This window comes from Morganella morganii (assembly GCF_041099235.1).
Lineage (GTDB): Bacteria > Pseudomonadota > Gammaproteobacteria > Enterobacterales > Enterobacteriaceae > Morganella > Morganella morganii_E.
The window spans coordinates 57,672-115,342 of record NZ_JBFZSO010000003.1 but is presented as its reverse complement, the minus strand read 5'-3'; the positions used below and the strand labels follow the sequence as shown (position 1 = coordinate 115,342).

General features: G+C 53.1%; 56 protein-coding genes (1 of these 56 only partly in view). 12 read left to right on the top strand and 44 right to left on the bottom strand.

Going from position 1 to position 57,671, the window contains the following annotated elements:
• The 7 genes in view from AB7038_RS06560 to AB7038_RS06530 are tightly spaced (at most 58 nt apart) and all read right to left on the bottom strand, a layout consistent with a single transcriptional unit that may run on beyond the window.
• Positions 1-555: the 5' portion of a type VI secretion system baseplate subunit TssF gene (locus tag AB7038_RS06560; protein ID WP_368888586.1), read on the bottom strand. Its footprint begins 1,170 nt before the window's first position; only the first 555 of its 1,725 coding nucleotides appear in the window; it begins with the start codon at positions 553-555; its stop codon lies off the left edge, out of view.
• Positions 548-952, bottom strand: coding sequence for a GPW/gp25 family protein (locus AB7038_RS06555; RefSeq protein ID WP_369452983.1), 405 nt, complete (start codon positions 950-952; stop codon positions 548-550). Before AB7038_RS06555 ends, AB7038_RS06560 begins: the two co-directional genes overlap by 8 nt.
• The gene (locus AB7038_RS06550) at positions 949-2,295 is read right to left on the bottom strand and encodes a type VI secretion system contractile sheath domain-containing protein (RefSeq protein ID WP_369452982.1); all 1,347 of its coding nucleotides are present in this window, start codon (positions 2,293-2,295) and stop codon (positions 949-951) included. Before AB7038_RS06550 ends, AB7038_RS06555 begins: the two co-directional genes overlap by 4 nt.
• 6 nt (positions 2,296-2,301) lie before the next feature.
• Positions 2,302-3,783 carry a type VI secretion system contractile sheath large subunit gene (tssC, locus tag AB7038_RS06545; RefSeq protein ID WP_368888589.1) on the bottom strand — a complete coding sequence of 494 codons (1,482 nt, stop codon included), beginning with the start codon at positions 3,781-3,783 and terminating at the stop codon, positions 2,302-2,304.
• Positions 3,783-4,286 (bottom strand): type VI secretion system contractile sheath small subunit, encoded by a 504-nt coding sequence (gene tssB, locus AB7038_RS06540; protein ID WP_025152133.1) that lies wholly within the window; start codon positions 4,284-4,286, stop codon positions 3,783-3,785. Before tssB ends, tssC begins: the two co-directional genes overlap by 1 nt.
• A gap of 58 nt (positions 4,287-4,344) precedes the next feature.
• Positions 4,345-4,863, bottom strand: coding sequence for an Hcp family type VI secretion system effector (locus tag AB7038_RS06535; protein ID WP_025152132.1), 519 nt, complete (start codon positions 4,861-4,863; stop codon positions 4,345-4,347).
• A gap of 26 nt (positions 4,864-4,889) precedes the next feature.
• Positions 4,890-6,062 carry an ImpA family type VI secretion system protein gene (locus tag AB7038_RS06530; RefSeq protein ID WP_369452981.1) on the bottom strand — a complete coding sequence of 391 codons (1,173 nt, stop codon included), beginning with the start codon at positions 6,060-6,062 and terminating at the stop codon, positions 4,890-4,892.
• Positions 6,063-6,450: 388 nt separating this feature from the next.
• On the opposite strand from AB7038_RS06530, the gene AB7038_RS06525 reads away from it, so the two are divergent.
• From AB7038_RS06525 to AB7038_RS06510, 4 genes are all read left to right on the top strand, one after another.
• Positions 6,451-6,837, top strand: a complete 387-nt coding sequence (locus AB7038_RS06525) for a YkgJ family cysteine cluster protein (RefSeq protein WP_072871835.1) — start codon at positions 6,451-6,453, stop codon at positions 6,835-6,837.
• An 82-nt stretch (positions 6,838-6,919) separates the two neighbouring features.
• Positions 6,920-7,102 (top strand): DUF2526 family protein, encoded by a 183-nt coding sequence (locus tag AB7038_RS06520; protein ID WP_004241466.1) that lies wholly within the window; start codon positions 6,920-6,922, stop codon positions 7,100-7,102.
• A 400-nt stretch (positions 7,103-7,502) separates the two neighbouring features.
• Entirely contained in the window at positions 7,503-8,078 is a 576-nt protein-coding gene (locus tag AB7038_RS06515; protein WP_072871736.1) for a class I SAM-dependent methyltransferase, read from the top strand.
• Between the two features lie 70 nt (positions 8,079-8,148).
• A complete protein-coding gene (locus AB7038_RS06510) occupies positions 8,149-8,601 on the top strand; it encodes an acetyltransferase (RefSeq protein ID WP_368888591.1) in 453 nt (150 codons plus the stop codon).
• Positions 8,602-8,605: 4 nt separating this feature from the next.
• Here the strand turns inward: AB7038_RS06510 and cysM are convergent, their stop codons facing one another.
• The 7 genes from cysM to AB7038_RS06475 all read right to left on the bottom strand — a co-directional run bounded on the left by cysM (position 8,606) and on the right by AB7038_RS06475 (position 15,306).
• A complete protein-coding gene (cysM, locus tag AB7038_RS06505) occupies positions 8,606-9,487 on the bottom strand; it encodes a cysteine synthase CysM (protein WP_369452980.1) in 882 nt (293 codons plus the stop codon).
• A 78-nt stretch (positions 9,488-9,565) separates the two neighbouring features.
• On the bottom strand, positions 9,566-10,648 hold the full coding sequence (locus AB7038_RS06500; protein ID WP_369452979.1) for an ATP-binding cassette domain-containing protein: 1,083 nt from the start codon (positions 10,646-10,648) through the stop codon (positions 9,566-9,568).
• Positions 10,638-11,480, bottom strand: coding sequence for a sulfate/thiosulfate ABC transporter permease CysW (gene cysW / locus AB7038_RS06495; RefSeq protein WP_369452978.1), 843 nt, complete (start codon positions 11,478-11,480; stop codon positions 10,638-10,640). Before cysW ends, AB7038_RS06500 begins: the two co-directional genes overlap by 11 nt.
• Positions 11,473-12,300, bottom strand: a complete 828-nt coding sequence (cysT, locus tag AB7038_RS06490) for a sulfate/thiosulfate ABC transporter permease CysT (protein WP_369452977.1) — start codon at positions 12,298-12,300, stop codon at positions 11,473-11,475. The genes cysW and cysT overlap by 8 nt, the downstream gene beginning before the upstream one ends.
• 1 nt (position 12,301) lies before the next feature.
• Entirely contained in the window at positions 12,302-13,333 is a 1,032-nt protein-coding gene (gene cysP / locus AB7038_RS06485) for a thiosulfate ABC transporter substrate-binding protein CysP (RefSeq protein ID WP_369452976.1), read from the bottom strand.
• A gap of 380 nt (positions 13,334-13,713) precedes the next feature.
• The gene (locus AB7038_RS06480) at positions 13,714-14,610 is read right to left on the bottom strand and encodes a Dyp-type peroxidase (RefSeq protein ID WP_369452975.1); all 897 of its coding nucleotides are present in this window, start codon (positions 14,608-14,610) and stop codon (positions 13,714-13,716) included.
• A gap of 102 nt (positions 14,611-14,712) precedes the next feature.
• Positions 14,713-15,306, bottom strand: coding sequence for an RpoE-regulated lipoprotein (locus tag AB7038_RS06475; protein WP_369452974.1), 594 nt, complete (start codon positions 15,304-15,306; stop codon positions 14,713-14,715).
• Positions 15,307-15,487: 181 nt separating this feature from the next.
• Between AB7038_RS06475 and AB7038_RS06470 the strand changes: the two genes are divergently transcribed.
• Entirely contained in the window at positions 15,488-15,901 is a 414-nt protein-coding gene (locus AB7038_RS06470; protein WP_369452973.1) for a YgiW/YdeI family stress tolerance OB fold protein, read from the top strand.
• Here the strand turns inward: AB7038_RS06470 and AB7038_RS06465 are convergent.
• Entirely contained in the window at positions 15,898-16,329 is a 432-nt protein-coding gene (locus AB7038_RS06465; protein ID WP_368888599.1) for a GNAT family acetyltransferase, read from the bottom strand. The genes AB7038_RS06470 and AB7038_RS06465 overlap by 4 nt on opposite strands.
• 113 nt (positions 16,330-16,442) lie before the next feature.
• Here AB7038_RS06465 and hemF point away from each other — a divergent pair, with 113 nt between their 5' ends.
• Both hemF and AB7038_RS06455 read left to right on the top strand, forming a co-directional pair.
• Positions 16,443-17,348 (top strand): oxygen-dependent coproporphyrinogen oxidase, encoded by a 906-nt coding sequence (gene hemF, locus AB7038_RS06460; protein ID WP_368888600.1) that lies wholly within the window; start codon positions 16,443-16,445, stop codon positions 17,346-17,348.
• 101 nt (positions 17,349-17,449) lie between these two features.
• Entirely contained in the window at positions 17,450-18,550 is a 1,101-nt protein-coding gene (locus AB7038_RS06455) for a M4 family metallopeptidase (RefSeq protein ID WP_369452972.1), read from the top strand.
• A 47-nt stretch (positions 18,551-18,597) separates the two neighbouring features.
• Here AB7038_RS06455 and der read toward each other — a convergent pair whose 3' ends face one another.
• The 8 genes from der to AB7038_RS06415 all read right to left on the bottom strand — a co-directional run bounded on the left by der (position 18,598) and on the right by AB7038_RS06415 (position 27,412).
• Positions 18,598-20,103, bottom strand: a complete 1,506-nt coding sequence (der, locus tag AB7038_RS06450; protein WP_108657383.1) for a ribosome biogenesis GTPase Der — start codon at positions 20,101-20,103, stop codon at positions 18,598-18,600.
• A 148-nt stretch (positions 20,104-20,251) separates the two neighbouring features.
• Complete coding sequence (gene bamB / locus AB7038_RS06445) at positions 20,252-21,424, bottom strand: outer membrane protein assembly factor BamB (protein ID WP_368888602.1); 1,173 nt, start codon at positions 21,422-21,424, stop codon at positions 20,252-20,254.
• A 14-nt stretch (positions 21,425-21,438) separates the two neighbouring features.
• A complete protein-coding gene (locus tag AB7038_RS06440) occupies positions 21,439-22,056 on the bottom strand; it encodes a YfgM family protein (protein ID WP_369452971.1) in 618 nt (205 codons plus the stop codon).
• Positions 22,057-22,066: 10 nt separating this feature from the next.
• Entirely contained in the window at positions 22,067-23,347 is a 1,281-nt protein-coding gene (gene hisS / locus AB7038_RS06435; protein WP_369452970.1) for a histidine--tRNA ligase, read from the bottom strand.
• 148 nt (positions 23,348-23,495) lie between these two features.
• Entirely contained in the window at positions 23,496-24,620 is a 1,125-nt protein-coding gene (gene ispG, locus AB7038_RS06430; RefSeq protein WP_108657388.1) for a flavodoxin-dependent (E)-4-hydroxy-3-methylbut-2-enyl-diphosphate synthase, read from the bottom strand.
• A gap of 79 nt (positions 24,621-24,699) precedes the next feature.
• Entirely contained in the window at positions 24,700-25,668 is a 969-nt protein-coding gene (rodZ, locus tag AB7038_RS06425; RefSeq protein WP_072871720.1) for a cytoskeleton protein RodZ, read from the bottom strand.
• Between the two features lie 143 nt (positions 25,669-25,811).
• A complete protein-coding gene (locus AB7038_RS06420; protein WP_368888603.1) occupies positions 25,812-26,162 on the bottom strand; it encodes a tetratricopeptide repeat protein in 351 nt (116 codons plus the stop codon).
• A 71-nt stretch (positions 26,163-26,233) separates the two neighbouring features.
• Entirely contained in the window at positions 26,234-27,412 is a 1,179-nt protein-coding gene (locus AB7038_RS06415; RefSeq protein WP_368888604.1) for a bifunctional tRNA (adenosine(37)-C2)-methyltransferase TrmG/ribosomal RNA large subunit methyltransferase RlmN, read from the bottom strand.
• Between the two features lie 297 nt (positions 27,413-27,709).
• Between AB7038_RS06415 and AB7038_RS06410 the strand changes: the two genes are divergently transcribed.
• Positions 27,710-28,153 (top strand): universal stress protein, encoded by a 444-nt coding sequence (locus tag AB7038_RS06410; protein ID WP_369452969.1) that lies wholly within the window; start codon positions 27,710-27,712, stop codon positions 28,151-28,153.
• A gap of 65 nt (positions 28,154-28,218) precedes the next feature.
• On the opposite strand, the gene ndk is transcribed toward AB7038_RS06410, so the two are convergent.
• The 14 genes from ndk to trmJ all read right to left on the bottom strand — a co-directional run bounded on the left by ndk (position 28,219) and on the right by trmJ (position 44,808).
• Complete coding sequence (gene ndk, locus AB7038_RS06405) at positions 28,219-28,644, bottom strand: nucleoside-diphosphate kinase (RefSeq protein ID WP_046892500.1); 426 nt, start codon at positions 28,642-28,644, stop codon at positions 28,219-28,221.
• Between the two features lie 214 nt (positions 28,645-28,858).
• Positions 28,859-31,168: a peptidoglycan glycosyltransferase PbpC gene (gene pbpC, locus AB7038_RS06400; protein WP_369452968.1), complete on the bottom strand. Its 2,310-nt coding sequence runs from the start codon at positions 31,166-31,168 to the stop codon at positions 28,859-28,861.
• Positions 31,169-31,283: 115 nt separating this feature from the next.
• Positions 31,284-36,305 carry an MG2 domain-containing protein gene (locus AB7038_RS06395; RefSeq protein WP_369452967.1) on the bottom strand — a complete coding sequence of 1,674 codons (5,022 nt, stop codon included), beginning with the start codon at positions 36,303-36,305 and terminating at the stop codon, positions 31,284-31,286.
• Positions 36,306-36,446: 141 nt separating this feature from the next.
• Positions 36,447-36,869 (bottom strand): enhanced serine sensitivity protein SseB C-terminal domain-containing protein, encoded by a 423-nt coding sequence (locus AB7038_RS06390; RefSeq protein ID WP_369452966.1) that lies wholly within the window; start codon positions 36,867-36,869, stop codon positions 36,447-36,449.
• A 103-nt stretch (positions 36,870-36,972) separates the two neighbouring features.
• Complete coding sequence (gene pepB, locus AB7038_RS06385; protein WP_108657394.1) at positions 36,973-38,268, bottom strand: aminopeptidase PepB; 1,296 nt, start codon at positions 38,266-38,268, stop codon at positions 36,973-36,975.
• A 157-nt stretch (positions 38,269-38,425) separates the two neighbouring features.
• A complete protein-coding gene (iscX, locus tag AB7038_RS06380) occupies positions 38,426-38,626 on the bottom strand; it encodes a Fe-S cluster assembly protein IscX (RefSeq protein WP_004236931.1) in 201 nt (66 codons plus the stop codon).
• Positions 38,627-38,640: 14 nt separating this feature from the next.
• Positions 38,641-38,976 (bottom strand): ISC system 2Fe-2S type ferredoxin, encoded by a 336-nt coding sequence (gene fdx / locus AB7038_RS06375; RefSeq protein WP_004236932.1) that lies wholly within the window; start codon positions 38,974-38,976, stop codon positions 38,641-38,643.
• Between the two features lie 10 nt (positions 38,977-38,986).
• The gene (hscA, locus tag AB7038_RS06370) at positions 38,987-40,834 is read right to left on the bottom strand and encodes a Fe-S protein assembly chaperone HscA (protein ID WP_369452965.1); all 1,848 of its coding nucleotides are present in this window, start codon (positions 40,832-40,834) and stop codon (positions 38,987-38,989) included.
• Positions 40,835-40,843: 9 nt separating this feature from the next.
• On the bottom strand, positions 40,844-41,362 hold the full coding sequence (gene hscB, locus AB7038_RS06365; RefSeq protein WP_072871710.1) for a co-chaperone HscB: 519 nt from the start codon (positions 41,360-41,362) through the stop codon (positions 40,844-40,846).
• A 29-nt stretch (positions 41,363-41,391) separates the two neighbouring features.
• On the bottom strand, positions 41,392-41,715 hold the full coding sequence (gene iscA, locus AB7038_RS06360) for an iron-sulfur cluster assembly protein IscA (RefSeq protein ID WP_004236935.1): 324 nt from the start codon (positions 41,713-41,715) through the stop codon (positions 41,392-41,394).
• Between the two features lie 102 nt (positions 41,716-41,817).
• Positions 41,818-42,204 (bottom strand): Fe-S cluster assembly scaffold IscU, encoded by a 387-nt coding sequence (gene iscU, locus AB7038_RS06355; protein ID WP_004236936.1) that lies wholly within the window; start codon positions 42,202-42,204, stop codon positions 41,818-41,820.
• A 25-nt stretch (positions 42,205-42,229) separates the two neighbouring features.
• The gene (locus tag AB7038_RS06350) at positions 42,230-43,444 is read right to left on the bottom strand and encodes an IscS subfamily cysteine desulfurase (RefSeq protein ID WP_368888609.1); all 1,215 of its coding nucleotides are present in this window, start codon (positions 43,442-43,444) and stop codon (positions 42,230-42,232) included.
• Between the two features lie 50 nt (positions 43,445-43,494).
• The gene (gene iscR / locus AB7038_RS06345; RefSeq protein WP_132275522.1) at positions 43,495-43,986 is read right to left on the bottom strand and encodes a Fe-S cluster assembly transcriptional regulator IscR; all 492 of its coding nucleotides are present in this window, start codon (positions 43,984-43,986) and stop codon (positions 43,495-43,497) included.
• Between the two features lie 84 nt (positions 43,987-44,070).
• Complete coding sequence (trmJ, locus tag AB7038_RS06340; protein WP_004241966.1) at positions 44,071-44,808, bottom strand: tRNA (cytosine(32)/uridine(32)-2'-O)-methyltransferase TrmJ; 738 nt, start codon at positions 44,806-44,808, stop codon at positions 44,071-44,073.
• Positions 44,809-44,927: 119 nt separating this feature from the next.
• On the opposite strand from trmJ, the gene suhB reads away from it, so the two are divergent.
• From suhB to AB7038_RS06325, 3 genes are all read left to right on the top strand, one after another.
• Positions 44,928-45,731: an inositol-1-monophosphatase gene (gene suhB / locus AB7038_RS06335; protein ID WP_072871708.1), complete on the top strand. Its 804-nt coding sequence runs from the start codon at positions 44,928-44,930 to the stop codon at positions 45,729-45,731.
• A 214-nt stretch (positions 45,732-45,945) separates the two neighbouring features.
• Positions 45,946-46,602 (top strand): hypothetical protein, encoded by a 657-nt coding sequence (locus AB7038_RS06330; RefSeq protein WP_262858830.1) that lies wholly within the window; start codon positions 45,946-45,948, stop codon positions 46,600-46,602.
• A gap of 141 nt (positions 46,603-46,743) precedes the next feature.
• The gene (locus tag AB7038_RS06325; protein WP_369452964.1) at positions 46,744-47,427 is read left to right on the top strand and encodes a hypothetical protein; all 684 of its coding nucleotides are present in this window, start codon (positions 46,744-46,746) and stop codon (positions 47,425-47,427) included.
• Positions 47,428-47,477: 50 nt separating this feature from the next.
• Here the strand turns inward: AB7038_RS06325 and AB7038_RS06320 are convergent, their stop codons facing one another.
• The gene (locus AB7038_RS06320; RefSeq protein ID WP_369452963.1) at positions 47,478-48,617 is read right to left on the bottom strand and encodes a 3-phenylpropionate MFS transporter; all 1,140 of its coding nucleotides are present in this window, start codon (positions 48,615-48,617) and stop codon (positions 47,478-47,480) included.
• 80 nt (positions 48,618-48,697) lie between these two features.
• Positions 48,698-49,951 (bottom strand): serine hydroxymethyltransferase, encoded by a 1,254-nt coding sequence (glyA, locus tag AB7038_RS06315; RefSeq protein WP_004236943.1) that lies wholly within the window; start codon positions 49,949-49,951, stop codon positions 48,698-48,700.
• A 370-nt stretch (positions 49,952-50,321) separates the two neighbouring features.
• Here glyA and hmpA point away from each other — a divergent pair, with 370 nt between their 5' ends.
• Positions 50,322-51,503, top strand: coding sequence for an NO-inducible flavohemoprotein (gene hmpA / locus AB7038_RS06310; RefSeq protein WP_369452962.1), 1,182 nt, complete (start codon positions 50,322-50,324; stop codon positions 51,501-51,503).
• 242 nt (positions 51,504-51,745) lie between these two features.
• Here hmpA and glnB read toward each other — a convergent pair whose 3' ends face one another.
• From glnB to AB7038_RS06285, 5 genes are all read right to left on the bottom strand, one after another.
• Positions 51,746-52,084, bottom strand: a complete 339-nt coding sequence (gene glnB / locus AB7038_RS06305; RefSeq protein ID WP_004236946.1) for a nitrogen regulatory protein P-II — start codon at positions 52,082-52,084, stop codon at positions 51,746-51,748.
• 12 nt (positions 52,085-52,096) lie between these two features.
• The gene (locus tag AB7038_RS06300; protein WP_369452961.1) at positions 52,097-53,719 is read right to left on the bottom strand and encodes an NAD+ synthase; all 1,623 of its coding nucleotides are present in this window, start codon (positions 53,717-53,719) and stop codon (positions 52,097-52,099) included.
• 107 nt (positions 53,720-53,826) lie between these two features.
• The gene (glrR, locus tag AB7038_RS06295; protein WP_072871698.1) at positions 53,827-55,167 is read right to left on the bottom strand and encodes a two-component system response regulator GlrR; all 1,341 of its coding nucleotides are present in this window, start codon (positions 55,165-55,167) and stop codon (positions 53,827-53,829) included.
• Between the two features lie 7 nt (positions 55,168-55,174).
• Positions 55,175-55,969 carry a two-component system QseEF-associated lipoprotein QseG gene (gene qseG / locus AB7038_RS06290; RefSeq protein ID WP_015422610.1) on the bottom strand — a complete coding sequence of 265 codons (795 nt, stop codon included), beginning with the start codon at positions 55,967-55,969 and terminating at the stop codon, positions 55,175-55,177.
• A 21-nt stretch (positions 55,970-55,990) separates the two neighbouring features.
• Entirely contained in the window at positions 55,991-57,430 is a 1,440-nt protein-coding gene (locus tag AB7038_RS06285; protein ID WP_368888614.1) for a sensor histidine kinase, read from the bottom strand.
• Between the last annotated feature and the right edge of the window lie 241 nt (positions 57,431-57,671).

Sequence of the window (57,671 nt, the reverse complement as noted above, 5' to 3'; positions counted from 1 at the left end):
CAGTGTCAGTGATGTCAGATTCAGCTCTGACAGGGAAACTCCCGGCACGGTCACCGAAAATGTCAGTTGCAGGAAACAGGCAGCGGTACGGGACGCTTCCTGCTCCGTATAGCCTGCCGCCTGCGGGATAAATTGCTGTGTCGTGATCGCCAGCGGCATCAGTGTCAGCGGGTGCTGTGTGCGCCAGTGAATGGTTTCCCCGGCAGCCGTGTGTGTGGTGAACGGTGTCTCCGCCGCCAGGATCTGCGTTTGTGCCGCCGCCTGCGGTGTAAATACCACCGGCAGCAGCGCCGGTACCGGACGCAGATAATCAGGAAACACCGTGCGGACCAGGGTTTCCGTCAGTTGCGGCGCGGTCAGTGACAGTTGCTGAGCGGTCAGCCCGGTCAGATAGGCCACGCCGTCGAGCAGTGCCCGCAACTGCGGATCGGTTATCGTCTGCCCGCTGATCCCCAGCAACTGCGCCTGATGCGGATGCCGGCGGCGGAAGGCTTCCAGCCCGTCCAGCAACAACTGCCGCTGTTGCTCAAAATAGTGCAGTGTATTGTCATGCACCGGCAGCCTCCGGGTTTATCAGTTGTCCGGCATTGAAATCCAGGCAGACCGGCAGGCACACTTCGTGAGCGCCGCACAGCGCCGCTATTTCAAAGTGAATCTGATGCTGGCGGTATGAGTGCGGCACGATAGTGACACTCACCCTCTGTAACCGCGGTTCATAACAGCGGATCAGACTTTCAATTTCCTGAGTGATCGCCGTGAGATGAAATTTCCCCTGTGCCCGCAGCAGATGGCTCTGGCCGAACCCGGCGATACCGCCGCTTTTTCTGCCGCCTGCCCAGACCGGCGCACGGGCGTTGATGATCCGGTACAGATGTGCCGTCACCGCACGCTCTGTACAGGGCTGATATGGCAATTCATCCGCTTCGTGGCACAATCTTTCCAGCAGGCTCATGACAACACCTCACCCTGCGGCCGCGAAAACCAGAGTGTGAGATCCACATTTGCCTCGCTGATATCGTACTGATACTGCGGCTGCAGGCAGATACGGCACTGATAGCGGGCCGGATCCGCCGGGTCCGCACTCATCACCACCGCCGCGCGGCGCAGCGGATAGTCGGCCATAATGGTATCCTCGCCATAATCCACATCACTTACATAGCGTTTCAGCCACTTTTCAATGCTGCGCTGACAGGCTGACAGAGAATCAAAATTACCGATTTTGTCGCGGATTTGTGTCCGGATAGCATGAGCAAACCGGCACGCCATCAGATTCACCGGCAGCATAGTCAGTTGCCGCCAGCGCGGCTCCGGCGGCTGCCAGACGCTGTAATAACTGAAAAAACCGGACTGCCCGCTGAGATACAGCGAGGTGCAGGCCGTCAGCCCCTGCTCTGCCCAGAAATTATCCTGCTCACAGGCCAGATTGGTTTCCGTGATAATCTCCGGCGGCGTAAGGCTGTCCCCGCCTGTCAGTGCAGCCACAATCGCTCCCTGTGTGCCGCTGCTGTTATAACTGCGCAGAAAGCCGAACCAGCTGATCCGCTCAAACTCGCGGATAACATTTATCACCACCAGCCAGGCGGCATTACCCCATAACTCCCCGCCGCGGTAATCGTCCGGCTGATAAACAAAACCGCAGCGTGGTGTTTTATGCGGATAACGCAGCAGAAAACGCGGCAGTGCAAGGTATAAAAAGCGCGCCTGTTCGTGACAACGTAACTTTTTCCACAGACAGTAATCCGGGCTGTTCAAAATCCGGGCAATTCTGTTTTGATCTGCCGAAAACCAGTGCAGGTCATCCCCGGTAAAATGCGGGTCGGTCCCTGTGATCACCGGACATAACGATACCTCACCCAGTTCCGCCAGCCGGGTGGCGGTGTAGAGTTCGTCATACTCACCGCCGCCGGTGAATACCATCTGGTGATCCACCAGCAGCAGCCCGAACGGCAATCCCCCCGCCGTGTTCAGCTCACGCTGATACAGCAGGCGGTACAACAGAGTATGGCGGATATCAAACGCGGTATTCAGCTCACGGGCCAGTGACGGCCAGGAGAGATCCAGCAGGCGGATGATCACCCGCCGGGATGATGAAACCCGGGCTGTGAGATGACGCAGACTGCGCCAGCGGGCTTCCAGCGCACAAAAGTCCGGGTGATGCAGCACCTGTTGCAGCTGTGTACTGCACAACCGGTCGATGCCGTGAATACAGTGATTTATCAGCGTACAAAACTGACTGTGATCCTGCTGTGCCGCTGCCTGATGCAGCGCGGTCTGAACATCTGCTATCCGTGACATTCCGCATTACCCGCCCGGAATATCCGCCACCATCCGCAGCGAAGCAGTGAGGGCTTCCATTTGCAGCCACGGACGGATCCAGGCCACCGCCGCATACATCCCGGGACGGCCCGGTAAATCCGTCACCGTGACTTTGGCTTCCGCCAGCGGGTGAGTCGCTTTGGCCTCATTGCCGATAGCATTGGGATTGACATACTGATGCAGCCAGCGGTCGAGGGATTTTTCCACGTCTGCCGCCGACAGGTTTGATCCGACACGGTCACGCCCTATCACCTTCAGATACTGTGCAATACGGCTGCTCGCCATCACATAGGGCAGTCTGGCGGAAATTGCCGCATTGGCGGTCGCTGCCGGATCGGTATAGATTTTCGGTTTATGCACCGTCTGTGCGCCCATGAACACGCCATGAGCGGCATTTTTGTAATGCACCAGCGGCAGAAAGCCCAGGTCACTGAGCTCTTTTTCCCGCTCATCGGTGAGGTTGACCTGTGCCGGACACAGCTGAACAGCATCACGGGCATCATTGCGGTAGATATAATTCGGCAGATTATCCACTTTGCCGCCATTCTCCGCCCCGCGCACTGCGGTACACCAGCCGAAGCGGCGGTATGCCTGTGTCAGCAGCAGCCCGTAGGCATACGCGGCATTGCTCCAGACAAACTGATCCTGTGACGACACCTGTGCCGAGCCGTCCGCCCGCTGCGGCAGTTCCTCAAATTCAAACCCGCTGATACTTTTACCGCCGGTGCCGTAAGGCTGGCGCGCCAGGGTTTTCGGCAGTGTCAGCGCCACATAGCGCGACTCATCGGCAGCACGGAACGCATTCCACGACGCATATGCAGGGGCATCAAACCCGGCGGCGACCGGTTTGCCGTCAGCAAACTGTGTTATCGACTGAAAATCAAACATCGACTGCCCGGCCGCCGCCACAAACGGCGCATGAGAGGCACTGGCCACTTCGCCGATGTAACGCAGCAGCGCCACGTCTTCATCACCGTAACCAAATTCAAAATCCCCGAGCAGTACGCCGTACGGCTGACCGCCTGCGGTACCGAACTCCGCCTGATACACACAGTTAAAAAACGGGCTGCGGTCAATCGCGGGGGCATTTTCAAACTGTTGCAGCAGCTCGCTTTTGGTGTAATCCGCCATGCGGATTTTCAGATCAGCGCCCGGGTCACTCTCCCTGACCAGTTTATGCAGCCCCAGCCAGCTTCCTTCCAGGCGCCGGAAATCCGGAGCGGTCATAACTTCAGATAATTGGGATGAAATTTGTTTATCAATCAGTGTGATAGCCTTACGCAACGTCAGCGTCAGGTTTTTATCCCAGCTCACCGTACCCGCCATTGCCTGACGGGTCAGTGCGGTCATCAGATCACGGGTGGTATCCGGCGGGGTCTGCATAGTGGCCTGTACCGCACGATCGAGAAAACTGAGTTCCGCCGTGCTCTGCGGTGCCGCCGCCTGGTGCTGCGAAGTGTCACTCATCAGCCCGCCTCCGGCACAGCCAGTTCAGCATTCAGGGAACTGAGTGCCTCCGTATTCTGCAGGATTTCTTTGAGCAACTGTTCGAGGTCGCGGGAACGGTCGGCTTTACTGAGCAGGGTTTTCAGCTGGTTACGGGTTTCAACAAGGGATTTGAGCGGTGCTATCTGGTTCACCAGGTTTTCCGGATGAAAATCCGCCATCGATGTGAAAGAGAGCTCCACCGGAAACTCACTGTCGTCATCGCTGAGGGTATTGGTGACGTTAAAGGTCAGTTCCGGGTTTATCTGCGCCATCACATCATTAAAATTGTCATTATCAATGCCGGTAAATTCCCGGTCTTCCGGCGCACATTTTTTATCCGCCGGTTTATGTCCGGAAAAATCCCCGACCACCCCGACGACAAACGGCAACTCCCTGTTTTCTGATTCACCATTGACTTCAACATCATACGTAATACTGACGCGGTTTTTATTCACCCGCTTGTGCTGTGCATTCATTGCCATAACAATTTTCCTGCGGTTATCAAAAAAATCGGGAAGCCCGAAGGCTTCCCGTTAGGTATTATTTCGCGCCGGACAGCAGTTTGCCCTGCGGCAGGTTGTAGGTGACAATACCACCCTCTTTCAGCTCGCCGCCTTCCAGTTCATAGGAATGTTTCTGAGAAATTTCCACATAAGAGAAGGTGATCATTTCATGCGGCTGTGCGCCGTCATAACCGCTGACGTTATAACCGGTCAGGCGGGCATGAGAGAGTTTGATCTGAAAATATACTGATGCGCCCGAGCCGTCGGCTTCCGGTTTGGTGAAGGCGATTTCCACCGTTTTGCCTTCTTTACCCGGATTAAACAGGAAAGAAAGCAGATCTTCCGATGCGCCATCAATCTGTTTTGCCACACTGACCGGCTGAATTGCGACCATACCGGAGTCGGCATTATTACCGTTACCGATATCCATCGCCACATTGCGGGAGCCGCCCCAGCTGTAGGAATCCACCGCAAACCAGTTCGCGCCGTCCAGGCCGATAACCGTTGCGCCGCCTTTAATATCAACGCCATCAATTCGCATATAAATACTTGCCATAACTATCCTTATTATGTGTGTAATGATTACCAGCGCAGTGCGGTATTGCCGCGCTCTGCCGGTAAGGTCGGGTTTTCATCTGCGGATGCCGTATTACTTTCCGGCTCCGGTAATTCTGTCATCTGCATATCATTCAGACCGGTCAGTGAAAAAATCCGGTCCAGCAGTGTGCTGTTGTCTTCCAGTAATATTTCCTGCCATAACCCGGCCAGAGACATTTGTCCCCAGCGGATGGCTTTTTCCAGCAGGTAAGAGATCGGGCTGTGTGGTTCGCTGTCCCTGAAATAGCGTGAAATTTCGCGCAACTGCCGCAATGCGGTATCACGGTTGTGGTGATTACGCTGGCTGAGTGCCGGAAAATCCGGTCGTCCTGAGGGTTGCGCAACCGGAGAGGCCGTTTTCTCCGGCGGATGTTCCGGCTCTGCCGCCGTAACCGGCGGCGCAGAGAGAGCTAACCCGCTGACAGCCATCACCGCATTGCGGTAACCGGTCAGTAATTCCGTAAAAAAGACGGGTGATACCTTGCTGCCCGCGCCCCGTTCAGCAAAAAATGCCGTCAGCGGCTGTAAGTGCGCCAGGCACTGCGTCAGCACATCAATGCGCTGCCTGGCATCCGCCTGTGATTGCGCAGAATGCGATGGGCTGTCCGGCAGCATTCCCCGGTGCTGACATTGCAGATAGTGGTAATACGGGATGTCATCCGCCACCGGCAACAGCAATACCGCACTGTAAAACAAACAATTTTCGGTACCGGAGCCCAGAATCAGATTCAGTTCCTGTAATTTTATCTGCTCCGCCTGCGGGTCTGCTTCATGCTGCGGGGGCAGTTGCTCCCAGTGTTCGGTCATCTGAACGGAGAACCAGGCGAGCGACTGCTCAAGGGCACGCAATGACGGATCCTGTAACATCTGACACCAGAGATACCAGCCGGAAAGGCTGATATCACGTGCCGTGCCTGTCAGGACAGGGAGCAGCGCATCCGCCAGCGCAGTCTGATCGGCGAGCATCTGCTGCCGGTGCTGTGCTCTGCTTTCTTCATCCGTCTGCTGTAACAGGCGGCGCAGCGAGGACTGGGCAATATTGAACAGATTACGCAGCGGCCGGTAACGGGCACCATCTGCCTTTAAATATTCCCCCTGCGGCTGTCTTTCACAGACAGGTAACCACAGTGTTTTCTGCTCATCCTGAGACAATGGCATACCTTTCCCTTTGCGTTCCGCTGCTGTTTTCCGATGCGGTAAGTAAACCACATTGAAAGTATCGCCACTGTCAGCAGCCTCATTGATTTTTTTAGCTTTACGCCGGACCGCAGCAGCATATTGTGCAGAGAGAGACAACCGGAGGGGTGTTTACTTTATCTTTTAAAAACAGAAATATACCCGAATTTACAGCAAATACTACCGGATATCTTTCATTGTCCGACTTATTATTTTAATTTTATTCATTATTTTGCGATCCCGTGCTGTGTATTTTTATTGAATTTAAGCGGCAAAATAAAAATAATAATCCGTCCTGTTTGATTATTCAGGACAAAAACCTGATGAGCGGTGAGATGATCACCGCGTTTGCATAATGTGGTTAACTATCATGAGCAATGTTATTGCGTTTACTGATGCGGACACCAATCCCTGCATGCAATGCGGGGCATGCTGCGCCTATTTCCGGGTCTCGTTTTATCACGGGGAAACGGACAGTACGGGCGGCGTGGTGCCGGCAGAGATGACTGAAAAAGTGAATGATTTTATGGCCTGTATGAAAGGCACTGACCAGCCATCCCCGCGCTGTATCAATCTTCAGGGGGAAGTCGGTCAGTGTGTGGCGTGCAGCGCTTACGCACAACGCCCGTCCCCGTGCCGCGAATTTGATCAGTCGTGGGTCAGCGGTGTACACAATGCCGCCTGTGACCGGGCAAGAGCCGCACACGGCCTGCCGCCGCTCAAACCGCCGTCCCGCCATAATGATCACGCTGCCTGACCACCGCCGTTTTGCACTAACGTTTTTACGGCTGTTCAGGTAGGATAACCGCATTACTATCAGACTGAATAAGGACAGCCGTATGAGCGATTATGCACAGAGTGTTGCTGACGTGGAAAAAGCCATTGAGAGTAACAGTATCACTGAAATGAATGAGCTGATGGTCAGCCTGGGTGACAGCAACCCGCTGCCGTATGAACAGCGTTATGAGTTACAGCAGCGCCTCCGTCAGGCGATAATGGATCACGGAAAAATACATCACTAGTTAATTCTTATTCCGTACCGGCTTATTATAAGAATAATATACCGGTACGGAGTGTCATGTTTATTCCGTTAATGTCAGCTTTTGCAAAAGTCGCGTTCATTCCTGTACTAACCGCCTTTTAATCCGCTATGCTTTTCCTGTCAGCTATCTCATTCATTCATCTGATTATTATTTATAACAAATCAATCTTATCTGCCTGTTAATTAAAAACCGGAAATAAAGCACCCTATTCCATTGTTTTATATGACAGTTTTATGAATTTTTTAATTTTTTCACCGACTGAAAAATTCCTTATTTATCTGTAGAGGAAAGAGAATAATCGGCATATGATATTGAATACGTTTCACTGACGTGACTATTTACACGTGCGTTGTATCCGGGTATGTAAGGAATGCTTATTATGGAAGTATCAAACTATTCACCGTTACTGAGCTATTACGCGTACATCAAAAAGTTTATTGCATCGCCGGCCACGATGGGAACGATTACCCCTTCATCACGCTGGCTGTGCCGTGCTATGGTCCGTCACGTCGACTGGAGCGGTGTGCAGCATTTTGCTGAGCTGGGTGCCGGTACCGGGGTGATTACCCGCCAGATTCTGGATCAGATGGATCCGCTGGCTAAACTGGATGCCTATGAAATTGATCCCTATTTTGTCAGCCTGCTGAATAAATTTCAGGATGGCCGGCTGGGGATTTTTTCTGACTCAGCAGAGAAACTGAACCGCCCGTATAATGTGATTTTCTCCGGTCTGCCGTTCCTGTCAATTGACCGCCGCACCGGGCTGCGTATTCTGAAAGCGGTGCGTGACAATATTGAACTCAGCGACGGGCAGTTTATTCTGTTCCAGTACACCACCAAATTTGAGAAATACCTGCGCCGTTATTTCCATTTCCGTAAAGAGCGTGTATTGTTCAACGTTCCGCCGGCCTGGGTGTATATCTGTACCCCGAAGAAACGTTATACCAATAACTGATCACCCGCAGCGTGTCCCGGAATACCGGGACACCGGCCATTCTCAATACCCCTGATTTACGGATCCCCCTATGTTAATTATCGCCCCCGCCAAACCGGAGCATTTCCCGCGCCTGGTCGCCATCTGGGAATCATCCGTCCGCGCCACACACGATTTTTTATGTGAGCCTGATATTGAAAAACTGCGTCCGCTGCTGCTCAATACCTATCTGCCGAACCTGAATGTGGTGGTGGCACAGAATGAAAACGGTGAGATTCACGGTTTTCTCGGCACAGACGCGAACCGGATTGAGATGCTGTTCGTGGATGCGGAAATCCGCGGCAAAGGCACCGGCAAATTCCTGCTGAATTATGCGGTTGAGCAGTTACAGGCCGATGAGCTGGATGTGAATGAACAGAACCCGCAGGGCGCTGGTTTTTACCGCCATATGGGCTTTACACAGACAGGCCGTTCTGAACTGGATGGGGAAGGAAATCCGTTCCCGCTGCTGCACATGAAATACACCGGCAAAACAGCGGGATAATGTCTCAGCCGAAAACGCCGGTCGAGAGATAACGGTCGCCGCGATCACAGATTACGGCGACAATCACCGCTCCCGGGTTCGCTTTTGCGATTCTCAGCGCACCGGCCACTGCACCGCCTGAACTAACCCCGCAGAAAATGCCTTCCTGTTGTGCCAGCTGTCGCATGGTGTCTTCCGCTTCCTGCTGTGTGATATCCAGAATATCATCCACCAGCTGCGGCTGAAAAATCCCCGGCAGATAGCCCGGTGACCAGCGGCGGATCCCCGGAATCTGGCTGTTTTCCGCCGGTTGCAGACCGGTGATACTGATCTGCGGTGCCACCTCTTTCAGGTAACGCGCGACTCCGGTTATCGTACCGGTGGTGCCCATCGCTGAGACAAAGTGCGTGATACGCCCGTCCGTCTGCTGCCAGATTTCCGGGCCGGTTGTCCGGTAATGGGCCAGCGGGTTATCGGGATTATTAAACTGGTCAAGCACATAACCTTCCCCGTCCTCTGCCATCTGCTGCGCCAGGTCCCGCGCACCTTCCATACCCTGCGCCCGGCTGACCAGTACCAGTTCCGCGCCGTAAGCTTTCATGGCGGCCTGACGTTCGGCACTCATATTTTCCGGCATCAGCAATTTTAATTTATAACCGCGAATCGCTGCGATCATCGCCAGCGCAATACCGGTGTTGCCGCTGGTGGCTTCAATCAGCGTATCCCCGGGACGGATCTCCCCGCGCTGTTCGGCACCTTCAATCATACTTTTCGCCGCGCGATCTTTTACCGAACCGCCGGGGTTATTACCTTCCGGTTTGACCCAAATTTCTGCGCCACTGCCCGCCCCCAGCCGTGCAAGCCGGAAAAGCGGGGTATTGCCGATCCCATTACTGATAGATGCCACGTTGTTCTGCCTCCTGAGCCATAAACGGAAACCATACCGCCGCCGCAAGGCAGTATGCAACCGGAATTATTTTCATATTTATGCGCACTGTGCCTGCGGCAGCAGCGCCAGTTCATCTTCGCCGCGAAACAGCCGCAGTTCCCTGATTGTCAGCCAGACAGAATCACCGGCAGCGGCCCGGGTGTCCGGTGGTAAAATGACCGTCACTTCATCTTCAGCCGCTTCCGTGGTCACCACCGCAGTGCGGTAATGCCCGTGTGAACGGATGGCCACAACCCGGGCGGCAACCGCATCGGCAGAAAAGGTATGCTGCAATGTCAGCGACCAGGGACGCACAAATACTGACACCGGCCCGGAACCGGCGGTCAGTGCGGCAACCGGCTGGCGTACACCGCCAATCCGCACGCCGCCATCCGCGCCGATATCACCGCGGAAAATATTTATCTGACCGAGGAATTCTGTCACAAAGCGGTTGCTGTCATCATTTCCCAGGCTTTCAGGTGCCGCGATCTGCTCAATATGCCCGCCGCGCATCACCACGATGCGGTCAGCCACTTCCAGCGCCTCTTCCTGATCGTGTGTCACAAACACGGCGGTAAATCCCAGTGACTGATGCAGCTGACGCAGCCAGCGGCGCAGTTCGGTTCTCACCCCTGCATCCAGGGCACCGAACGGTTCATCCAGCAGCAGGATCTGCGGCTCTGCCGCCAGCGCTCTGGCCAGTGCCACCCGCTGTTGTTGTCCGCCGGAAAGCTGTGCCGGATAGCGATCCGCCAGGTGCGGCATCTGAATTTTTTCCAGTAATGACATCACCTTAACGTGGATTTCTTTTTTTGACGGACGTGTTTTGCGCGGCAGTACCGTCAGCCCGAATGCAATGTTGTCAAACACCGTCATATGCCGGAACAACGCATAGTGCTGGAAGACAAACCCGGCCCGGCGCTCCCCTGCCGCCAGCCCGGAGACTTCTTTCCCGCTGATATACAGCTCACCGGCGGTATGAGGGGTCAGCCCGGCAATAATCCGCAGCAGTGTGGTTTTCCCGGAGCCGGATGGCCCCAGCAGCGCCACCATTTCGCCGTCCGCCACCGACAGCGAGATATCCTGTAATACCGGCTCCGCACCGAAATAGTGTGTCAGATGGCGGATCTCAATGCTCATATTTCCTCCGGGATCCCTGATATGCCATCACGCCATGGCGGATGCACAGGGTCACAACAGCCATCAGTGCCAGCAGACCGGATGCGGTAAATGCCGCCACAGTCTGATAATCCTGATGCAATAATTCCACCTGCAACGGTAAAGTAAAAGTCTCCCCGCGAATTGCGCCGGAGACCACTGATACCGCGCCAAACTCCCCGATAGCCCGGGCATTCGTCAGTATCACACCGTAAAACAGAGGCCAGCGGATATTCGGCAGTGTCACCCGCCACCAAATCTGCCATGCACGGGCGCCCAGTAACACGGCGGCCTCTTCTTCCTGCGCCCCCTGACTGAGCATGACCGGCACCAGTTCCCGCACCACATAGGGACAGGTCACAAACACAGTGACCAGCACAATCCCCGGCAGCGCAAACATAATTTGGGTATCCAGCGAGCTTTCAAGAAAACCGCCAAGCCAACTATTTGAACCGTATAAGAGCAGATACAACAGCCCGGCAATCACCGGTGATACCGCAAACGGCAGATCTGCCAGTGTCAGCAGTAACTGACGGCCGGGAAAACGGAACCGCGTCACCAGCCACGCCAGCAGTGTGCCGAAAATCAGGTTTACCGGCACGGTGATCAGCGCCACAATCACGGTCAGCCAGATAGCGTGCAGCATATCCGCTTCCGCCAGCGCCCGGATCACACCCCCGATGCCGTCAGACAGTGCGGTCACAAAAATCCACACCAGCGGAATTACCAGGATGAAAAAGGTCAGCAGCAGACCGGCAGTGATCAGCAGCCACTTCTGCCACGGAAAACGCCTGCGGCGCAGAGAATCAGCCATGAGACCTCCCGGTGCGCAATCCGGCACGACTCTGGATAATATTCACCGCCAGCAGCAGAACCAGTGAGGTCATCAGCACCACCGAGGCAATCGCCGCTGCCGCCGGGTATTCAAATTCCTGTAAGCGGACAAAAATCAGGAATGACACCACTTCCGTCTGCCACGCCAGGTTACCGGCGATAAAAATCACCGCACCAAACTCGCCGAGACTGCGGGTAAAGGATAAAACGGTTCCCGCCAGCGCTGCCGGGGCAATTTCCGGCCAGATCACACGGCAGAATATCTGAAAACGCGAAGCCCCCAGCGTTTCCGCCGCTTCCTCATATTCCGGTTTCAGGGTTTCCAGCACCGGCTGTACCGTGCGGACCACAAACGGGATACTGGTAAACATCATCGCGACCGCAATACCAATCCAGGTATTCACCACGGTGATATTAAACGAATCAAAAAAACGGCCGTACCAGCCGTTCGGGGCAAAGAGAGTGGCGAGAGTCAGCCCCGCAACTGCCGTGGGCAGTGCAAAGGGCAAATCCATCAGGCCGTCGAGAATACGGCGGCCGGGAAAACGGTAACGGGTCAGAATCCAGGCCATCAGCACACCGAAAACGGCATTAAACAGGCTGGCGGCAAGCGCGGCGAGCAGTGTGACTTTATAGGCGGCAACCACCTGTGGCCCGGTAATGATCTGCCAGTACTGCGCCCAGCTCATCTGCGCCAGCTGTAATACCAGTGCCGTGAGGGGCAGCAGCAGGATCAGCCCGCTGTAGAGCAGCGTAAACCCGAGGGACAGGCCGAATCCCGGCAACACCCGCCTTGCCATATCAGCGTCCCTGAACCATCAGGGTGTCAAATTCACCGCCTGAATTAAACCGGCTTGCCATCACTTCAGACCATGAACCGAACTGATCTTCCACTTTAAACAGGGTGACAGACGGAAATTGCCCTTTGGTCGCCGCCATCACATCCGGATCAGTGACGCGGTAATTAAACTGTGTCATTTTGGTCTGTGCCGCCGGGCTGTAAAGGAAAGTCAGATAAGCATCGGCAACGGCCTGAGTGCCGTTCTTTTCTGTGTTTTTATCCACCCGTGCCACCGGGAATTCCGCCAGGATATTGGATGCCGGGACGATAACGTCATAATCATCCGCGCCATATTCATTACGGATATTATTCACTTCGGATTCAAAACTGATCAGCACATCCCCCAGCCCGCGATCAATAAATGATGTGGTAGCGCCCCGGCCACCGGTATCAAATACCGCGACATTACTGAGGAATTTTTTCATCTGTTCCTGTGTTTTAGCACTGTTTTTACCGTTTTTCTGCTGCCAGAAACCTTCCGCAGCCAGATAGGTGTAACGGCCGTTACCAGAGGTTTTCGGGTTCGGGAACACGATTTTCACATCATCACGCAGCAGGGAATCCCAGTCTTTGATCTGTTTCGGATTGCCTTTGCGTACCAGGAAAGCCATGGTGGAGTAATACGGGGAACTGTTATTCGGCAGACGCGCCTGCCAGTCCGCTGCCAGCAAATTGCCTTTGTCATGCAGAACCTGTACATCGGTCACCTGGTTATAAGTGACCACATCCGCCCGCAGTCCCTGTAATATCGCCAGCGCCTGTTTTGAGGAGCCGCCGTGAGACTGGCGGATAGTCAGCGGATCGTCCGGGTGTTCCGCATTCCACTGTTTTTCAAACAGCGGGTTGATTTCCGTGAACAGCTCACGGGCAATATCATAGGAGCTGTTCAGTAACTGAGCAGCACCGGCAGCGCCACTCCATACAGCAGAAAGCAGCAGCAGACCGGCAGGTAATACAGCGTTGACAGATAGTTTCACGGCGGAGAACCTCATTATGATGATGCATGTCAGGTAACTCCGGCCAGTGTGCATATATCGGGAAAGTGATACAAGCCATTTACTTATATCATTATGGAATTATATATAGTGATTATTTACTTTCCGATATTATGCATCGATATGTTTTTTTCTTCCTGCGTTATATATACACGCAGGATAGAGGTTGCCCTCAGGGGAAAGTACAGCGGGATCGTGTTATTTAAGCCGGTAAAGTCCGGGGAGGGCCGCCACAACGGATAAAACGAAAAGTCGCTGTAAATACATCCCTGTACGCTCAGGCGCGTCATCCATGACGCGCATGCTTTTCGTTCTTTTATCCGTTGTTTCAGCCATACATCAGCAATGGTGTTACTTACAGTATGGCCTGAGGTTTATTACAATGCACTCAGTTGTGCCAGTGATGGCGCGTAGTAATAAGCACCGGTTTTCGGTTTACTGAAACGCAGCAGATCATCAAATTTACCGTCAGTTTCACCGAACATACTCAGCAATTGCTGCTCAATATTGTGCAGACGACCGCAGTACGCGATAAAGAACAGGCCGTGCTCACCACTGGCAGTGCCGTACGGCAGGCTCTGGCGCAGAATGGAAAGCTCTTCGCCCTCCTCCTCAATCACCACGCGGGAAACGTGGGACGTCACGTTACGCACATTTTCATCCAGTTCGGTGCTGTCTGCTTTGGTGCGGCCGATCATTTTTTCCTGCTGCTCTTCGGAAAAACGGGTCCATTTGTTCAGGCTGTGCGCCCAGCGCTGGGTGAGGATATAACTGCCGCCCGCATCTTCCCCATCCGCGATCAGTGCCACGTCCGGACGCTCATCCCCCTCCGGGTTTTCGGTGCCGTCGATAAAGCCGCTCAGGTCACGCTCTTCCGTCCAGCGGAAGCCGTGGGTTTCGCCCTGAATCTCAACCGCATCCGCAAATGCCGCCACCGCTGCCTGTGCCAGCGAGAAGTTGATATCGTGACGCTGAGAATGAATGTGGATCAGTAAATCATACTGCGTGGCCGGCGCCAGGCCGCGCCCCAGTTCACGGAAGTTTTTCAGTTCCGGTGCACTGCTCTGACTGCCCAGCTGACGCCACAGGTCGTGACCGAATGCTACCGTGGCACTCAGCTGATCAGCCGGAAACTGAGTCTGTAACTTTTTCAGTGCTGCCAGAAAAACCTGACAACCGCGCCGGATCGCCGGTAAATCACCTTTGGTGTTTGCTTCAATAAAAATACCGAAACGGCAGTGTTCCGGCAGAATACCGCTTTGTGCTTGTGACATGTTGCTCCCTTTGCATCGTCAGTCTGATCAGGAAATGGCCTTATCATAAATCACTGACGCGGAATTACTTTGTTATTCCGCAAGTTCATTTATTATTCCGGGTTATTTATTTGCCCAGACGATATAACTGACTGTCCAGTTTTTCAGAATATCATCTGACGGCATCAGTGTTTCAGGACCGTTCCAGGTTCCGCGGAAAACATAGGAAACACGCGGGGTTTGCGGTGAGCTGCAGATAACCTGAGCACTGTCATCAAATTCAGTGGTCAGGGTACAGGCTCCGGCAACGGCCTGCGGATAGATGTCAGAAAAGAGGGTTCCGGTTTTGGTGTCCCATTCCGTGCGGATATCCGCATCATTGGCGACAATGCGCTGCACGGTGCCATTTTCCGGCCCGGACAGACGGATAACCGTTTTATCATCTTTCCGGCCTTCAAAAATTTTAACGATCTGCCCCTGCTCGGTCTGCATACCACCGCGCAGTGTGTATTTATCGTCCAGTCCCTGACTGATCGCCGTTTCGGTCAGCGCAGTCTGATTATTCACACCGCCGACACCCTGTGCCGTTACCGTCAGCGCACTGCTGCTGAACCAGCTTACCGGCGATAATGATGACCATGAAAACGAACTGCACCCGTTCAGCATCAGTACGGCACCGGCCACGGCGGCCAGTTTCATTGCCTGATAACACTTCATTCATTGCTCCTTTGCATTCGGTTCAGATATCAGACTCCGGAATTGACAAAACATTCATTCTGAATTATTACATCAAATAATTTTAACGAAATAGGTATGTTTACCAATTCAGTAACATAACATTTCCGATAAGATATCTCCTGGTACATACCGACATTTCCATTTACCGGCGTCGTAAGCTATGGCTGAAATGACATTCACATCATCAACTTTTTACCTGTTTTCAGCTGTTGTTCTGACAGGTACATTCTGGTTTCAGCCTGCCACGGCTCTGCCGTCATTTTCTGCCTATGAGTATCATCAGAGCACAGTAAAATGTGAAACGCCACAGCGCTTTATCATCAAGCAACTACCCTATCTGCAGGATAACAGCCGGGTGATTCTGGAAGGTAATATTCAGTCTCAGATTTCAGCTGAGCACTATCTGCTGGGTGATTACAGCGGTATCGTCGAGGTAAAAATCCCGGCGGATTTATGGGGGAAAAAGATTATCACCCCTAATGATACCATCCGCATTGAAGGCGGAATGGAAAAAGACCGCCATGCGATTGTGGTAACCGCCGATACACTCAGTGTGGTCAACCCCGGCAGTTAATATTCCGGATCTGTGATCAGCCTTTTGCTGTAGGTCAGGCTGTCCTGCTGACACTCGTCGTAAGCCAGTTTGTCAAACATACTCAGCGTGGCGGTATTATCATCCGGAATCGCCAGCAGTAACTGCGGACATCCCCGCGCCAGCAATTTTTTCTCGAGCCTCGCCACCATAGCATTGGCAATTCCCCGACCCTGAAATTCCGGATGCACCGCCAGATAATAGGCATAGCCCCGGTATCCGTCATAACCGCCCAGCAGTGTGCCCACCACCTCGCCGTTGACTTCCGCCACCAGAAACAGTGCCGGGTCGTGTGCCATTTTCCGCTCAATCACGGTTTCCGGGTCATCCGGAGGGGTGACCAGATCACAACGCTCCCAGAGCGCAACAACCTCTTCAAAATCGCCTTGCTGAAATGTGCGAATGTCCATACCGTTACCTGTCTGCCGGTTGTCTGCCCGTGTCCGTGAGGAAACGGGTGTGATATCTTATAAAAACAAAATGATATACTAAAGTTTATCAGCAGCTCAATGGTCGTGATGTAATGAATATCCCTGATAGTGACAGTGTTAAAGATTTTTTTCTCAGATTACAGGATTCCCTTTGCGGGCAACTCGCCGCCTGTGACGGCGGTGCTGAGTTTACCGAAGATAAGTGGCAGCGGGAGTCCGGCGGCGGCGGACGCAGCCGGGTACTGAAATCCGGTGCACTGTTTGAACAGGCCGGTGTTAATTTTTCACATGTCAGCGGGGACAGCCTGCCGCCGTCTGCCACGGCACACCGTCCGGAACTGGCCGGGCGTCACTATCAGGCCATGGGCGTTTCGCTGGTACTTCATCCTCATAATCCGTATGTCCCGGCTGCACACGCCAACGTACGCTTTTTTATTGCCGAAAAAAACGGATGTGACCCGGTCTGGTGGTTCGGCGGCGGTTTTGACCTGACCCCTTTTTATCCTTTCACTGAAGATGCCGTACACTGGCACAGCGTCGCCCGGGGTATCTGCACCCCGCTGGGCGAAGATGCCTGGCCGCGTTATAAAAAATGGTGCGACGACTACTTTTATCTGAAGCACCGCAGCGAAGCGCGCGGCATCGGCGGCCTGTTCTTTGATGATCTGAATAAGCCCGGTTTTGAGGAATGCTTTGCCTTCACACAAGCTGTCGGCAACGGCTTTACCCGGGCTTATCTGCCGATCGCGGAAAAACGTCGTTCCATTCCTTATGGTGAGCGCGAACGCCAGTTTCAGCTTTACCGGCGCGGTCGCTATGTGGAGTTTAATCTGGTGTGGGATCGCGGCACACTTTTCGGTTTACAGAGCGGCGGGCGGACCGAATCCATCCTGATGTCAATGCCGCCGCTGGTGCGCTGGGAATATGACTACCAGCCGCAGGCCGGCTCCCCGGAAGCCGCACTGAGTGATTTTCTTATCCCCCGCGACTGGGTCTGATAACCCTTCACAGTGTGCTGACTGAAAAGCAGGCTGATAATCTGCTGTGGTAAGTATTTTTCTCCGCAAAGATGGCGGCTCCAACAACAGGAGAACCGCCTATGTCAGCACATGCCCCGCGTTATTCATTTTTACCGCCCTGGATCCTGAAAAAACGCCTGCTTCATGAGGGGGATCACGAAGAAACTCAGTTATGTTATCAGCATATGCAGCGCTTGCTGGGTTACCAACGCCTGCCGGAAACAGAAATGATGCCTCTCAGTTATGCCGCCCTGCCGGATGCCGGGTGCCATTCTCCGGCACACCGCCGGGTGATGCATCTGAAAAATCTGACCATTATTCCGGATCTGTATTACCGTGAGGACCGGAAAGCGGAAAACGCTCAGCCGCATATGGCTATCCGGCAGGATACCGATACCGACAATATGTTTGAATATCTTGATATCATTTACGGCTTTTTTGATGATGTCTTTGATTACAAATCTTTTAATAACAGCAATGCCACCATCTCCGCCATGACACATTACGGACGCGGCTACTGCAATGCCTTCTGGAACGGCGCACATCTGGTGTTTGGTGCCGGCGATGCAGGGATGAGTGTTTCTCCGCTGTTTATGAGCTTTGCCCAGCTCGATATCGCCACGCACGAGTTTTCCCACGCCGTGATTGATCACCTTTCCCCGCTGACCTACAGCCACCAGTCCGGAGCCCTGAATGAATCTGTCTGTGATGTGTTTACCGTTATGCTGGGTCATTACCGCAGCCGTCACGCCAGCCATCAGGGGGACTGGCATATCGGCAGAACCTTGTTCAATAAACAAAGCGGAATTAAAGCACTGCGTTCCCTTTCGTCACCGGGAAGTGCCTATAACCATCCGATGATCGGCAAAGATAAACAGGTGGCACATATGCGGGATTACATTGCGCTGCCGGATGACCCGGAGAATGATAACGGCGGCGTGCATTGCTACTCCGGTATCCCGAACCATGCATTTTACCATTTCGCCTCTGCCCTCGGCGGGTACAGCTGGGAAGTAGCCGGACAAATCTGGTTCGACACACTGCGCAGAGGCAATCTGCCGCCGGAGTGTGATTTTCTCACCTTCGCCCGAGAAACCCTGACCGTTGCCGATGAAAATTATGATGAGGAAGTTGCGGCCATACTGCTGAGCGCGTGGAAAGCTGTCGGGCTGGAGCCGTGATAATGTTCAGATATAAAAAACCCGCATTTCAATGCGGGTTTTCCTGATTAACGCCCTTTCTTAATATGAGACATCAGGCGTTTACGTTTCCGCAGCTGGGTGGCTGTCAGCACGTTTTTCTTATCCGCAAACGGGTTTTCACCCTCTTTAAACTGGATGCGGATAGGCGTGCCCATCACTTTCAGGGACTGACGGAAATAGTTCATCAGGTAACGTTTATAGCCATCCGGTAAATCTGACACCTGGTTACCGTGGATAACAATAATCGGCGGGTTATAACCCCCTGCATGCGCATATTTTAGTTTGACACGGCGGCCGCGAACCAGCGGCGGCTGGTGATCTTCCGCTGCCATTTTCATGATGCGGGTCACCAGTGCGGTACTGACACGGCGGGTCGCGCAGTCATACGCTTCCTGTACCGAGTCAAACAGGTTACCGACACCGCTGCCGTGCAGCGCGGAGATAAAGTGGATACGGGCAAAATCAACGAAGCCGAGACGCAGTTCCAGCATATCTTTGACGTGTTCGCGATCGTCTGCGGTCATTCCGTCCCATTTGTTGATGGCGATAACCAGAGAACGGCCTGCATTGAGGATAAAACCCAGCAGTGACAGATCCTGGTCTGAAATCCCTTCGCGGGCATCAATCACCAGCAGCACCACGTTCGCATCTTCAATCGCCTGCAGTGTTTTGATAACGGAGAATTTTTCAACCGTTTCAGTCACTTTACCGCGTTTACGCACACCGGCAGTATCGATAATAATATACTCGCGCCCGTCGCGTTCCATCGGGATATAGATACTGTCACGGGTGGTACCCGGCATATCGTAAACCACCACACGCTCTTCACCGAGGATACGGTTGGTCAGTGTGGATTTCCCGACATTCGGACGACCGACAATCGCCATTTTAATCGGCTGATCAATCGGGTTGAAATCATCTTCTTCTTCGCTGTCTTCCGTTTCTGCTGCCTGAGCCAGGGCTTCCTGCTCTGCCCAGTACGCGGCGTTAGCCTCTTCTTCGGTTAACTCGCGCTCATCATCCTCACTTTCCGGTTCGCCATAGAACGGCACCAGAGCGCGGGTGATCAGCTGGCTCACACCACGCCCGTGTGAGGCGGCGATAGGCACCACTTCGCCCAGGCCCAGGCTGTAGAATTCACCCAGCGCCTGATCCTGATCGATACCATCGATTTTGTTCGCCACCACAAAGGTGGTTTTGTTATCGCGGCTGCGCAGATGTTTGGCAATACCGCTGTCCGCCGGCATCAGGCCGGAACGGGCATCCACCATAAACAGCACGATATCGGCCTCTTCAATCGCCAGCAGTGATTGTGCGGCCATGTGGGTTTCAACACCCTCTTCCGTACCGTCAATACCGCCGGTATCGATAATAATAAATTCCTGTCCCTCAACCTCTGCACGACCGTACTTACGATCCCGCGTCAGGCCGGGGAAATCAGCAACCAACGCATCGCGCGTACGCGTTAAGCGGTTGAATAATGTGGACTTCCCGACATTGGGACGCCCGACCAGAGCAACGACAGGTATCATGCTTTTACTGCCTCATAACACTGAAAAAATCCCCTGCACCATACAGGAGATTAAAGACGAAACGGCCCCTGTCATTCAGGAGCCGTCAATGAAACCACTCCGCAGTCAGTTACCCTGCCGGAGTGATGCCGGAAACAGCGGTTTACTGTCAGCGGCGGAGCAGGTACAGGCGTCCGTCACGAGCCTGCACCATCAGTTTATCACCGGCAATCGACGGACGGCTGAGAATACCGGAGCTGTTGAGCTTATTCTGTGCCACGAACTGTCCGTTAGAGGTATCCAGCCAGTGGAGATAACCTTCACCGTCACCCACCACCAGATAGCCGTTAAAGATTTCCGGTGCAGAGAGATTACGGTGCAGTAATTTATCCTGTGACCACATAGTGACACCGTCTGCTGCACGCAGGCCATAGACGTTATCATCCTGGTCAACAACATAGAGGGATTCGCCATCCAGCACCAGTTCGTTGACTGAGCCGAAATCGCGTTTCCACAGGATTTGTCCGCTGCGCATATCCATCGCTACCAGATTGCCGTTATAGGCGATAGCGTAAACACGGCCATCAGCAACAACCGGGGTCATATCCACGTCATTCAGACGGCTGATTTCGGTGGTACCGGTTGTCTGAGAAATACGCTGCTGCCAGATAATCTGACCCTGACCAAGCATAACCGCACTGACACGACCGTTGTCGCCACCGACAAATGCCGCACCCATTGCCACAGCCGGGGCAGATTCTCCACGGACGGACAGGCTCGGGGTATCCAGGTTCAGGCTCCAGCGCTGTTCGCCGGACGCGGTATCAAATGCCTGTAACAGGCCGTTACCGGTATGCACCAGCACCAGACCGTCACTGACTTCCGGACGGGACAGTACTTCACCACCGGCGTTGGCGGTCCATGCGATTTCACCGTCGTTTGCGTTCAGGGCGATCAGCGTACCGCGCTCTGTACCCACATAAAGGTGTTCACCGGAAACGGTCAGACCGCCGGATAACATCGCCGGGATATTGGCGGATAAGAAACCGGTTTTTTCCGCCAGATTCACTGACCAGATTTCAACGCCGGAGTCGGCATCCAGGGCTTTGACCAGGCCATTGCGGTCAGCCGCATAGACGCTGGATCCTTCCCATGCCGGGGAAAGATGAGAATAGTATTTACCGATACCGTCACCGACGGATTTATCCCACACGGTTTCCGGAGTGAACTGACTTGTCACTTCCGGCAGTGGTGACATCACGATAGTATCCTGTTCACTTGAACAGCCGGCCAGCAGCACAGAGGCGACTAATCCTACCAGCAGTGTTTTACGCAGTTGCATTATCGAGAGTCCCCTCACCCGGCTAAATTATCGAGTTTGAATGTCATAACGGATTTGATAGTCCCGGCACCTTCACTCTGAATACCGGTGGTGTAGGCTTCCTGCGCGCCTTTCACATCCCCTTTCTGTAACAGGGCGTCACCGCGGATATCCTGTGCGTAAGCCGCCCAGCCTTTCCCTTTCACTGCCGCAACGGTTGCCAGCGCGGCATCCGGTTTTTTCTGACCCAGCTGTACACGGGCCAGACGTGCATTAATCAGATCTTTTAAATCTTCATTATCGGTTTTTGTCAGCGCCTGGCTCAGGGCATTTTCTGCCGCCGGGAGGTCGTTGCTGTCAACCGCTTTCATCGCCAGATCAAGACCGGCGATAGCACCGTAGTTGTTATTGGCTTCTTTCGCAAAAGCCTGCAGACGTACTGTCTGCTCCGCCGGGGTGCCTTTTGCTGCGATCGCCGTTTCATAGGCAATTGCCGCATCCTGTAATTTGGTGACCTGGTGAGACTGATAGTAGTTCCAGCCGGCAATACCGCCGATACCGATGATCAAACCTGCCGCGATTGCTTTGCCGTTTTCGACAAAGAAATTCTTCAGCGCTGATACCTGTTCATTTTCTGTGGTATAGACTTCCACACGTCTCTCCTTAACCTAAAAGTTCGCTCAGACGAGCGGAAAGCCCGCTCTGTGCCAGCGTCTGCTGCTCACCGGTGGCCAGTTCTTTGACAGTGACTGTCCCGTTGGCAATTTCATCCTCACCTAAAATCAGGGCGATGCGCGCACCGTTTTTATCCGCACGGCTCAGTTGGCGCTTAAAGTTGCCGCCGCCGTAGTTGGTCATGATACGCACATCCGGCAGGCTGTCGCGGAGCTGTTCCGCCAGCATCATTGCCGCGACCTGGCTGCCTTCACCGAAGGAGGCCAGATAAATATCAGTCACTGCGGTTTCGCTCACAAAATCAGGATTAACGGACTGAACCAGCAGCACCATACGCTCCAGACCCATGGCAAAACCCACCGCCGGGGTATTATGACCGCCGAGCTGTTCAACCAGCCCGTCATAACGGCCGCCTGCGCAGACTGTTCCCTGCGAACCCAGTGCAGTGGTCACCCACTCAAACACAGTGCGGTTATAGTAATCCAGACCACGGACCAGACGCTGGTTGATGCGGTACTGAATACCGGCAGCATCCAGGATGGCGCACAGGCCGTCAAAGTGGGCTTTTGATTCTTCATCAAGATAATCAAACAGTGCCGGAGCATCGTTCAGGAGTTCCTGAACAACTCTGTCTTTGGAATCCAGCACACGCAGCGGGTTGGTGTACATCCGGCGTTTGCAGTCTTCATTCAGTTTGTCTTTGTGCTGTTCCAGGAAGGCCACAAGTGCTTCACGGTAGTTTGCACGCGCCTGTAACGAACCGATTGAGTTCAGTTCCAGGGTGACATGCTCCGCAATGCCCAGCTCACGCCACCAGCGGGCGGTCATCATAATCAGCTCAGCATCGATATCCGGACCGCTCAGGCCGAAAACTTCCGCCCCCAGCTGATGGAACTGACGATAGCGGCCTTTCTGCGGACGCTCGTGGCGGAACATCGGCCCGATATACCAGAGGCGCTGTTCCTGATTGTACAGTAAGCCTTTCTCGATCCCGGCACGAACACAGCCCGCTGTTCCTTCCGGCCGCAGTGTTAAGCTCACATTTTCTTCGCGGTCCTGAAAAGAGTACATTTCCTTTTCAACAACATCAGTCACTTCACCGATGGCGCGCTGAAACAGGGGGGTATGCTCGACAATCGGCGTACGGATTTCACTGATCCCGTAGCTTGTCAGAATGCGTTTAAGCGTGTTTTCAATACGCTGCCATACCGCAGTATCAGCAGGCAGATAATCATTCATACCACGAACAGATTGGATTTTTGTCGCCACGTTAATTCTCTTAACTCAATGAAATATGTTTCCGATTATAAAAGCGACCCTGTGCGGGTGCAATATCGGGAGGCGGATATATCGTCTTAAAACAGCATATCTGCCAAAACAGACAAAACCGGCCCGTCAATAATGAGCCGGTCCGCGATTATTCTTTCTCAACCAGACTGATATCAATCCGGTTATTCTGATCCAGCATGGCCGCTTTGGCACGGATTTTCGCTTCCAGCTGATCAATCATATCCGTGTTATCCAGACGCTCTTTCTGACGGACACCGTCTTCGTAGAATCCGCTGCGGGTTTTCGCACCGGTCACACCCAGTGTGGAGACTTCCGCCTCACCCGGGCCGTTGACCACACAGCCGATAATCGATACATCCATCGGTGTGATGATATCTTCCAGCCGCTGTTCCAGCGCATTGACGGTACCAATCACGTCGAACTCCTGACGGGAGCAGGTCGGACAGGCGATAAAGTTAATGCCGCGTGAACGGATACGCAGCGATTTCAGGATATCAAAACCGACCTTCACCTCTTCCACCGGATCCGCTGCCAGCGAGATACGCAGCGTATCACCGATACCTTCCGCCAGCAGCATACCTAATCCGATAGCGGATTTCACAGAACCGGCACGTGCACCGCCCGCTTCGGTAATCCCCAGGTGCAGCGGCTGATCAATTTTCTGCGCCAGCAGACGGTAGGCACCGACCGCCAGGAACACATCAGACGCTTTTACACTGACTTTGAATTGGTCGAAATTCAGGCGGTCGAGAATATCCACATGACGCATGGCAGATTCCACCAGCGCTTCCGGTGTCGGTTCGCCGTATTTTTCCTGGATATCTTTTTCCAGTGAACCGCCGTTAACCCCGATACGGATAGGGATATTATAATGACGGGCGCAATCCACCACCTGACGGATACGCTCTTCACTGCCGATATTGCCGGGGTTGATACGCAGACAATCCACTCCGTATTCCGCCACTTTCAGTGCAATACGGTAGTCAAAGTGAATGTCCGCCACCAGCGGCACAGAAACCTGCTGTTTAATCAGTTTAAACGCTTCCGCCGCATCCATGGTCGGTACTGATACGCGGACAATATCCACGCCGACGCGTTCCAGGGATTTAATTTGTCTGACGGTCGCCTCAACATCCGTTGTCCGGGTGTTTGTCATTGATTGCACGGCGATTGGTGCACCATCACCGACCGGCACATTTCCCACATAAATTCGGGTGGATTTGCGTCTTTTTATCGGGGATTCATTATGCATAAGTCTTTCTCCGGAACATCCTTGTGTCCTTAATCATTGCTGTGTTTATTGTGTAGTAAAGATTTAATTTATAAACCAATTATTCACCGGCTTTCGGCACACTCAGGTTTGCCACCCGGTTTGCCTTAACAAAATGGCTCAGGTCAACACTCTGACCTTTGAACTGCACATCCACGGCAGCCGGTGCGCCGATTTTCAGACGGTAAGGTTCTGCGCCCGCAAATTCCAGGGTATCCCCTTTCTGTTTGGTGCCGCTGAAAATTTTTGTTCCTTTATTATCTGTCACTTCCAGCCAGCAGGTGTTTTTAAAGGTCAGAACCAGACCATCCTGTGTCTGTGTGGTGGTCGGCAGCGTGCCGCCTTCGCTGTCCACGGCGCGGTTAACAACCGGCGGTACGCGGTCACTGCCCGGCAGCGGCACGATTTTACTGCTGTCAATTTCCTGATCCTGCGGGGTAGCTGCCGATAATTCCAGTGCAGCGGTATTGGTATTACCGGCCGGTACGGTATCCGGTGTCCCGGCAGGGGTATTCAGTGTCTGTGGTGCGGTGCTGTCTGCCGGATCGGTCCCCGGAACATCTGCCGGGGCATTCACAGTGACATCATTCTGTTGTGCCAGTGAGGCAATATCGGCCTGTTGTGCCTGATACTGTTGCCACCACCAAACGCCCACCAGGGCGAGAACCACCAGCAGCACCAGCCAGGTAAACTTCATCAGCCAGCCTTCGCGTTTTTTACGCTGGCGGCCGATAGTCACACTTTTCATCGGCTGAACTTTGGTCATCTGAGCGGGAGCGATTTTATCAAGATAAGGCATGATTGCAGATTCAGGGATCTGCAACAGCTTGGCATACGTGCGGACATAACCGCGGATAAAGGTCGGGTTACCTTCTTTCAGTGCATCTTCTTCGATTTCACGCACTGTAGTCAGTTTAAGACAAAGTCTGTCGGCGACTGTTTCCCGTGATAACTGAAGTTGTTCCCGACGTTGTGTTAAGAATTGGCCAAGAGTGAGTTGGAGATTATCTTGAGATTGAGAGTTATTCATGAGTTTCAGGACACAAACAGTTCTGGTTACGAGAAAGCGCGGAGATCTGCCCTTCCGCGCACCGAAGTTCCGTATTCCGGCATACTGCATGCCACCCGTAATGATAAAAATAATCCTGAAAACAACATCACTTTTATATTGTTTTACAGACTGTTATCCGGCGGACACTCATAAGCCAAAATGTACTGTACCACACTATCACTGCCTGACGGGGAATTCACGGCTAAATTCAGGTATTTTTCCGCAATTTCAGGCCGCTGATCGCATTTTGCACTCAGCGCCGCACCTGTCAGCGCACCGGTATGCTGCGGCTGTGCTTTCAGTACCCGGTCAAAATGATACCGGGCGGCATCATACCGGCCGGCCTGAAGATAAGCCTCACCCAGTGCAAGACGGATACCGGTCGCAGCCGGTACTGTCTGTGTCACGGGTACTGTCCGGCATCCTGCCAGCAGCATTACTGCAATTAAGCCCGGGGAATACGTCCTTATCATACTGCCTCCTTGTCTGTAAGGCAGGTATATTAACGTAAAGTGTCACCCGGGAGTGTTACTTAATATTACTGTCAGACTGCTTTGACAGAAATTGGTTCACCGGCCATGCGTTTTTTCAGTGTCCGCTTGGTCCGGTCGATAACATCACCGGCCAGCTGTCCGCAGGCAGCGTCAATATCATCACCGCGGGTCTTGCGGACAATGGTGGTGAATCCGTATTCCATCAGTACCTTGGCAAAACGGTCGATCCGGCTGTTGGAGCTGCGCCCGTAAGGGGCACCCGGGAACGGGTTCCACGGGATCAGGTTGATTTTGCTCGGCGTGTCTTTCAGGCAGGCCGCCAGCTGATGCGCCTGATCAGTGCTGTCATTGATATGATCCAGCATGACGTATTCCACGGTCACACGGCCGCCGTTCGCATTGGATTTTCCGAGATAACGGCGCACAGATGCCAGGAATGTCTCAATGTTATATTTTTTGTTAATCGGCACGATTTCATCACGCACATCATCCGTCGGTGCGTGCAGGGAAATGGCGAGCGCCACATCAATCATATCACCGAGTTTATCCAGTGCCGGGACCACACCGGAGGTGGAAATCGTCACGCGGCGTTTGGAAAGCCCGAAACCGAAGTCATCCAGCATGATTTCCATCGCCGGGACAACATGGGTCAGGTTCAGCAGCGGTTCTCCCATCCCCATCATCACCACGTTGGTGATAGGACGGCGGCCGCTGGATTTCAGGGAGCCGATAATTTTCGCAGCACGCCAGACCTGGCCGATAATTTCAGAGACCCGCAGGTTGCGGTTAAAGCCCTGCTGCGCGGTTGAGCAGAATTTACATTCCAGCGCACAACCGACCTGGGAAGAGACACACAGGGTGGCGCGGTCATCTTCCGGGATATAGACAGTTTCCACTTCCTGATCGCCGACCCGGATAGCCCACTTGATGGTGCCGTCCGCAGAGCGCTGTTCTTCCGACACTTCCGGGGCACGGATTTCCGCCACCGCTTTCAGTTTGGTGCGCAGCACTTTATTGATATCGGTCATCAGATCGAAATCGTCATAGCAATAGTGGTAAATCCACTTCATCACCTGATCAGCACGGAAAGGTTTCTCACCCATATCGGCGAAAAACTGACGCATCTCTTTACGGGTCAGGTCGAGTAAATTAATTTTTCCGTTGATTTTTTCAGGAGCAATCGGTGCGGAGCCTGTTGCACAGGCATCTTGGGTGGTCAGTTCTGACATTGTTAACATTGCCTCGTTGTTACACTTTCGGCGGTGACACGCGACGCGCATCACAGATACAGGAATAAGGATAGCCGCTGAAACGGACTGCGTCACGGATACGGCGGAAATATAAAAGCCCCGTATCATAACGGGGCGCGGCATTGTACAAACATTAATGGTGATATGGCAAATTAAAACACGTAAATGTAAATCGATTTATTGAATAATAGTGCTTGTTTAAATCATTTTTTCAGATATTAATAATATTAACACTCATCTTTTACAGGTCATTTAATCTGAAACAAAGGAGTTGTTATGCATAAAATTATACTGGTTCCGATCGATTTGAATGCCGGTGCGTTATCTCAGAACGTCATTACTGAGATTAACGACTATGCCAAAGATAAAAATGTGAAATTTCATTTTGTTACGGTAATTCTTCCGTCTGAACAGCTTTTTGACTATGGTCTGACATTCCCTGTGATGACCGAAAATGCCAAATCAGAAGATCAGCGTATCAAAGCACTGCTTGAAAAACTGGATTCCACCACCGAAAAATTTGCTGTACAGAAAGAGCAGATTTCCACCGGTGTCCTTATCGGAAGTGCAGCAGAAGCCATTCTTGATAATGCAGAAAGAATTAAAGCCGACCTGATTGTTATCGGTTCCAAAAACCCGACCATGAAGAGCCGTTTCCTGGGCTCCACCGCGTCCGCACTGATCCACTACGCCAATATCTCAGTCCTTGTTGTCCGGTAAAAAAGCAAAAGCCCGGTAATCCGGGCTTTTGCGATTGCTGATAAAACAGCCGTCTGATACAACGATCAGCGCGGACAGATCTCATCTTCAGTGAAGAAATAGGCAATTTCACGGGCGGCGGATTCTTCCGCATCAGAGCCGTGTACCGCGTTTTCAGTGAAGCTGTCAGCGTAATCCGCACGGAGCGTACCGGCCAGGGCGTTATCCGGATTAGTGGCGCCCATCAGATCACGATGGCGCTGCACGGCATTTTCCCCTTCCAGCACCTGTACCATAATCGGCCCGGAGGTCATAAATTCCACCAGACCATCAAAGAACGGGCGGCCTTTGTGCTCAGCATAAAATCCTTCCGCCTGTTCACGGCTCAGATGCAGCATTTTGGCGGCGATAATACGGAAACCGGCGCTTTCAAAACGGTGATAAATAGCCCCGATAGCATTTTTCTTTACGGCATTTGGCTTAATGATAGAAAATGTGCGTTGTACAGACATTTAATTGACCTCAAATGTGCGCATGTGCGCTGTTGTCATTGTTATTTGCGGCTGACGGCAGACCGGTCCACACCTTGTGGTAAGGCGGTGATTATACGGGCTCACCTCTGTTTTTCCTACAGTTACGCAACATTTTTGCAAAGTATTCCGCATAACAGATCACAGATTTTCCGTCTGTATCACACTTTTTCCGCTGCTGTTCCCGCCGTTTCTGCTATTTCAGGGTAAAACTGACTGAACTGATCTGCCCGCTGAGATCCAGTACTGTTAACTGATAACGCCCCGGAGTATCCAGCGTCAGCAGCAGCGGCTCACCGGCTCCGGTACTGCCCGTCTGGTCGCCGTTAAGAAACCACCACTGTGTGCCCTCTCCGCCCTGTGTCATCACCCGCAGATCAAGGGTTTTCGCCAGCGGCAGACGACGCAGCACATCCCCTTCGCGGATCCCGGAAATCAGCAGCGGCGCGGCTTCCACCCGCAACGGCGGACAGGTTTTGCTGACAGGCGGCAGGCGATGACTGCGGCGCTCACCCGGCGGCAGCCAGCTTTCCAGCGCAATCGGCCACAACGCCACGGTTTTCTCCTGTGCATCCGGACAATCCGGTGACACCCGCTCCCCCTGCCCGTTCACCCAAATCACGGCATTGGTGCCGGACAGGCTTTCCTGCCCTGCGGACGGCAGTGTCGGCGGTACAGTATTATCCAGCACCAGCGCTATCCGCTGCTGACGGCAGTTCGGATCCTGCTTATCCGCCGCCAGCCCTGACGGCCAGCAAATCATTTTACTGCTGACACTGATGGGTTTCGGATCCGGTAATTTTTTGCCGCCGCGTGCCCGCAGATAACTATCCACCTGATACAGGATCGGAATGGCGGTCGCAAATCCGGCCTGTCCGGCCACCGGAGTACCGTCCGGACGACCGACCCACACCCCGATGGTATAACGATTATTTACCCCCAGCGCCCAGGCATCACGGTAACCGTAACTGGTGCCGGTTTTCCATGCCAGCGGCACATCCTGCGCCAGCCGGTCATCCGCCAGCGGACGCGTCTCTCCGGCCATCACCCGCCGTGTGATCCATGCCGCGCCCGGGGATATCAGCTGCCGCTCTGCCAGCGGATCCTCCGGACGAAAGCGCACCGCTGCCACTTTCCCCTGACGTGCAAATGCGCTGTAGGCGGCGATCAGCTGATCCATCCGTGCCCCTGTCCCGCCCAGGATAAGCGACAGGTTCGGATCACTGCCGAGCGGAAAACGCAGTTCCAGACCGACATTGCGCAGTTTGGCACTGAACCGTTTCGGACCATAAACATCCAGCAACTGAACCACCGGCAGATTCAGGGAGCGGCGCAATGCCTCACTGACACTCACCGGCCCGCTGAATCCGGTATCAAAGTTGCCCGGCCGGTAATCATTAAAGCGGCGCGGCACATCCTGTAACAGGGATTCGCTGTGGATCAGCCCCTCATCCATCGCCAGAGCATATAAAAACGGTTTCAGTGTGGAACCGGGCGAACGCCAGGCGCTGTTCACATCCACATGGCCGAAACGGGTGTCATCAGAGAAATCGATAGAGCCGACATAGCCCTTCACACTCATATCACGATTATCCACCACCATAATGCCGAGCGAGGTTTTTTCCGGAAGCTGATACTTGCGGTTACGCGCCATCTCTTCCAACTGACGCTGAATGGCCGGATTGATGGTGGTACGGATCACCGGGTCTTTCACCCCCTGCGCCACACGCCGTGCCAGCAGCGGCGCGGAATGCGGCACCTGGCGCGGTGCCAGCCAGATACTCTCCTGCTTTAAATCGTTCACTTTTGACTGCGGCCACACCTCAAATTCCGCCAGCCGGTCAAGCACTTTATTACGGGCCGCTTCCGCGCGCTGCGGATAACGGTCAGGCCGCAGACGGCTCGGTGCCTGCGGCAGGACCGCCAGCAGTGCCGATTCTCCGGCGGTCAGTTCCGACGGCGGTTTACCGAGATACATCCAGCTCGCCGCGCCAATACCCTCTACCGTGCCGCCGTACGGGGCGCGGTTAAGATACATCTCAAGAATCTCATCTTTGGAATAGTGCCATTCCAGCTGAATGGTGCGGAAAACCTGTTTCAGTTTACCGGTCAGCGTGCGGTCATGGGGGTCAAGCAGACGGGCGACCTGCATGGAGAGCGTGCTGCCGCCGGAGACAATACGTCCGGAGGTCAGATCCTGCAACGCCGCGCGGCCGATAGCCACCGGGTTGATGCCCGGGTGCTGATAGAAATAGCGATCTTCGTATGTCAGAAGTGCTTCAATAAATTCCGGTGATACATCCTTCAGTGTGACCGGGTAGCGCCACACACCGTTACTGTCGGCAAAACGCCACAGCGGTGATCCGTCCTCAGCCGTAACCGTACGCGCCATCACCACCTCATCCAGCGGCAAAGGCCAGATTTTATCAGCCAGCCAGAGCAGCGGCGGCGTCAGAACAATTGTTATCAGGCCGGTCAGCGCGAGACGTTTAAACCACACTTTCATGTATCAAACCGCATTATCAGAGTTCTTAAGATAAAAATGCCCTTATAGTTTGTTATAAGGGCATAAAACCTGTTTTGCTGCCGCAGCCCGGAGGCTGCGGACAACAATCGTGCTGTTAACGAACCACTTCCAGTGTCGCCGGTGTGACACCGGTGGCGCGCCAGGCCGGAATATACATCGATTCCACCTGTGGTGCCGGAACACTGTATTTACCCGGAGTGACCGCCCGGGCCAGATAGACCAGCGTTACCGGACGGTACTCTTCCACCGCCACCTGGGAGACAAAGCGATCATCACGGTACTCGGTATGGCGGATATTGGCCTGCTGCATATCCTGGATAGCTTCAGCCAGGTTTGGTGCGCTGTCTGCCAGACTTGCACTGGCTGCCGCCAGATTCTGGTTTTCCAGCTCCAGACCGGCCGGTAACAGATCCACCACCAGCGCATCCGGCACGTTGCGGTCAGCCTGAATATCCAGACGGACAGCCACCAGGTCACCACTGCTCAGGCGGTCAATGCTGATCGGGTTACCGTTCAGATCCATATACGTCCGCTTGATTTTCAGCACTTCCGATGACGGCGCCGGTGCCTGTAACGGATAGCCGGTGATATTCACACGGCCGAACAGTTCCGTATCTCCCCGGTTCGCGACACTGATGCCGTTGTTAAGCTGTGCGGCCGTGAGGGTTTCACGCAGCGCGCTGTCACGACTGACTGCCGGGGCCTGTCCGTTGATCAGGGCAGACCACGGTTTTTCGCTCTGATTAATGTACTGACGGCCTGCCAGATACAGGGCGTTGCTCTCCTGAGTGGAGAAGTAACGGTTATTCTGTATTTCCGCAGAGAGTGCCTGCAACTTGCCGTAACGCTGATCCGCATTGGAATCCGCCTCACTCAGCAGGGCAATAATCATCGCATCATCACGGATGGTGCTGCCGTAATCACCGGTATAGACGCTGTCACGGTTCTTCATCACACCCAGACGGATGGCTTCATTACCGCGATCCGCATCCCCCATTTTCTTCAGGGCGATACCCAGCTGTACCAGTGCCAGTCCACTTGCGGCATCATCACGGCGCTGATACACCTGACGCAGTGCGCCGAGCGGTGCTTTCTGCTGTTGTGCCAGCACATAACCGGCATACGCCTGTACCGCAAAGCGCATCTGGTCGCTGTTGCCGTAATAGTTACTGCTGATCACCGAGCGATCCTGCAGATAACGCAGCAGGCGGTTATTTGCGTTACTCAGGGCATCCGCCGGAACATCAAACCCGCGCTGTCCGGCACGGAACAGGAAGTCTGTCGCATATGCGGTCAGCCACGGCTCTTCCGCACCACTGTTATCCCACAGAGAAAAACTGCCGTCACTGCGCTGCATACCGAGCAGATGCGGGATACCGGTCATCACTGCCTGGCGGCGTCCGGCATCAGTCTGGGTTTTGATGCCCAGTTTTTTCAGTTCCGCTTCAGAGGAGTACAGGGACGGATACAGCCCGCTCACGGTCTGTTCCAGACAGCCGTACGGATAGGCATAGAGTTCACGGATGTAACGCGAGATATCCAGCGGCGGACGGCTGGTCAGCATCATTTCACCGGACACAGTATTGGCGTCCAGATAGCCGGTTTGATCTGCCGGTAACGCCCATTCCCCGCCATTGCCGAGTGACATCGAGTAAGAAACGGTTTCAGCCGGGTATGCCGGACGGACACCGATTTTCCAGCTGTTTTTATAGGTGTTGCTGCTTTCATCAGGCAGTTTCAGCCCTTTGACGGTCATAAACACCTCGCCCTGACCAAAGCCGTTGGCAGCTTCAACCGGGACATTCACAGATGTGCGCTGACCTTTCGCCAGCGTGACTTCTTTCTCTGCCGCCCCTTTGAGATGCACCATGCCGTCCGCACTGAAATTCACGGTCAGATTCTGTGTTTCATCGGTCAGGTTGGTCAGATCCAGTGTCAGCTGCGAACGGTCACCGCCGGCCATAAAGCGCGGCAGCGCCATCTGGCTGATCACCGGTGCGGCAACAATCACTTTATTCTGCGCATGACCGAAATCCTCATCCGTCCAGGCCTGTGCCATCAGGCGCAGTTCACCGTTGAAATCCGGAATTGACAGGGTAACAGTTCCTTCGCCCTGCGCATTCAGTTCCACCGGTGCCGCCTGCTGCGCGATAATCTGCACTTCGGTCAGCGGTTTCAGGCCGCCGCGATCGAGATCATCGCCGCCGTCACCACCAAACCGCAGTGTGCCGAGACGACCACTGCCCTCAATCAGCTGACCATAGACATCATACTGATCCACGCTGTAGCGCTTACGACCGAAGAAAGCATCATACGGATCAGGTGTTTTGTAATCGGTGATATTAAGCACACCGGTATCCACAGCGGAAATCAGCACATTGACTTTTTCCGGTGCCGCTTTGCCGTCCTGTGCTTTCGCTTTTATTTTAACAGTCAGATCCTGATTCGGACGGATGCGGGCCGGAGTATCCAGTGTCACATCAATCTTACGGCCCGGGTCGGCCATCGGGATATGCAGGATACCGACCGCACGCTTGACGGTCGCCTGACGGGAGCTGTCCCCCGGACGGACAACCACCGCAGTCGCGTACAGGTCGTGGCGTGTCCACTCTTTGTTCAGCGGTACTTCCACATCGGTGCCGCCTTCCGGCACATCCACTTCCTGCCACCACAGCGGACCGTCACTGGATTCCAGCAGGACATAGCCTTTACCGGCCTGCGGTGCGGTCACATTCAGTTTAACTTTATCACCGGCGTGATAATTTGGTTTATCCAGCTTCAGTTTCACCTGGTCCGGGCGAACCGCGCCGGTGCCGCCGGTGTTATCCTGCCAGGAATAGCCCGCCCAGAAACGCACACTGGTGGTCAGCCCGGTGGACGGATCCACCACTTCCAGACGGTATGCACCCCAGGAGACCGGGACGGTCACTTTTGCCGTGCCGTCTTTGGCAATACTGATTTTGTCATCAGACATCACGAGGTCTTTCTGATCATAACCGGATGACCAGCCTTCGGAGTCAGACCAGCGCCAGTAATAATCACGGCGCTCATAAATCAGACGCGCATTCAGATCATCCGCTTTTAACTTATTACCCTGACGGTCGGTATAGACAATTTCAAATTCAGCCAGTGAATCTTCATCCATGCTGTACTGAGATACATATTTGTCTGTACGGTAGTCATACACCTCTTTTTTGGCGAAGACCGGACGAATACCGGCCATTTTCGCGGCTGGCCATACCGCAACATCCGCACGGCGGGTCACCGGACGGCCGCCGGTCTCCATCAGGCTCGCCTGGAGGATTAATTTAAACGGTGATTTCACCTCTTTCCAGTAATCATTACTGATGGTGAAAGCCAGCTCGCCGCCGTCATCCATGGTTTCGTCGAACTCATCCAGGGTGCGGGTCAGGCTCTCTTCCTGAATATCACCGAATTCAAAGCCCGGCAATTTGGCGGATGCCTCACGATCCGGACGCATAAACAGCTGCCCGGTCAGCTGATTACCGGCAGCAGGCGCACCGTAGAGATAATGGCCTTCAATTTCAAAATCAGCGGATTGCTGTGTGGTGATCGGCTGTTTGTCGGTTTTGATTTCCATCGCCATGCGCTCAGGCATGAAATCTTCCACATTGACGCTGTAGAAGCGCGGCGTGTTATCCCCCAGATCAAAACGCAGCGTCAGCTTACCGGTCTCGATATTTTCCGGAATCGCATACTGGTACTGATAGAGGCCGTTTTCCGGCTGCCAGACGAAGGTGGAGGCCACCTGACCGTCATTTTTCAGCACATCCACTTTGACCGGCTGATCTTTGACCGGATGGCCGTCGCCGTCGCGCAGCAGACCGTTAATCACCAGGGTTTCCCCCGGACGGTACAGATCACGCGGACCAAAGACGAAGAATTGTTTTGCATAGCCCTGCGGACCGGCGATATCAAACTCTGCCAGGTCAAGTGCCGGGTTTTTCAGGTCGATCATACTGGTCTGGCCGTTATTAATCGCCAGTAACAGCGCGGCATCCGCCCCGCGATCCAGTTTTGCATGACCGCTGCTGTCGGTTTCTGCTTTGCTCAGAAGCTGGCCTTTACTGTCGAGCAGACGGATTTCCACGCCTTTCAGCGCGCTGCCTTTCGCCAGCGACTGCGTAAAGACATCCAGCTCATTAAGATAGCTGTGCATGGAAACGCCGATATCGCTCAGGGTAAAGAGTGTTGCCGGCATGGTATAGCTGTAACGTCCCGCCTGCTGCATCACCGCCAGGTACACGCCCTCTTCCTGTAACGGCTTGATATCCTTCAGCGGGATCTGCATATTTTCACGGGTGTTTTTCTGCGGATTGAGATCAAAACGCCCGGTATAGACCAGGTCGGTATTGTTCAGCAGATCATCCGAATTCCAGTACTGGAGATTGTTGCCGTACTGCCAGCTTGCGAGGAAAGAAGCCAGGGAATCCGGTTTTATGCGGTAGAAATTAACATCAATACTGTCCACGTTCAGCGCGAATACCGGCAGTCCCTGCAGGACATCTGCCGGGAACAGTGAGCCGCGGCTGGCAAAGCCGACACTCGGTACCACATCCGCAGTGGTCAGTTTTAAATCGTAACCGTTAACCAGTGTGCGCTCATTGATACCGCGCACGCCGCGATCGATACTCAGCTGCAATTCCCGTGACGGCGGCAGATGGCGCATACGCAGTTCCATCAGATTATCCGACAGCTCCCAGGCACCTTCCAGCTTGCCGTTTTTCACGTCCACCAGACGGGCAAACTGACTGAAATCCTGGTTCGGATCCAGCGGAACGGAGAAAGTCACCACCATCGCATTTGCGCCGTCGAGCTGAATCTCAGAGGCGTCGATGATAGTCACATCTTTTCCGGCATAGCGCTTACTCAGCTCTGCCAGTGATGCGGCATCCTGTGTTTTTTTCGCAGACGGGGAGGAAGCAGATGAAGAAGACGAGTTTTCTTTATTATTGGCCCGCGCACTGTCATTACTGCCCGCCGCGGTGGTGTTACTGCCGGTGTCATCACAACCCGTGAGCGCCAGCGCTGATGCAAGAAGCACTGCAATGCAGCGTTTTTTGCCGGGACCCTGTCCTGCAATCGGAGAACGCATAATCAATCCTTTCTGGTGAGCCCGGAAAACGGGCACTTGTTCGGTATTATTTCACGAAGTGTAAACAAAGCCTAAACAAGCGTATAGTGCATTATTCTGAATATATGCACTATACATATTCACCATCCGGATAAATTATTGTTACGCTTCTGTTACCGGAATGGAGTTGCGCAGCCAGCCACCGAGACGGCGCTGATAAAATGCCTGAATGTGCTGTGTCAGGAAGTGCGTCAGCCCGTCATTTTCATCCGGATTTAACAGACAAAAATCAATATGCTCCCCGTCAGCGAGGTGCTCCATCGCAGCCTCAGCCGCCTGACGGATCACCGTATCCGCCTCCTGCTCTTCACTCAGTTCCAGCACAATCAGCAGTACCGGTTCATCAGCGACAGTATTGTTTTTTTCGGCTGCCATTACCCAAAATGCACGGCGCACCGGTTTGTGCTGTTTAAACACACCGGTCAGCGCATCAAGCACCGCGTCCGGTTTGTTCTCCGGTACGCTCAGCAACAGTGCGCTGCCCTGTTCAATCATCACTTCCTGTACCGGTAGTGTATCCGCCATTACAGAACTCCTTATTTCAGCATCTGTCTTCTTAAATATCACAGAAAAACGGCCACATGTTTATGTGACCGTTTTACAGCAGAATCAGCAGGGCAATGCCCGGTTACTGTCCGGCTTTTTTCAGCAGCAGTGCCGCCACAGTGCGGACACCATAGCCGGTTGCTCCCGCAGACCATAAGTCTGACGGCGCTTTGCGGTAAGTGGCTGAGCAGTCAATGTGCAGCCAGTTTTTGCGGTAATCTTCCACAAAGTGAGACAGGAATGCCGCTGCGGTACTTGCCCCGGCAGTATTCGGTGCCCCGGTGTTGCTCAGATCAGCAAAGGAAGACGGCATCTGACGGCGGTGGAATTCTGCCAGCGGCAGGCGCCAGAACATCTCTTTTTCCTGATCAGCAGCTGACATCAGTTCATTGTACAGCGCGTCATCGAAGCTCATGACAGAGTGATAATCGTTACCGACGGCAGTTTTCGCCGCCCCGGTCAGGGTCGCTGCATCGATGATAAATCCGGCGTTATCTTTGTCCGCTTCAATCAGACCATCCGCCAGTACCAGACGCCCTTCCGCATCGGTATTCATAATTTCAACCGATTTACCGTTGCTGTAACGGATGATATCACCCAGTTTGAATGCATTACCGCTCACCAGGTTATCCGCGATGCACAGGTACAGTTTAACGCGTTTTTGCAGGCCGCGGCTGATAGCCATTGCCAGCGCACCGGTCAGTGTCGCCGCGCCGCCCATATCGGACTTCATGGAATCCATGGAAGAAGACGGTTTCAGGCTGTAGCCGCCGGAATCAAAGGTGATCCCTTTACCGACCAGGCTGGCAAACACCGGTGCATTTTCCTGTTTGCCCGGATTGTAATCCAGCGCCAGCAGTACCGGCGGACGTACAGAACCACGACCGACAGTATGGATCCCCATATAGCCCTGCTCGCGTAAATCGTCCCCTTTGATGATACGGTAACCGACGGAATTGCAGGAAACGCCGCACAGCAGATCAACCGCACGCTGCGCCAGCTGTTCCGGGCTCAGTTCTTCCGCAGGGGTATTAATGATATCGCGTACCCAGTCGATGATACGGATACGGTGTTCCAGTTCGGTTTTATCCGCTTCCGGTAATTCCGGCCATTCAATCGAGCGTGCGCCTTTCGGACCACGGAAGCCCTGCCAGAAGGCCCAGCTTGTTTCCAGATCCCAGTTGCTGCCGCTCAGCACCACATTGCGGATGCCCTGACCGTCGATTTTACGGCCCGCGCTCTGTACAGCGCACAGCATCCCTTTACGGCTTAAATGAACCGTCATTCCTTTGTCAGTCGCGCTGACCAGGGCTTTCTCTCCCCACGCCGGAGAAGCTGGTTCATACGATAAGGTTACAGGCATGATGAGTTGCGTCATTTCGTTCTCTCTTTTGACTTTTAGACTGCCGTAACAGTCAGATTTTATTTGAGGAATGCACGGCGTGCCGGTCTGCACAGGAGGCGGTAACAGCATACGCGCATCAGAGACCGCACGCTAACACAATTGTGCGGCCTGATGCGCGTAACAAAAGACATCATTCAAATTCGTCGAGCCAGACTAACAAAATTGCTTCTAACACTTTTTCGTTAGATTTTTCAGGTGCATCGTCAAATTCTTCCAGTTCGCAGATCCACTGGTGCATATCGGTGAAACGCACGGTCTTCGGATCCGTATCCGGGTACAGATCATACAGAGCTTCGCCGATTTCACGGCTGTCCTGCCATTTCAGTCCCATTTCAGGCTCCTTTATCAGTGCTCACGCGCATGGTTGATGGTGTATTTCGGAATTTCCACCACCAGGTCTTCATCCGCGACTTTCGCCTGACAACTCAGACGGCTTTCCGGCTCGAGTCCCCAGGCTTTGTCCAGCATGTCGTCTTCCAGCTCACTGCTCTCTCCGAGGGAGTCAAACCCTTCGCGGACGATACAGTGACAGGTTGTGCAGGCACATGATTTCTCACAGGCATGTTCAATTTCGATACCGTTACGCAGGGCAACATCCAGAATTGACTCACCTTCATTTGCGTCGTATACCGCACCTTCAGGGCATAATGACTCATGCGGTAAAAAAACAATCTTAGGCATAATCTTCCCGTTATATCTCATCCACAGAGTGGCCCGCGAGTGCCTTGCGGACAGAATTGTCCATCCGGCGCGCCGCGAATACCTGTGTTTGCTTGTCCAGTTGTTTAATTGCGTTTTCAATGGCGGCTGGTGAGTCGCCTTCAACGCTCTCAATAAGCACACCGACTGCCGCATCAATAGCAGCATTTTCGTCGTCGCTCAGTAAATTGCCATCCTCTGAAAGCGCCTGAGTCAGGCTCTCCAGCAGGCGGGCGGCTTCCACTTTTTGTTCCGCCAGACGGCGGGTGGATAAATCATTTTCTGCGTTTTCGAGTGAATCTTTGATCATCCCGGCGATATCGGTATCGCTCAGGCCGTAAGACGGTTTGATCTGGACGGAGGCCTGCACACCGGTGGATTTCTCCAGTGCGCTGACACTCAGCAGCCCGTCCGCATCCACCTGGAAGGTGACGCGGATATGGGCGTTACCGGCGGCCATCGGCGGGATGCCGCGCAGGGTGAAACGCGCCAGGGAACGGCAGTCGCTGACCATTTCCCGCTCGCCCTGCAGCACATGAATGGTCATGGCGGTCTGGCCGTCTTTAAAGGTGGTAAATTCCTGGGCACGGGCTGCCGGAATGGTGGTGTTGCGCGGAATGACTTTTTCCACCAGGCCGCCCATGGTTTCCAGCCCCAGCGAGAGCGGGATCACATCCAGCAGCAGCATGTCGCTGTCCGGTTTGTTACCGGCCAGAATATCCGCCTGAATCGCGGCACCGATAGCAACCACTTTGTCCGGGTCAATCGAGGTCAGCGGCTCTTTGCTGAAAAACTCACCGACCAGCTCACGCACCAGCGGTACGCGGGTTGATCCGCCGACCATCACCACTTCGCGGACTTCATCCTGATCCGTTCCCGCATCTTTCAGGGCACGGCGGCAGGTCATCAGAGTTTTTCTGACCAGCGGACGGATGAGTTCCTCAAACATGTCACGGGTCAGTACGCCCTGCCAGCCATCCAGGGAAATGGTGGTTTGTGCGGCATCAGAGAGTGCAATTTTGGCTTCCGCCGCCGCATTCAGTACTTCGCGGTGCTGCGAATGGCCCTGTGGCTGAATGCCGCGCTGCTCATAAATCCAGTCAGCAATCAGATTATCGAAATCATCGCCGCCGAGCGCAGTATCACCGCCGGTGGCCAGCACTTCAAACACACCACGGCTCAGACGCAGCACAGAGATATCAAACGTACCGCCGCCGAGGTCATAAACCGCAATCACCCCTTCCTGACCGGAATCCAGCCCGTAGGCGATAGCTGCCGCTGTCGGCTCATTCAGCAGACGTAACACATGTAATCCGGCAAGACGGGCAGCATCTTTCGTGCCCTGACGCTGAGCGTCATCGAAATAGGCAGGGACGGTGATCACCACGCCATCCAGTTCACCGCCGAGGGTTTCCTGCGCGCGCTGTGCCAGCACGGACAGAATATCCGCCGAGACACGGACAGGATCCGTCAATCCGGCTGCTGTGCGGATGATTGGCAGGCCGTTTTCGCCTGCCTGTAACTGATACGGCAGATCAGGATAGCGCTCAGTGATATCGGTCAGCGAGCGCCCCATCATGCGTTTGACTGAAATAATGGTATTCTGAGGATCTGCCGCTGCGTTTGCACGGGCATCCCAGCCGACCAGGCGGCTGTCCGCGCTGTACTGCACGACAGAAGGCAGTAAATAACGCCCTTCGTGATCGGGCAGCACATCGGTTTCACCACTGCGCACAGTGGCGACCAGTGAATGAGTGGTGCCTAAATCGATACCCGCGGCAAGGCGGCGCTGATGCGGGGCGGGAGCCTGTCCCGGTTCGCTGATTTGTAACAGTGCCATATTTTTCCCCTAGAAACTGTCGAGCAAACGTTCTTCAAGATTTTCAATTTGTTGCGTCAGTTTACTCAAAAAACGTAATTTACGCACGCTGTCTGCCGCAGCAGTCCAGTCTTCGCCATCAAGCTGGTGAACCATCTCTGCCATCCGGGTTTTTGTCATTTTAGTGATAGTGGCAGCAAAACCGGCCAGTGCATCACTGTCCTGTTTCTGTTCAATGATATCGAGGGCTTCGCGCAGCTCCAGCTGCTCCATCAGAAATGCGGTATCATGCATTGTGTGCTGTTCATTATTGATATCAATATCATGTAACAGCAGCATGTACTCCGCACGTTTCAGGGGATGTTTCAGGGACTGGTAGGCGTCATTGATGGTCGCGGCCATAGTCAGTGCCTGCGCTTGTTCTTTCGCATCACCGGCAGCAAATCTGTCCGGGTGATACTGGCGCTGCAAATCCTGATAACGACCGGCAAGTGCCTGTGTGTCAAGGTCATAACGCACAGGCAGGCTGAACAGGGAAAAATAGTTCATCGTGTTCTCTTCGCGGATAAATGGATCAGTTAAACGTGGAAACTCTCGCCGCAGCCGCATTCGCTGTTGACGTTCGGGTTATTGAATTTAAACCCTTCGTTTAACCCTTCCTTCACGAAATCCACTTCCGTGCCGTCAAGATATACAATACTTTTTCCGTCGATGATCACTTTTACGCCGTGATCTTCAAAAACGACATCATCTTCATTAATGACATCGGCAAATTCAAGTACGTAAGCCATACCAGAGCAACCGGAGGTTCTCACGCCTAACCGCAGACCTACTCCTTTACCACGGTTTGCCAGAAAACTGGTGACCCGGTTTGCCGCACTTTCTGTAAGAGAAACGGACATTACACACCTCGCTCTATAAACCAGTATGGCGGATGACCGATGGGATCAGTATCCGCCATTATTTTATTGTTTTACCTGCTGCACACCGGCAGCGGCGGGCTATTAGTTGCCCCGGCGTTTACTTTTGTAATCCGCAATTGCTGCTTTGATCGCATCTTCAGCCAGAATAGAGCAGTGAATTTTCACCGGCGGTAATTCCAGCTCTTCCGCAATCGCGGTATTTTTGATGGCTTCCGCTTCATCCAGGGTCTTCCCTTTCATCCACTCAGTCACCAGTGAGCTTGACGCAATCGCCGAGCCGCAGCCGTAGGTTTTGAAACGTGCGTCTTCGATCACGCCGTTATCGTCAACTTTGATCTGTAACTTCATCACGTCACCACAGGCCGGTGCACCCACCATGCCGCTGCCGACAGTCGGGTCTTCGTTGTCGAATGAACCGACGTTGCGCGGGTTTTCGTAGTGATCGATTACTTTATCGCTATAAGCCATTGTTTATACTCCTGAAACCGTCTGATTAATGGTGTGACCATTCAATGCTGTTAATATCAACACCTTGCTTGTGCATTTCCCACAGCGGGGAAAGATCGCGCAGGCGGCCAATTGCGTTATGGATAAGTTTGATAGCATAGTCAATCTCTTCCTCAGTCGTGAAACGACCCAGAGAGAAGCGGATTGAGCTGTGCGCCAGTTCGTCGGTCATACCCAGGGCGCGCAGAACATATGACGGCTCCAGGCTGGCGGACGTACAGGCAGAACCGGATGATACCGCGAGATCTTTCAGCGCCATCATCAGGGATTCACCTTCAACATAGTTGAAACTGACGTTAAGAATATTCGGTGCGGAGTGCTCCGGGCAACCGTTCAGATAGGTTTCTTCGATATCTTTGATACCGTTCCACAGACGCATACGCAGTGCGGACAGACGCTCAGCTTCCGCCGCCATCTCTTCTTTGGCGATACGGTAAGCTTCACCCATACCGACAATCTGATGGACTGCCAGTGTACCGGAACGCATACCGCGCTCGTGACCACCACCGTGCATCTGCGCTTCAATGCGGATACGCGGTTTGCGGCGGACATACAGTGCGCCGATACCCATCGGGCCGTAAATCTTGTGGCCGGAGAAGGACATCAGATCCACTTTCAGTTTGCTTAAATCAACCGGGACTTTACCGACGCTCTGAGTGGCATCCACATGGAAAACAATCCCTTTGCTGCGGCACAGTTCACCGATTGCTTCGATATCCTGAATCACACCGATTTCGTTATTCACATGCATGATGGAAACTAAAATGGTGTCTTCGCGCATTGCGGCTTCGAGTTCAGCCAGGTCGATCAGGCCATTACGCTGCGGCGCAAGATAGGTTACATCAAACCCTTCGCGCTCTAACTGACGGCAGGTATCGAGTACCGCTTTGTGCTCAGTTTTACAGGTAATAATGTGCTTGCCTTTTTTCTCATAGAATTTGGCTGCACCTTTAATCGCCAGGTTGTCAGACTCGGTGGCACCGGAAGTGAACACGATTTCACGCGGATCAGCACCGACCAGATCAGCAATCTGGTTACGGGCAATATCGACAGCCTCTTCGGCCTGCCAGCCAAAACGGTGGGAACGTGACGCCGGGTTGCCGAAGATGCCGTCCATTGTGAGGCATTGCATCATTTTTTCAGCAACACGCGGATCAACCGGGGTGGTTGCTGAGTAATCTAAATAAATCGGTAATTTCATCGCTCAATTGCTCCATGAACTACGGTTGCGTTGTTAACGCAGGTTTCTGCTTATGCTTGCAGATTGATAATCGTTTCGTTAATTGCCAGATTATGTGCACGACGTTTATCATCCTGGCGATCAGCAACATCAATCACTTCTTTATGATTTACTAACTCTTCCAGACTGATACTGCTTAAGAAATCAGTAATGCGGTCACTCAGATCGCGCCACAGCGCGTGTGTCAGACAGCGGTCGCCGCCCTGACATCCTTCCCGGGTTCCCTGACAGCGGGTCGCATCAACGGATTCATCGACGGCTGAGATGACCTGAGCAATGAAAATCTCACCGGCACCGCGTGCCAGAAGATACCCGCCGCCCGGCCCGCGAACGCTGGAAACCAGCTCGTTTTTACGCAGACGGGAGAAGAGTTGCTCAAGATAAGAGAGGGAGATACCCTGACGTTCAGAAATGTCAGCCAGTGGTACGGGCCCCTCATGGGAGTGCAGCGCTACGTCGAGCATAGCGGTTACCGCATAGCGCCCTTTTGATGTCAGTCTCATAACCGGATCCCCGTGATAAATGGTGAAGAAATTGTGTCATTCCTGAGTAATTTAGTCAACTATTTAACCCAGTAATTTACTCAACTATTTTTTCGCCCATTTCTCAACAGAAGTCAGGATACCCCGCAGGATATTCAGCTCCTGCGTTTCCGGATGCGCGCGGGTAAATAAGCGGCGCAGACGGTTCATAATCTGACCCGGATGTGCTTTGCGGATAAAACCGGATTCATTGAGAACCGATTCCAGATGCGTGTAAAACCGCTCCATATCATCCGCCGGCGGATAGTGTACCTCATCTGCCTCATCATTATTTGCCGGTTCGCTCTCATTCTGAGAGGCAAGAAATGCCATCCGGATCTCATAACTGACCAGTTGCACCGCCATCGCCAGGTTCAGCGAGCCGTATTCCGGGTTGGTCGGAATATAAAGGTGATAATTACACTTCTGTAATTCATCGTTGGTCAGCCCGACCCGTTCACGGCCGAAAATAATCGCGACCGGTGCGGTCTGTGCGATTTTAACACTTTTTTCCCCGCATTCACGCGGTTCAACCATCGGCCACGGCAGCGTACGCGACCGGGCACTGGTGCCGATCACCAGTTCACAGCCGGCAATCGCCTCATCCAGAGTACTGACAATTTTTGCATTGCCGATAACATCACTGGCACCGGCAGACAGCGCGATGGCGTGCGAGTCCGGTTGTACCTGCGGATTGACCAGATAAAGGTTGGATAACCCCATTGTTTTCATAGCCCGCGCAGCGGAGCCCATATTGCCTGTATGTGAGGTTTCAACCAGGACGATTCGGATATTTTCGGACATAACACACTTTCTTTGAGAAATTATCGCAATATCTTAACACAAGAATAGTCAGATTGACGATCACCTGTTATACTCTGCCGCGTTTATTTTCGTTCTTTAACATCCCGGTGGACAACCCCATGCATCCGATGCTTACCATCGCCATACGTGCTGCACGTAAGGCCGGCAACCTGATTGCCAAACACTATGAAATGCCTGACACTGTTGAGACTACTCAGAAAGGTTCCAATGACTTTGTGACCAACGTGGATCGCGAAGCCGAGCAGATGATTATCGAGATCATCCGCAAATCTTATCCGAAGCACACCATTATCTCCGAAGAGTGCGGTGAATTACTCGGTGAAGAACATGATATGCAATGGGTGATTGATCCCCTGGATGGCACCACCAACTTCGTCAAACGTCTCCCGCACTTCGCTGTTTCTATCGCATTCCGTATCAAAGGCCGCACTGAAGTGGCGGTTGTTTACGATCCGATGCGTAACGAATTATTCTCTGCGGTCCGTGGTCAGGGCGCACAGTTAAACGGCTACCGTCTGCGCGGCGCCACTGCCCGTGATCTCGACGGAGCGGTGCTGGCGACCGGCTTCCCGTTCAAAGCCAAACACCACGCTGATACCTATATCAAAATCCTCGGCAAACTGTTCACCCGCTGCTCAGATTTCCGCCGCACCGGCTCTGCCGCACTGGATCTGGCGTATCTCGCTGCCGGCCGTGTGGACGGTTTCTTTGAAATCGGTCTGAAGCCATGGGATTTCCTCGGCGGTGAACTGCTGGTCCGCGAAGCGGGCGGTATCGTCACTGATTTCACCGGTGACCACCGTTATATCGACAGCGGTAACATCGTTGCAGGCAGCCCGCGCGTGGTCCGCGAACTGCTGGCAGAAATGCGTGATGAGCTGACTGAGTCACTGAAACGCTGATTTATTTGTCTTTACGGGTAATAATCTGACGGTTATTACCCTGTTATTTCCTGCTCTTCATTTCCGCACTGTTATTTATTACCCTCCGGTTTATTCTGCTGTTCATTTATTATTAATATTCTCTTTTCTTATGATGTTGTTATTCACCTGTAAGAATATAGTCTTATCTGTGGCATTTATAATCCCCACACTTCCACAGAATAAGGCTGACGTTATGTTACTAAACAATGAAATTACATTATCGGATTTGCATGAACAATCAGAAGATATTGAAACCTATCAGAGCAGCATTAAAGAAATGCCGTATCGTGAACAATTAGAGGACATTAATCACTATCTGAAAAGAATACATATTACAATAGAGCGCGGATACGACAATCTTCACCGGGAACTTAATTCATTATCCGGAGAGGACTACCCTGTTGATATTCTGAAATATATGCAATCCGGTACCAATGAATTGTATGCAATCAATCATCATTGCTATAACGCCATGAAAATAAATGAACTAACCGAAAGAAACAGTGACTATATTTATAAACTGTCAGAATTAATTGATGAATATACCCGGCAACTGGAACAACTGAAAAAAATGACGTCAGTGCATACCGGCAGCGACCATACTGATGATACCATTGACGTACTGAATAAAAAAATTAATGATCTCCGGTATACTGTCAGTGATGCCGTCAGATTTGCCATTCTGCTGAGCAAGATCAATACGTATATGCTGAATACCTTATCTGTCACCGGATTCTGGGTTCAATTAATGGCCCTTTACGAACCTTACTTTAAACAAGGTGCACCAACGGATGGTCTGAATGACATTATTCAGCAGCAGCTCGATTATTTTCATGCTTTCGGACATTAATATTAATAAGGATACCGATGATGCGGTATCCTGTTAATACACTGACATCTTATAATATTGTCACCGGCGTATAATCCGGTAACCATGCTGTCGTATTTACTGAATACCTCCCCTCTAACAGCAACCAAGGGAAATCTTATTATGATATTACCTGAAAAAATACGACTGGCTGATATTAATACACTGTATCACCAAAACAGAGCAGATGAAGCCGTTATCCCGCTTGTCCCTTACCGGGATATTTTTGAAAAGATGAAAGACTACGAACGTCGTCTGCGGGATGCGATTGATGCTGAATATGTCTATCTCGATCAGCAGATGAAAGCGCTCACGGAACATAATCACTATCTTTCTGTTCTTCCCGAAATATATGACAACATCACAGAATATAACATTGAAATTAACGGATATTATGATCAGCAAAGAATTTCTGATCTGAAAACCGTTATTAAACACCTGATAAGTGATACCTCAACCACTATAGACGGATACTATAAACAAATAGCGTTACTGGAAAAATTAAAAGCTCCCCGGCAATTGTATACTGCAATACCGGCCAATACGCTGATTTCCGGTATTGACGATATTATCAATATGCTGCATCAGAAAATTGCTGACCTCAAAACCACGCTGGAGAGTTACACCCTGTTCACTGCCCTGCTGGACAATATCAGTAATCTGTCACAAATGTGTATCACCGTCAGTAATGTCTGGCAGCAAAAAATGGCCGATATTGCGCCATTTTTACTGCCGGATGCCTCAGCTGAAGCGCTGGAACTGCGGGTACAGGCACTGATCAGTTATTTTAATTATTTCGGTAGCTGACAGGATTCTGAACGGATAATAGTTCCCCTTTATCCGTTCAGATGATCATCTTATGACTGAGGGCGGATTTTAGGCCGCAGAAACAACGCCGGCAGTGCTGTCAGCGCCATCAGATAAAATATCCCGCCATGAATACCTTCATACAGATACCCCGCCACCAGCGTCATTACCGCAATCGCCCCGCCCATCGCCAGCGCGGAATACGCCGCCTGTAACGGAATGATTTCCGTGGATTTGCGCGCACCGATAAAGCGCATAGCCGCCAGATGACACACGGTATAGGTGCCGCTGTGCAGGATCTGCGCCACAATCAGCACCGGCAGTGCCGCCGACATGCCCAGCAGTGACCAGCGCAGAATACCGCAGATACCGGAAAGCAGTAACAGGTTGGCCGCACTCCAGCGGCGGAACAGTTTATTACTGAAGGTAAAGACGATCACTTCCGCCACCACGCCCAGCGACCAGAGATAACCAATCGCGGCATCGGAATAACCGACTTTCTGCCAGTAAATCACGCTGAAGCCGTAATAGGCGGCGTGTGCCCCCTGTAACAGACTCACACACAGCAGAAAGCGGACAACCGCATTATCTTTCAGCAGGACACGGAATTTCACCTGCGGCCCGCGCTGTTTCATTTCGCCGGCCGGCATAATACGCGGACGCAGCAGCGAGGTCAGCAGCAGTGAGCCGGTACTGACCACCAGTGCCGCCAGAATCACCTCATGCTTCCAGATATCCATCAGCATCCCGGTAACCGAGGTGGCAATGATAAATGCCACTGAACCCCAGACACGGATCGAGCCGTAATCCATCGGGAACTGCTTTTGCCAGGTTCCGGCGAGGGAATCCCCCAGCGGGATCATCGGCGAGAAAAAGAGGTTAAATCCGGCCATAACAAAAAAGAGCCAAAGCCAGTGCGAACCAAAATAAAACGCCACCGCGAACAGGAAAGAACAGAGTGCCATCAGTCTCAGGGCAAAAATCAGCCGTGACGGGTCTTTAAACAGCGGCGTGATAAACAGGCTGCCGACGAAACGCGCCACCAGCCCCACACTGAGCAGCATACCGACCGTTGCCACATCATGCCCTTCACCTTTCAGCCATGCGCCCCAGTAGGGAAGAAAAATCCCGTAGGAAAAAAAATACGTAAAATAATCAAGCGCCAGCCAGAGCGATGACGGAACAAACATCTGCCTCTCCTTTCAGGAATACAAAAAACCCGCTCGCGGCGAACGAAGCGGGTTTTGGTTACATCAGATTGGTAACGCGATTATGCGTAAACCGGATATTTCGCGCAGATAGCCAGAACTTTTTGTTTCACAGCTTCAATGGTCGCTTCATCATTGAGGTTATCTAACACGTCACACATCCAGCCGGCCAGTTCACGGGCTTCTGCTTCTTTGAAGCCGCGGCGGGTAATCGCCGGGGAACCGACACGGATACCGGAGGTCACAAACGGGCTCTTCGGATCATTCGGCACACTGTTTTTGTTCACAGTGATGTTTGCACGGCCCAGTGCCGCATCCGCATCTTTACCGGTGATGTCTTTATCGACCAGATCCACCAGGAACAGATGGTTCTCAGTACCGCCGGACACCACTTTATAACCACGGTTCAGGAAGACTTCAACCATTGCTTTGGCATTTTTCACAACCTGGACCTGATTTGCTTTAAATTCAGGCTCCATTGCTTCTTTTAACGCCACGGCTTTACCGGCAATAACGTGCATCAGAGGACCACCCTGGTTGCCCGGGAATACCGCTGAGTTCAGTTTTTTGTACAGATCTTCATCACCGCCTTTCGCGAGGATCATCCCGCCGCGCGGACCCGCCAGGGTTTTATGCGTGGTGGTGGTGACAACGTGAGCATGCGGAACCGGGTTAGGATAAACACCCGCAGCAACCAGACCGGCTACGTGTGCCATATCAACAAACAGATAAGCACCGATGCTGTCAGCGATTTCGCGCATTTTCGCCCAGTCAACCACACCGGAGTAAGCAGAGAAGCCGCCGATGATCATTTTCGGCTGATGTTTTTTCGCCTGTTCAGCGACATCGTCATAATCGATTTTACCGGCAGAATCGATACCGTAAGGGACGATATTGTACAGTTTACCGGAGAAGTTTACCGGAGAGCCGTGAGTCAGGTGACCGCCTTCCGCTAAGTTCATCCCTAATACTGTATCGCCCGGAGACAGCAGTGCGGAGTACACTGCGACGTTAGCCTGGGAGCCTGAGTGCGGCTGAACGTTGGCATAGTCTGCACCGAACAGTTCTTTTGCACGGTCAATCGCCAGTTGTTCCACGATATCCACATATTCGCAGCCGCCGTAATAGCGTTTGCCCGGATACCCTTCCGCATATTTGTTGGTGAGCTGGGAGCCCTGAGCTTCCATAACGCGCGGGCTGGTGTAGTTTTCAGAGGCAATTAATTCAATGTGCTCTTCCTGACGACGATCTTCGTCTTTCATCGCCTGCCAGAGTTGTGGGTCGTAATCTGCAATATTCATTTCACGCTTTAACATTCGCTTCTCCTGACTCGCCTGATGCCGATAAAAAAACACCCCTTTCCGGGGACGAATGCCCTACAGTGTAAACCCTTTTTCTGAATTGAGATAGCCCCGAAAACAAAAAATACGCAAACGATTGCATGTCGCTAAAATCAGGTAATTAGCATACTTATTATTTCATAAGAATATCCTGTCCATCGGACACAATACCGGATTTGTGATCCCCTCTTACCCACGCTCACTGATCAATTCCGCTATTTTCACCGGATTTTCAGAAACAGCAGAAAAATTTGCGCTTTACAAATTCTGCCCTGTATTATAAGTTGCATAAAAAATACATGTTATAAATTTCACACTGATGTGATGCTTTTTCAGGAGCCCTGCTATGCTCGATGCACAAACTATCGCCACCGTAAAATCCACCGCCCCGCTGATTGCCGCCACCGGCCCGAAACTGACCGCGCATTTCTATGACCGCATGTTTCGTCAGCATCCGGAATTAAAAGATATCTTCACCATGAGTCACCAGCAGAACGGTGCACAGCGTGAAGCCTTGTTTAATGCGGTCTGCGCCTATGCCATGAATATTGATAACCTCGGCGCACTGGGTGCGGCAGTGGAGAAAATTGCCAACAAACACGCCAGCCTGATGATCAGACCGGAACATTACCCGATTGTCGGGGAAAACCTGCTGGCCACCATTGAAGAGTTGCTCAATCCGGGTGAGGAAGTCCTGACCGCCTGGGGTAAAGCGTATGGCGTGCTGGCGGATATCTTTATTCAGCGCGAAGCCGGGCTGTATCAGGAAAAGGCAGCCTCACAGGGCGGGTGGCAAGGTTTGCGTGAATTCCGCGTGATCTGCAAACAGCCGCAGAGTGAACTTATCACCAGTTTCGAACTGGCGCCGGTTGATGGTCAGCCTGTCGCGGATTACCGCCCGGGGCAGTATATCAGTGTCTATATCAATGATGATGCGCTGGAAAATCAGGAAATCCGCCAGTATTCCCTGACACAGGCACCGGACGGTAAAACCTACCGGATTGCTGTCAAACGTGAAGATAAAGGTACGATTTCCGGCTGGCTGCACGCCAATGTGCAGGAAGGTGATGTGGTCAGACTGACACCACCGCTGGGGGATTTTTTCCTGGAGGCAGAAAAAGAAACCCCGGTGGTTCTGATTTCAGCCGGTGTCGGCTTAACACCAATGATGGCCATGCTGCAAACTCTTGCCGCACAACAGCATCCGGCAGATGTTACCTGGCTGCATGCGGCAGAGCACGGCGGCGTGCATGCCTTTGCGGAGGAAGTAAACCGGTTTGGTGCTCAGTTGCCGGCATTCAGTCAGACCGTCTGGTACAGAGAGCCGCGTGCAGATGAAGCTCATCCGCACCTGACCGGGCTGATGGATTTAACCGCTCAGCAGGATGCTCTGCTCAGTAAAATCCGCCACTATTACCTGTGCGGCCCGGTAGCCTTTATGCAGCACATTGCACGTCAGCTGACCGCAATGGGCGTCAGTGCAGACCAGATCCATTATGAATGTTTCGGTCCGCACAAAGTTTTATAATCGCGACAGAACAACAATAACAACACGCTGGATATTCAGCGTATGTGCTTAAGCTGAAGCACATTTGAGTAACAGTGACATAACCGCCGAATTTATATCTATCCCATCCTTTCGCCCGGTTCACTGTTACTCTTTTTTTTGCCTGCACACTCTGCGTCTTTTACTGACCGGTAAAAAAATCCGGCGGTGTCAGAAATAACAGCCGCCGGATAAGTATGATTTGCAGGGATGCTCAGCAGAACTCAGATAGCATCTTCATCCTGTTCCCCGGTACGGATCCGGACAACCTGTGCCACATCAAACACAAAGATTTTACCGTCACCGATTTTGCCGGTCTGTGCCGTCTGCATAATGGTTTCTACGCAGGTTTCGAGAATGTCATCGGCGACAACAATTTCAATTTTTACCTTCGGCAGAAAATCCACCATATATTCCGCACCGCGATACAGTTCCGTATGCCCTTTCTGACGGCCGAACCCCTTCACTTCTGTCACGGTCATCCCGGTGATCCCCACTTCAGCCAGAGCTTCGCGGACATCATCGAGTTTAAACGGCTTAATAATTGCCTCAATCTTTTTCATTGTCAGATCCTGTTACCAATTTTTGCGGCCAAACCCGGATGTAATCGGGTAACGGCGATCTTTGCCAAAGTTCCGGGCGGTAATGCGCGGTCCCACCGGTGACTGGCGGCGTTTGTATTCATTGATATCCACCAGCCGGATAACCTTGCGGACCACCGCTTCATCAAACCCGGCGGCGATCAGTTCATCGGCGGACATGTCTTTTTCAACATACCCGGCCAGCAGGGCATCGAGGATGTCATACGGCGGCAGACTGTCCTGATCCAGCTGACCCGGCGCCAGCTCTGCTGACGGCGGACGGGTGATAACCCGCTCCGGAATCGCCGGAGAGAGCGTATTGCGGTATCTTGCCAGCTCAAATACCATGGTTTTCGGCACATCTTTCAGAACATTAAAGCCCCCGGCCATATCCCCGTACAGTGTGGAGTAACCGACAGCGCACTCGCTTTTATTACTGGTGGTCAGCACAATGCGGCGGCGTTTGTTGGACATCGCCATCAGGATCACTGCCCGGCAGCGGGCCTGTAAATTCTCTTCGGTGGTATCCACCGGCGTTCCGGCGAATTTCGGTGCCAGTTCGTGCATAAAGGCTTCAAACACCGGCTCAATCGACACCACATCAAATTCCACACCCAGCAGCTCTGCCTGCTCACGGGCATCGTGGATACTGATATCCGAGGTGTAACGGAACGGCATCATCACTGCCTGCACTTTGTCTTTACCCAGCGCATCAGCGGCAATGGCGACCGTCAGGCCGGAATCGATCCCGCCGGACAGACCCAGCAGCGCTCCCTGAAAACCATTTTTGCGGACATAATCCCGTGTTGCCAGCACCAGCCCCTGATAAACCTGAGCCAGGACAGGTAACGACGGTGCCGGATCTGCCATCGGCGTGATGGTTAAATCCGTAAACTGACACTGCGCGATTTGCTCCGAAAACGCAGCAAGACGATGTGTCACACTGCCATCTGCGGCAAAAACGGCAGAATCACCATCAAAAATCAGTTCATCCTGCCCGCCGACCTGGTTGAGATAGACCAGCGGCAGCCCGGTACGGCGGCAGTGCGCCTGTATCAGTACATCCCGGGTATCAATTTTATCAGTGGAATACGGTGACGCATTCAGTGTCAGAATGATTTCAGCACCGGCCGCTTTCAGGGCATCCACCGGACCGTCGGTCCAGATATCCTCACAAATGAGTAACCCGAGACGATAACCGCGAAAATCGATTACACAGGTTTCTGTCCCTGCCGTAAACCAGCGTTTTTCATCAAACACGCCGTAGTTCGGCAGTTCCTGTTTGAAATAGCGGGCGCGGAGTGCTCCTTTCTCAAAGAACGAGAGGGCGTTATAAATGTGACCGTTTTCCTGCCACGGATGCCCCACCAGCACAGCACAGTCACCACTGGCCTGTTGGATCCGGGTGAGGCTCTGCACTATCCGCTGATGAAAATCGGGACGGAAAACCAGGTCTTCCGGTGAATACCCGGACAAAGCCAGTTCGGAAAACATGACCAGGTCAGCCCCTGCCGCCTGCTGTTCCGCCATGGTTTCCAGAATACGTTCACCATTGCCTTCGATATCTCCGACCAGAAAATTCAGCTGGGCCAGGGCGATATTAAGTGTACGACGCATAAAATCCTGCTCTCCCGGGATAGATCTCACCGTATGTAAAAATTAATAATAAAACAGCTAATAATGAAGATGATAGCAAAATGTGCCGGTTCGCACCGATTCTTTGCTTATTCTTTAAAGTCGGCCGCATCCAGCTCATGACGGGACAGTAATTTATAGAACTCTGTCCGGTTACGCCCCGCCAGACGGGCAGCGTTGGTTACGTTACCTTTGGTCATCTGGAGAAGTTTGCGTAAGTAATTGAGTTCAAACTGGTTACGGGCTTCCGCAAAGGTCGGCAATGCTGTGTTTTCCCCTTCCAGCGCCTGAGTCACCAGCGCCTCACTGATCACCGGCACGGTGGACAGCGCCACACACTGCTCGATAACGTTAAGCAGCTGACGGACGTTGCCCGGCCAGCTCGCGCCCATCAGGCATTTCATGGCATCCGGAGAGAAGCTGCGGACAAACGGCTTATGTTTTTTCGCCGCTTCGCGCAGAATATGATTGGCCAGCAGCGGGATGTCTTCAGCCCGCTCATGGAGTGTCGGAATTTTCAGGTTAACCACATTGAGGCGGTAGTAGAGATCTTCACGGAATTCGTGTTTTTCCATCGCCTTGGGTAAATCGCGGTGTGTCGCGGAAATGACGCGGACATCAATATCAATGTCGCGGTTACTGCCGAGCGGGCGCACTTTGCGCTCCTGCAGAACACGCAGCAGCTTGACCTGCAGCGGCATCGGCATATCCCCGATTTCATCGAGGAACAGTGTACCGCTCTCAGCTGCCTGGAACAGCCCTTCCCGGCTGCTCACCGCGCCGGTAAAAGCCCCTTTGGCATGGCCGAACAGCTCGGATTCCAGTAACTGTTCCGGCAGCGCGCCGCAGTTAATGGCAATAAACGGTTTTTTCGCTCTCGGGCTGGCTTTGTGAATGGCCTGCGCCAGTACCTCTTTCCCGGTACCGCTCTGGCCGTTGATCAGCACACTGACGTCGGATTGCGCCACCATACGCGCCTGCTCCAGCAGACGCAGCATCAGCGGGCTGCGGGTAACAATGCTCTCACACCAGGATTCATCACTGACCGTGGTGGTAGAGAGCGCCAGCGCATCGTCAATTGCTTTATATAATGCGTCACGATCCACAGGTTTGGTCAGGAAGCTGAACACGCCCTCACGGGTGGCGGCCACAGCATCCGGAATAGAGCCGTGAGCCGTCAGGATAATCACCGGCATACCGGAATGGGTTTTCTGGATCTCGGCAAACAGTGCCATACCATCCATTTCATCCATCCGCAGATCGCTGATGACCAGATCGATTTTTTCTTTATTGAGTACCTTCAGCGCTTCAGGGCCGCTTTCTGCCGTTGATACCCGGAAACCTTCACTGCTCAGGCGCATACCCAGCAGTTTCAGTAAGCCCGGATCATCATCAACCAATAATAAGTTTGCGCTGCGGCGTGCTGTCATGCCGGGGTTACTCCTTTTTTTCCTGTGCCGGTTTTGTTTCTGCGGCTTTTGTTTCAGCGGCAGCCGGTTTGGCTTCTGCCGGTTTAACATCAGCAGGTTTTGCTTCCGCCGGTTTCGGCTCTGCTGTACCTGCCGCCTCTTCTAATGCCTCACGGCGTTCCTCGAGAGCATTTTCCAGTTCCGCATCCGCTTTGGTCGGCTGTTTGCGGCCGGCCAGCTGGCGTTCAATGTTGCTCAGGTTATCCAGTTTGCGGGTAGTATTTTGTAATTCAAACTGCAGGCGGGAATTAACCGCACGCAGCTGATCAATTTTGCCGTCTGTATCGCTCTGCAGGCGGCGGTAACGCTGGCGTTCGTCACTCAGTGCAATCGCCTGTTTCAGCTGATCACGCCACAGGGTCATCAGCGGACGCAGCGAGACCGGGAACCCGGCACTGTAGGCATTCAGAGTCTCGAGCACCTTACGTTTGTCATTGGCGGAGGTACCGGTGTTATTAAGCAGAATACTCTGGCGCAGTGCGGTATCCCAGCTGTCCGGGGTGATTTTTCCCGCCATAATCCGGGCAGTGTCACTGCTGAGCAGATCAGCACAATCCATCATCCGCAGCCAGTAAAGGGCGTTTTCTGTCGCGGCCGCAGAGTTGAGTTCCCAGATAGCGTGGCAATCCGCAATCCGGTAATCCGCCGTCCGCTCCTGCGGCAGAACGACAGAGGCCAGCGCGGAGAGATCCGGCGGCGTTGCGGTTTTTACGCAACCGGCCAGCAACAGCGGGACGGCGGCAATCAGGGACTTAAATGTCATTTTCAAGTTAATGCTGACCTGTTATTCCAGTAAGGTGTGGAACGGAAGCTGAATACGGAAGCATACATCCGCACCTTCAGAACCGATTAATATCAGTTCGCCGCCCATCCGGTTAATACAATCCCGGGCAATACTCAGTCCCAGCCCGCTGCCTTTGACAGCACCTTTGCGCTGAAGCGAGCCCTGATAGAACGGTTCGAAGATCATTTCCTGCTCTTCTTCCGGGATCGGCGTACCGGTATTGGCGACATCAATCTGTATATGCTGACCGGCTTTCCGGCTGGTAATCCGGATCTTACCCGATTCAGCGCCATAGTGTACCGCATTTGAGTAGAGATTATCGAGTACACGTGTTAATAAGACGGGTTCAGCCCAGACACTTGTTTCATCCAGAGCAAGGTCCGTAGTGATTTCTTTGCTTCTCGCCGGTAAGCTGTGGGCATTGACCACCTCATGCACTACCGTATCGAGGTTAACCCATTTGGCTTCAGTCGGGCTGTCCACCAGCGTGCGGTTATACTCCAGCAGCTGTTCAATCAGCACCTGTAAATGGCGGCTGCTTTCACTCAGTATTGATACCACATCTTTCTGATCCGCCGTCAGCGGCCCCGCGACTTCATCCGCCAGCAGTTCGGTACCTTCACGCATACTGGCCAGCGGGGTTTTCAGTTCATGGGAAATATGACGCAGGAATTCATGACGCTGGGATTCCAGCCAGTCGAGACGCTCACTCAGCCAGACAATCCGCAGTGCCAGCGAGCGCAGTTCTCTCGGACCGTTAAAATTATCAAGACGCTGAATCAGATTACGGCCTTCTCCCAGGCGGTTAACCATCCGTTCAATCACCTTCACCGGCCCGATAATCATCCGGGTAAACAGGATGATAAGCCCGGTGCTCAGAACAAACACCAGCAGGCTCTGCCAGCCGAACGACTGGCCTTTGCGGGCGATGGCATTCTGAAGTTCCTCACCGCGCCGGAAATTCGCCTCGCGGATAGCCTGCACCAGATCAGCATTACTGCGGGCAAAGGCTTCCAGATGAGTGGTCATCGCCGCGACCGGCTCACCGTTCTCACACTGCAGGACAGACAACTGTCCGAGACTGTTGGCGATATCATCAGTATAACGCGGATCCGGGGTGGATTGCTTCTGGCGGGCGAGATAGTCCTCATAGCGGAGATACTGTTTGTGCCAGACATTTTTCAGGGTTTCATTACCCAGCACACAGTACTGGCGGTAGCTGCGCTCCATTTCCAGCGCCAGGCTCGACATTTCCTCACTGCGCCGCGCATCCTGTACGGTTGAAATACTGATTTGCGCCGCCTGATTACTCAGCTCATCAAAACTCTGATACGCCTGCCATGCCAGTCCCAGCAACGGCAGCAATACCAGACAGAATGCCACCACTACCAGCTGACGCAGCGAGCGCGGAAATAATCGCCATTTTTTCAAGATTGTCATCTCTTAACCTGTTGTCATGTGCATGATGCTAACCGGATCCGGGATAAGAGAAAAGGATCAGGATGCATCTGTGCGAAAAAGAGAACAGAAAGAATGCAGGGAAGGTATAAAATGATGACGGGACGACAGTTTCCTGCCGTCCCGTCAGTGAGATTAAGGTGGTGCCTCACTCAACGTGTCGCCCTGTGTCTGATAAAGCTTGCGCAGTTATCGGTATTAACGGACGGTAGGCACCTTACTC

Coding starts and splice junctions, on each gene's coding strand:
- AB7038_RS06555 (WP_369452983.1), bottom strand. CDS start 952: ATGAGCCTGCTGGAAAGATTGTGCCACGAAGCGGATGAATTGCCATAT.
- AB7038_RS06550 (WP_369452982.1), bottom strand. CDS start 2,295: ATGTCACGGATAGCAGATGTTCAGACCGCGCTGCATCAGGCAGCGGCA.
- tssC (WP_368888589.1), bottom strand. CDS start 3,783: ATGAGTGACACTTCGCAGCACCAGGCGGCGGCACCGCAGAGCACGGCG.
- tssB (WP_025152133.1), bottom strand. CDS start 4,286: ATGGCAATGAATGCACAGCACAAGCGGGTGAATAAAAACCGCGTCAGT.
- AB7038_RS06535 (WP_025152132.1), bottom strand. CDS start 4,863: ATGGCAAGTATTTATATGCGAATTGATGGCGTTGATATTAAAGGCGGC.
- AB7038_RS06530 (WP_369452981.1), bottom strand. CDS start 6,062: ATGCCATTGTCTCAGGATGAGCAGAAAACACTGTGGTTACCTGTCTGT.
- AB7038_RS06525 (WP_072871835.1), top strand. CDS start 6,451: ATGAGCAATGTTATTGCGTTTACTGATGCGGACACCAATCCCTGCATG.
- AB7038_RS06520 (WP_004241466.1), top strand. CDS start 6,920: ATGAGCGATTATGCACAGAGTGTTGCTGACGTGGAAAAAGCCATTGAG.
- AB7038_RS06515 (WP_072871736.1), top strand. CDS start 7,503: ATGGAAGTATCAAACTATTCACCGTTACTGAGCTATTACGCGTACATC.
- AB7038_RS06510 (WP_368888591.1), top strand. CDS start 8,149: ATGTTAATTATCGCCCCCGCCAAACCGGAGCATTTCCCGCGCCTGGTC.
- AB7038_RS06500 (WP_369452979.1), bottom strand. CDS start 10,648: ATGAGCATTGAGATCCGCCATCTGACACACTATTTCGGTGCGGAGCCG.
- cysW (WP_369452978.1), bottom strand. CDS start 11,480: ATGGCTGATTCTCTGCGCCGCAGGCGTTTTCCGTGGCAGAAGTGGCTG.
- cysT (WP_369452977.1), bottom strand. CDS start 12,300: ATGGCAAGGCGGGTGTTGCCGGGATTCGGCCTGTCCCTCGGGTTTACG.
- cysP (WP_369452976.1), bottom strand. CDS start 13,333: ATGAGGTTCTCCGCCGTGAAACTATCTGTCAACGCTGTATTACCTGCC.
- AB7038_RS06480 (WP_369452975.1), bottom strand. CDS start 14,610: ATGTCACAAGCACAAAGCGGTATTCTGCCGGAACACTGCCGTTTCGGT.
- AB7038_RS06475 (WP_369452974.1), bottom strand. CDS start 15,306: ATGAAGTGTTATCAGGCAATGAAACTGGCCGCCGTGGCCGGTGCCGTA.
- AB7038_RS06470 (WP_369452973.1), top strand. CDS start 15,488: ATGGCTGAAATGACATTCACATCATCAACTTTTTACCTGTTTTCAGCT.
- AB7038_RS06465 (WP_368888599.1), bottom strand. CDS start 16,329: ATGGACATTCGCACATTTCAGCAAGGCGATTTTGAAGAGGTTGTTGCG.
- hemF (WP_368888600.1), top strand. CDS start 16,443: ATGAATATCCCTGATAGTGACAGTGTTAAAGATTTTTTTCTCAGATTA.
- AB7038_RS06455 (WP_369452972.1), top strand. CDS start 17,450: ATGTCAGCACATGCCCCGCGTTATTCATTTTTACCGCCCTGGATCCTG.
- der (WP_108657383.1), bottom strand. CDS start 20,103: ATGATACCTGTCGTTGCTCTGGTCGGGCGTCCCAATGTCGGGAAGTCC.
- bamB (WP_368888602.1), bottom strand. CDS start 21,424: ATGCAACTGCGTAAAACACTGCTGGTAGGATTAGTCGCCTCTGTGCTG.
- ispG (WP_108657388.1), bottom strand. CDS start 24,620: ATGCATAATGAATCCCCGATAAAAAGACGCAAATCCACCCGAATTTAT.
- rodZ (WP_072871720.1), bottom strand. CDS start 25,668: ATGAATAACTCTCAATCTCAAGATAATCTCCAACTCACTCTTGGCCAA.
- AB7038_RS06420 (WP_368888603.1), bottom strand. CDS start 26,162: ATGATAAGGACGTATTCCCCGGGCTTAATTGCAGTAATGCTGCTGGCA.
- AB7038_RS06415 (WP_368888604.1), bottom strand. CDS start 27,412: ATGTCAGAACTGACCACCCAAGATGCCTGTGCAACAGGCTCCGCACCG.
- AB7038_RS06410 (WP_369452969.1), top strand. CDS start 27,710: ATGCATAAAATTATACTGGTTCCGATCGATTTGAATGCCGGTGCGTTA.
- ndk (WP_046892500.1), bottom strand. CDS start 28,644: ATGTCTGTACAACGCACATTTTCTATCATTAAGCCAAATGCCGTAAAG.
- pbpC (WP_369452968.1), bottom strand. CDS start 31,168: ATGAAAGTGTGGTTTAAACGTCTCGCGCTGACCGGCCTGATAACAATT.
- AB7038_RS06395 (WP_369452967.1), bottom strand. CDS start 36,305: ATGCGTTCTCCGATTGCAGGACAGGGTCCCGGCAAAAAACGCTGCATT.
- AB7038_RS06390 (WP_369452966.1), bottom strand. CDS start 36,869: ATGGCGGATACACTACCGGTACAGGAAGTGATGATTGAACAGGGCAGC.
- pepB (WP_108657394.1), bottom strand. CDS start 38,268: ATGACGCAACTCATCATGCCTGTAACCTTATCGTATGAACCAGCTTCT.
- iscX (WP_004236931.1), bottom strand. CDS start 38,626: ATGGGACTGAAATGGCAGGACAGCCGTGAAATCGGCGAAGCTCTGTAT.
- fdx (WP_004236932.1), bottom strand. CDS start 38,976: ATGCCTAAGATTGTTTTTTTACCGCATGAGTCATTATGCCCTGAAGGT.
- hscA (WP_369452965.1), bottom strand. CDS start 40,834: ATGGCACTGTTACAAATCAGCGAACCGGGACAGGCTCCCGCCCCGCAT.
- hscB (WP_072871710.1), bottom strand. CDS start 41,362: ATGAACTATTTTTCCCTGTTCAGCCTGCCTGTGCGTTATGACCTTGAC.
- iscA (WP_004236935.1), bottom strand. CDS start 41,715: ATGTCCGTTTCTCTTACAGAAAGTGCGGCAAACCGGGTCACCAGTTTT.
- iscU (WP_004236936.1), bottom strand. CDS start 42,204: ATGGCTTATAGCGATAAAGTAATCGATCACTACGAAAACCCGCGCAAC.
- AB7038_RS06350 (WP_368888609.1), bottom strand. CDS start 43,444: ATGAAATTACCGATTTATTTAGATTACTCAGCAACCACCCCGGTTGAT.
- iscR (WP_132275522.1), bottom strand. CDS start 43,986: ATGAGACTGACATCAAAAGGGCGCTATGCGGTAACCGCTATGCTCGAC.
- trmJ (WP_004241966.1), bottom strand. CDS start 44,808: ATGTCCGAAAATATCCGAATCGTCCTGGTTGAAACCTCACATACAGGC.
- suhB (WP_072871708.1), top strand. CDS start 44,928: ATGCATCCGATGCTTACCATCGCCATACGTGCTGCACGTAAGGCCGGC.
- AB7038_RS06330 (WP_262858830.1), top strand. CDS start 45,946: ATGTTACTAAACAATGAAATTACATTATCGGATTTGCATGAACAATCA.
- AB7038_RS06325 (WP_369452964.1), top strand. CDS start 46,744: ATGATATTACCTGAAAAAATACGACTGGCTGATATTAATACACTGTAT.
- AB7038_RS06320 (WP_369452963.1), bottom strand. CDS start 48,617: ATGTTTGTTCCGTCATCGCTCTGGCTGGCGCTTGATTATTTTACGTAT.
- glyA (WP_004236943.1), bottom strand. CDS start 49,951: ATGTTAAAGCGTGAAATGAATATTGCAGATTACGACCCACAACTCTGG.
- hmpA (WP_369452962.1), top strand. CDS start 50,322: ATGCTCGATGCACAAACTATCGCCACCGTAAAATCCACCGCCCCGCTG.
- glnB (WP_004236946.1), bottom strand. CDS start 52,084: ATGAAAAAGATTGAGGCAATTATTAAGCCGTTTAAACTCGATGATGTC.
- AB7038_RS06300 (WP_369452961.1), bottom strand. CDS start 53,719: ATGCGTCGTACACTTAATATCGCCCTGGCCCAGCTGAATTTTCTGGTC.
- glrR (WP_072871698.1), bottom strand. CDS start 55,167: ATGACAGCACGCCGCAGCGCAAACTTATTATTGGTTGATGATGATCCG.
- qseG (WP_015422610.1), bottom strand. CDS start 55,969: ATGACATTTAAGTCCCTGATTGCCGCCGTCCCGCTGTTGCTGGCCGGT.
- AB7038_RS06285 (WP_368888614.1), bottom strand. CDS start 57,430: ATGACAATCTTGAAAAAATGGCGATTATTTCCGCGCTCGCTGCGTCAG.